Here is a 55,129-nt window from a genome sequence, read left to right on the forward strand (position 1 = left end):
TCGCGATCCGCCCCGAGGGGCTGGCCGCCGAGGGGATCGCCGTCGAGTGGGTCGACGGATTCCCGCGCATCCTCGGCGCAGTGCCCATGACGGCTGAGGTCGTGGCCTCCGAGACTCCTCTCTCGCGCTGACCCGCCTGTCGGCACTGCGGGAGTCGCACCGGTCGTCTACCGTGTGCGCATGAACCGTTCTCCTCTCCGCCCGTCGATGTGCGGCGTTCTCGCCCTCGGCGCGATCACGCTTCTCTCGGGCTGCATGAACGCCCCGACCGTCGACGTGCTCGCCAGCGGCGAGTCCGCGCCCCTGCCCGCCTCCGTCGGCGCCGACCAGCGCGACAGCGTGGTCCCGGATACGGCGCGCCTGCTCGGCAGGGACTCCGAAGGGCACACCTATTACGTGGTCGAGGCGCGCGAGCAGACGGGTCTCGGCAGCATCTGCCTGGTGATCGACGGCATCGACCATGGGCCGATGATGGGATGCGGGGCGATGCCGATCGAGGTCGGCACCGACGGCGTCCGAGCTCGGCTCAGCGTCGAGGTCAGCCCCGAGCAGAGCGGCGAGAAGATCGGCGAGTACCTCCGGGTCTTCCTCTGACACACGCGACCCCCGGGCTCCGCCCCTCGTTTCGCGCCCGACCGCTGCACACCGTGAGAGCATCGATCCGACACCACGAACTCGAGGGAGATCTCAGATGCTCGACACGGCAGACAGCGTGAGGCTCGGCGGCTCCGGCCTGCGGATCTCGAAAGTGGTGCTCGGATGCATGAGCTTCGGCGCACCGGATCGGGGCGCACACGGGTGGTCGCTCGATGAGGAGACCAGCAGGCCCCTGATCCAGCAGGCGCTGGAGGCCGGGATCACCACGTTCGACACCGCCGACGTGTATTCCGACGGCACGAGCGAGGAGTTCGTCGGACGGGCGCTGGCCGACTTCGCGCGCCGCGACGAGATCGTCATCGCCACCAAGGTGCATGGCCGCATGGGACCCGGTGCCAACCAGGCCGGACTCAGCAGGGCACACATCCTGTCGGGCATCGACGCGAGTCTGAGACGCCTCGGCACCGACCACGTCGACCTCTACCAGATCCATCGCTGGGATTCCCAGACGCCGATCGAAGAGACGATGGAGGCGCTGAACGACGTCGTCCGCTCGGGCAAGGCCCGATACATCGGAGCGTCGTCGATGTGGGCGTGGCAGTTCGCGAAGGCCCAGCACACCGCGCAGCAGAACGGCTGGACGCGATTCGTCTCGATGCAGGACCAGTACAACCTGCTGCAGCGCGAGGAGGAGCGGGAGATGCATCCGTTCTGCCTCGACTCCGGGGTCGGTGTACTGCCGTGGTCACCCCTGGCGCGAGGCAGGCTCACGCGCGACTGGGACGAGAAGACGGCGCGCACGGCGACGGATGCCTTCGGTGCGACGCTCTACCGCCGTGAAGAGGAGTCGAATCGAGCCATCGTCGAGGCCGTCGCTCACGTCGCCGAGGAGCGAGGGGTCTCCCGTGCGCAGATCGCGCTCGCGTGGGTCGCGCAGCAGTCCGCGGTGACCGCACCCATCGTCGGTGCGACGAAGGCGTCGCACATCGACGACGCCGTCGCCTCCGCCGGCATCCGGCTCGAAGACTCCGAACTCGAGGTTCTCCAGTCCGCGTACACGCCGCGCGAACCCGAAGGGTTCTGAGCCGCGGCCAGACCGGACCCCTGCAGGTCAGGCGCCGCCCTGCGGAGATCCGGAGGTCTCCGGCCAGACCACGCGCAGCACATTCACCACATCGTCGACACTCGATCCCGTCGAGGCAGCCTCGTCGACGAGGTCGCGGATACGCCGCATGACCGCCGCAGGCAGCAGGGCAGCCGACTCGGCGACCCTCGTGCCTGCCGCCGTCCGACTGACCACGAGGCCCTCCTGCTCGAGGAGCTTGTACGCCTTCGCCACCGTTCCCGGGGCCACCCCCAGGTCACTCGCTGCCTGTCGAACGGTCGGCAAGCGCTCGTTCGCGCCCAGCTGGCCCGAGACGATGAGGCCGCGAAGCTGTCGATGGATGTCGGACGCCGGGTTGCTGTCCGTCGTCGTCAGCACCACGGCCTCCTTCTTCATCGGGCAGCCTCGTACTGCAGTGCTCGATCGTGGGAGAGCCGACGCCACGCGACGTCGCGGGAGTACCGGATGACGACGAGAAGAAGCAGCGTCAAGGCCACGACCTCCGCGATCGGTGCACCCCATCCGGCCGCCGTGGCGAACTCTGCAAATCGCCAGATCACCTCGTACGGTCTGCCGTCGTTCTCGCCGCTGATCTCGAGACTCGACACCGAGCCCGCTCCGGCGATCACCCTCCACGATGCGGCGAGCGCCAGGAGGAGTGCCGCCGTCGCGATGCGTACGCCTCCCGTAGCCACCTGTCGACGGGCGATCCGTTCGGCCATGACGGTCTCAGGACGAATGAAGGACCGGCTGGCGTTCTTCTGCAGCAGCGCCGCCACGACGAGGAGCAGGATGCCCGCACTGACGAGAACGGGAATGCCATAGACCCAGCCGAAGAACGGGAGCCTGATCGGATCGACCATCGCGAGGTTCGGAACGGGCAGCTCGACGCTGTTGGAGACCCCCCACCGATCCGCGGATGCGGCCATCCCGGCGGCGATGGTCGTCGTCAGAAGGACGAGCGCGACGCACACCGCGCCGATGAGATCGCGCGGATGGCTGAAGCTCGCCCACGTGCGCCGCGGCACGAGGGTCCCCGGTTCCTCCGGCGCCTCCGAGCCGCTGACGACGATCTGCAGAAGGACGATACCGAGCCCGAGAGTGGCGCCGGTGATCGGGGCCACGAACCTCACCCAGGAGAGCTCTTCCGGGACGACCACGAGGTACCCGCGGACCACGACCTCCCCCACGAACCAGACAATGATCATGATTCCGACCGCCGCGAGCAATGCATGGGCGGAACGGTACTTCGCTCGCAACGACCGGATGCTCTGCGCAGAGATCGGAACGACGGTGTCTCGCCCGTACGCGGCCCTGGACGCCCACACCTCGCAGACCAGCGCCAGGAAGAGGGCGATCACGAGCGAGGTGACCGGAATGGAGAAGAACACCGCCAATGCATCACCGACGGTCCACCCAGGATTTCTCGGAAGCATCGTCCCCACCTCGTCTTTGTGTCATATGCCTAACACAACTTGTACCACACTTGGAGTACAAGATCGACGGAGTCACACGTGAGGCGCGTCCAGACCGCCTACTCGATCTGGCCGATGGGCTCGCGCTTCTCTGCCTGGAACTGGTCTTCTGCGCGGCCTCGGGCCCAGTACGCCGAGATCGACAGCCGCTCTCGCGGCACGTCGTGCTGCTTCAGCAGAGCCCTGACCTGCTTGATCGTGCCGCGCTCACCGTGCGCGAAGACACCCGGGTGCCCCTCGGCCCAGGGCAGGTCGGCGAGCACCGCAAGCAGCTCGTCGTCGGTCTCGGTCCACCGCAGAGTCACACCGGACGGGACGTCGGGAAGGATGCGGTCCGCGGGATCCGCCACCGTCAGGACGACGTGCCCGCCCGCATCCGCCGGCATCGCCTCGATCGCCGACGAGATCGCCGGAAGTGCCGTGTGGTCGCCGACGAGCAGGTGCCAGGGCGACTCGGGGTCGGGCCGGTAGCCGCCACCGGCGCCACTGACGACGATCGTGTCGCCCGGCTTCGCCTGCCGAGCCCACGGACCCGCGATCCCCTCGTCGCCGTGCACGACGAAGTCGATGACGAGACGTCGCTGCTCGGGGTCGGACGAGCGGATCGTGTACGTGCGGGGCGTGGGCAGCTTCTCCGGACTTTGCGCGCGCAGCTGCGCGAGGTCGTACGGCGGGGTGAGCCCGTGTCGCGGATCGGCGAACAGGATCTTGACGTACTTGTCGGTGTAGACGTTGTCGGTGAAGTCCGCGTACCCGTCGCCCCCGGCCGTGATCCTCACCAGTTCAGGGCTGACCTGCTCGACCTTCTCGACGGCGAGGACCGCCTGGCTGGGCGTACGTCGGGGCTGTTCCGGCATGGCATCTCCTGGATCATGAAACTAAGGCTCCCCTAAGTCTGCCCTCTCCCCGCGGTGGCGGGGCCATGTTGACGGTGTCGGACACCCCGCGCATACTTCGAGGATGACCACCTCTGCCACTCTGCGCGCCCTCGGCGGCACCGTCGATCGGCCCGCGGCTCTCGCGGCATCGACCGTCGTCCTCGTCGACTTCCAGAACACATACACCCGCGGCGAGATGGAGCTCGAGGGGTGGGATGCCGCGCTCGACGCCGCGGCCGACCTGCTCGCCCGTGCCCGCACGGCAGGTGCGACGGTCATCCATGTGCAGCACGACGGCGGCGCGGGCTCGGCGTACGACATCCGCGACGACATCGGGGCGATCCATGAGCGCGTCGCCCCCATCGACGGCGAGGCCGTCGTCGTCAAGAAGGCGCCGAACTCCTTCGTCGGCACCGAGCTCGGCGACCTCGTAGACGCCGCGGGTCACGAGGATGTCGTGATCGCCGGATTCATGACCCACATGTGCGTGAACTACACCACCGAAGGCGCGTTCCTGCGCGGCAACCGGCCCACGGTCGTCGCCGCGGCGACCGCCACCCGAAGCCTTCCGTCGGTCGCCGGCGACGTGCCCGCCGAGCAGCTGCACCGCGCGGCCCTCGCGGGCATCGCCGATCTCTACGCCACCGTCGTCGCGACCGTCGATGACCTGGGTCGCTGAGAAGACGACCTGCCTCGCTGAGAAGACGACGCGAGTTCGAGCGCCTGCGCTATCCGACGCACAGATCGGTGTCGGCGCTGCGACTCACCGCGTCGACGGGCCGCGACGGGGGCGGTGTCGCCCGGGGCTGGGAGGTCAGCTCGGTGTAGTCGGCTCCCAGTAACAGCTGCACGCCGTCGACGTCCCCCGTCTGCACTGTCACGGCGAGTCCGAGCTCCGCGGCCAGCGCCACAGCGGTCTGCTGTGCGTCGGGGGTGTCTGCGGCCGTGATCACCGTGAGGTCCGTGGCGTCGGCGTTCGCGAGCCCTGACACCGCGTAGCCGTAGGCCGTGGCATCCTCCGACACACGAGACGCGAGACCCGCGACGCCGGCACCGTTGAGGATCTGCACCGGGGCGGTGCGCACCGTCGTGTCGGGCGCGACCTCGTCGGTGGTGAGCACAAGCGGCGCATCATCGACGAGCGCGCGGAAGATCACATCGGCATCCGCCGTCGGCACGACGCGATTCGGATCCTCGGGCGCCGGGACCGTGGGCATCGTCACGAAGGTGACGCTGCTCATCGGCACATTCGCCACCCTGGCCGCAAGACCCGCGAGATCGGTCAACCCACCGAGCCCTGGGTCGACCGTCATCGAAGAGGTCACCGCGTCGAGGAAGGCGTAGAGGCGGTCGGGGCGCACGAGCACGTCGGACTTGGTCGCCTTCTGCACGATCGCCGAGAGGACCATCTGCTGGTGACCGAGGCGGGCGATATCGCTCTCCTCGGCGAGCGCGTGCCGCGTGCGGGCCAACGCGAGCGCCTGTTCGCCGTTGACCGACTGCGCACCGGCGGGCAGGTCGAGGCGTGCGTGACCATCCTGCAGCGGCTCGGGGAGGCACACGTCGATGCCGCCCATCGCGTCGACCACGCCGATGAACCCTTCGAAGTCCATCTGCACGAAGTGATCGATCGTGACGCCGGTGAGCTGCTCGACCGCCGCGACCGAGCACGCCGGTCCGTACTCCAGCGCGGAGTTCAGCATCCCGTATCCACCCTCGTACGAGCCACGTCCGGTGTCGTCGCATGCGGGCAGGTCGACGACGGTGTCGCGAGGGAGCTGCACCGCATCGATCCGGGTGCTGTCGTTCGAGACGTGAGCCAGCACCATGGCGTCGCTGCGTTCGCTGCCGTCGTCTTCACCGAACCCGTCGGACGCGAGCGCCCGGGAGTCGGATCCGAGCAGCAGGATGTTGAGGTCGCCCTCTGCCAGCTGCGGCTCACCCGTCGACGTGTCGGGGTCGGAGCGCAGCGGGGCGGTCGTGATGTTCCCCTGCAGCTGGGCGTAGACGACGGCCCCCACAGCGACCACGGCCACGACGACCAGCGCACTGATGGCGCCGATCAGACGTCCGCGACGCCGACGCGGTCGAGCTGCCGGAACGGCGGCGGTGTCGGTCGGGAGATCGCCCTGCGAGGGGTCGTTCCGGGGATCGTTCTGGGAGGAAGCAGGCGGTCGCACTGGATCACACCATCATGACCGGGGCCGGATCTCAAAGCGGCCCGCCGCATTCACAGGTCCTGTGCGGGGTTTTCCGAGGCGGGTTCAGCGGTGCCAGCGGCGGTGGCGGTAGCGACCTGCACCCGAAAACCGACGCCTAGACTTGACGGAGGTCTGGACATCGACCGTGACGTGTGAGGTGAAATCGTGTCGGAGGGGCTCACGCTCGACCCGCCCACTGACGGCGAGCTCCTCTACCGGCTGTCCCGCGGCGACGAACCGGCTTACCGTTGGCTGCACGACCGGCACCAGATGCCGGTCTTCCGCCTGTCGCTCGTGCTCATGCCCACCAGCCGGGATGCGGAGGAGGTCGCGGCGACGGCCTTCTTCGAACTGTGGCGCAAGCGCGACAAGGTTCGGGTCATCGACGGCTCCGTGCTGCCCTGGTTGCTGGCCACCACATCCGTCATCGCCAAGAACGGCTTGCGGGCCCGGCGGCGATATCACCGTCTACTTCGGCGCGTTCTGCACGACGGCGACGTTGCAGATCACGCGGATGAGGTCGCCCGGGCGATGGACTCCATGGGGATCTCAGAGAGTGTCCGTCAAGAGCTTCTTCGTCTTAACCCGCGCGAAGCAAGCGTCCTCGTCCTCTGCGTCATCCATGAGCTCCCGGTCGCCGAAGCCGCGGTCGTTCTGGGAATGCCCGAGGGGGCCGTCACGTCTCGGCTGTCTCGAGTGAAGAATCGGGTGCGCGGGGAACTCCATGAGTATTCGCCGACGGCAGAGGAGGCGAACGCATGAGTGAGCGGATGCCTCACCACCGGGAAGTGCAGGACCTCCTCGTCGAGCAGATGCGCCGCGATCTGTCGCGCCCGAAGTGGTGGACGACCATCTGGGGTCGTCTGTCCATCGCGGGCGGCGTCCTGGCGGTCGCCGGCGCCGGCGTTGCCGGCGTCGTACTGCTCGACGAGCGCCCCGTGACTGAGACGACCATCGTTCATTGCCTCGAAGGCCCGTACCGAAACTCCGACGGGACGCTGTCGGGTGCATCGGCGAGCGTTGCCACCCCGGACGGCGTCGTCGCGATCGCGGATGCGGAAGCGATGTGCATCCAGATGTGGGAGGGCGGTGCCTTCGAAGACAACGACCCGCTGTCGGCGACCCCAGTACCTGGAGTTGCGCCCGAAGAGTTCACGACGTGCGTCACCGACGATGGCGAGGCCGCGGTCGTGCCGGGGGTCATCGAATGCTCGGTGCTCAGGCTTCATCCGTTCGAGAGCTAGCCGCAGCGGTCGCGTCGTCACCGCGGGGCACTGACGCCCAGCAACATGACCTCTGTCTTCCGCAGTGCTACCGAGGATGGAGGTCGTGCCCGACATTCGGGCACGACCTCCGTCACTCCTGAGTCAGACGTGGTGTCGACGGGCTCGGCGCCGCGACGTCACGGCGAGGATGATGGCCACGACGAGGCACAGAGCGCTTCCCGCACCGAGCGCGATGTCCTGGGTTCGAAGCGTCCCGATACCAGCGGAGGCGTCAACCTCATATCCGTACGCAATCACACCGAAAACCCAGGCGATCAACAAGACTATGCCGACCGCGAGCAGTCCCCAGATCACGAATCGATTGTTTCTCTTCATGTGAATCACCAGTTACATAGCTGGGGGTTGATACCCCACCAGTCGTTGGTTCCACGCCACCGCTCGAGGTTCCAGGGGTTCTTGCCTGCGGCGTAGACGGTGTGACAATCGTACTGCTGGCGGTATCGAACATGCGACGCATCGTCAGCCACCTGGAGGCTGAAGTCAGCGTGGTCGTCGACCGACCCACGTTGCGAGCACGCCGGCGCGTGGACATTGACGGCAACCCGATCCAACACGCCCTCGCCCCGTAGACGCCTCACGCAGGGAGTCACGGCGACGCCACCGTCAGGAGGCCCGATTCACCTGGACGCTGGTTGTCACCGTGCGGGCGGCCAGCCCGTTCAAGTCGACGGTCACGTACCAGTGGTCTGTGTGCGGAACCGCTATCTTGAGCGGGCTCCGCCGGGCGAGGCCGCCGTAGTACCGGTGGGCTCTGCCGGCGCGGTAGTTCTGGAACTCGGTACTGGTCATGAGACGCACGTTCGCGCCCGTGGAGAGGGTGACGGACACCTCGGACCCTGCGTTGACCGTGCCCAAGTCGTAACGCTGGAATGTTCCTGCAGGCATGCGGACCTCCTCCTCGCTCGCAGTCTATGGGCTGCACGCCGCTATGGTGAGAGAAGGAGGCAGTATGGTGCAGGGAGCGTGGGTGCAGGGCATGCTGTTGTCCTCGGATGAATCCCCGATGGACTGGCAGCTTGTGTTGCATTACCGGCTGACATCGCAATTCGACCGCATCCCTGCGCAGCCCAACACCGCCGTGGCGGAGGACGCGATGCGTTGGGGTCATCAGGCGTACTTCTTCGTCGGGCGCCCGCACCCCTATTACTCGTCGTCCATCACGCTGTTCGAACACCCCCACCCGGAGGACGTGGCCTGGTTCGTGACGCCGTTCGACACGGGCGGCCTCATCCACGGCAAAGTGGTCACCGCCCCCGAACTGGATGCGGCGCAGCGTGTAGAACTCATCGAGAAATGGTCGTGGCATGACGACGGCTACCTCGCGGACTACGACCGCTGGGTCGACGCATCGTTCGGCGCCGCTGAGGAGTATGTCCGCGCCGGAGTTCCCACCATGCATCTCGTCGAGGAGATCGACCTTTCCCAGAACACGGACTTCTCCTGGACCTGGGAGGGGCGATTCCCCGCCACTCGTTACACCGACGGGGAGATTCACCCATTCCGCGTGCTGTTGAGCAGCGGTCGCCGCCGCCAGTACTTCGAGTACCTCCGGCAGAACAGCATCCTCCGCGCCGACGAGCGCGCCGCGTACATGAGATGGGCGGGCAGCCTGATTCAGGAGGACGTCAGCCCTGTGAAAGCAGCTCAAGATGTTCTGTGTGAACGGATGGGAGGGTCATGACACTCGCGTTAGTAGGTTTCGTCGGAGACCTCACAGGGTCCGCCGGGCAACTGTTCGAAGCCGCACCGGTAGTCCGTCGCGACGGCGAAGACTTCGTCGCGCCGGGCCTTGACTGGACGCTCGATGACCTCGTCCCCGTCGTCGAAAGCCCGCATGCGGTGATTCACACGGTGCCTGGCCACCGTTCCATCAACGTCGGCGCCACCGTCTGGGTCGCTGGAGCGGGCTTCGTCACCGGCGTCAAGGACTGCAGCTGGGTCGGAAGCGATTCACTTCGCATCGGGGCATGGCCTACGGGCCGTCGGGGCTTTCGCACCGGGCTCGGCCATCGACGCGATTTTGCAGACCTCGTGTACCGCCTGCGCATTGGCCTGGAACGAAGCCTCCACGTCGCGCTCTTCGACCACGCCGAGATTTTCCTCGGCGACGCGCCACTGCTCCACGACTTGTATTCCGCGCTGCCGCTGGAGCCCGACCTGGAGTATCAACTCACCCGCGCACTGTACTTTGACGCACGTCGAGATACCTACTCCGTAGACCACGTCCGCAGCGAGACGGTGTACGTCTTCGGCCTCGTGGACTCCGAAGACGCGTTCACCCGGGCCCTCAACCGACGACGCGACGAACTCGAGACCAGCCGGCTGGGCGAGCGTGCGGCGGCGTACGCTGATCCGCTCCCGACGTCACGGCCTCTCCTGCCACCGTCCGAAATGCTGAACTACATCAGTCAGTTCGTGTCACACTCCGTCGTGAACAGCACCTCTGACTCGGCACTCTGGCTCCTGAAATCGATGCGGTCACTGCAAACATGGACTGTCGACAACACCGCGCATCCCATCCCGTCCATTGAAAGCGACGTCCCCGCATGAGTGAGCAACAGGCCGACGTGAACAGTGACGAGAACACCTTGAACGCCGACGGCGGCGGACCTCCCGCGGAAGTCTCCGAGCTCTATACGATGTTCCGGCGCGAGGAAGAGCGTAAACGCTCCCGCTACCGTGAGTACGTCCAGCGGGACGAGTACCTCACGGACTTGCATCAGGCGTTCGCCTCGTTCTATGAGAAGGACGCTGAGCCGCTCGCTCCCGGCGATATCGTGCAGTGGAAGACGTTCATGCGGAATCGGCCGTACCCGGCCTACCTTTCCCCTGCCATCGTCATGGAGCTAGCGCCCTCCACGCCACCGGCGAACGATCTCGACGACGACGTCGAAGATGTCATCATCGGGTACCTCGACGGTGACCAGGATCTCCGCCTCGTCCGCACCGATGCGCGCCGACTCACGCTCTGGGAAGACTAAGCGCCCGAACGCGATCCACGGAAGCTCGATCTCCACCTGCATGACGCCAGCCGGGGCACCGTGCCCCATCAGCTGCAGACTTCGAGACGGCGCCCGTCGCGTGGCTCCCTACATCGGGAAGAACACCGATTGAATGAAGAGCACCACCCGCACGCCCACCGTCCACGCGGTCGCCTGCATCACGTCGCGCCGCATAGCGATGATATCCACGACTCCAAAGTCGTTCGCGGCATCGCGGCGTCGAACCAGATACGAGGACAGGACCGCATTCCAGATGCCCAGCACGATTAATGCCGCCGCATACAGCAGTACGCCCATAACTCAGCCTCCGTTCGAGGGTTCGATGACCCTCCTATGCGGCAACTAGCGATGGACACCCTCCGCTCATTCACCGAGGCCCGCTGGGACGCACCGTTCCGGATCCTTGCGTCGATCCTCGGAATCACCCTCGTAGCGTCGCTCTTCTCCGGCACGTCCGTACTGGGAACGTTGCAGTTCGCCGCTGCATGGCTCTCCTGGGCTTGGCTGAAGGAAGTCCTCGGCGACATCGACAGCTGGGCCACAACGCACCTTCACCCGCCGGCGCTCGGCTTCGTTCTCCTCGTGTGCATCTTGCTCTTGGCGCTTTTCTCGCATCAGCACGACGAGGCCCTGGCAGAGAGCCGGGCAACCGCTTCTGTCTGGGTCGTAGCTGCGCTCGCGTCCTACAGCGTCCCGGTGGGAGCTGTCGTCGGCGCACTTATCGTGGGCGTCGTATTCCGTGGACTGGCAGAGCGCCCGAAAGGCACAGCACCGTTCTGGCCCGCATGTGGCTGGACAGTGACCAACCTCCTGTGGGGTTTGTTGTGGGCCCCCTTACTGCTGATCCTGTGGGCCGCGGGGCTCATCCACGACCGGGAATAGCGGGAGCGGTCGCCACGCCACTCCACGCGCCGCCGTCCGCATCAGCGTCTCAACGACGGCGATAGCGCGGCACGTGACGATTCACGCGTTAGATCTCTGCACCTCGCTAGTGTCAAACTATGGATGACAGCGATGCCACGTGGGTAAACCTGGTGGGGTTGGTTCGTGACTTCGCCTTACGTCCGCAGAACATCGACAAGCCTTATGCCGGCTACCTTCGCGACGCAGACGGACGTCTCCGCGGTCCATCCGATCTGACGGCTGACGAGCTGGCCACGTTGACGTCCGCCGTCGACGACATCCCCGACCTGCTGACACGCATCCGCGTGCACGATGTCCTGATGCTGAGCTCCGCAGACGACACCCGAACCCATCACGAGGCGCGCGTATACGCGGGAGTCATCGAGCTCCTTGAGACGGCTCCCTCGGCTCTCAAGCCGGCAGAGCTTCACGTGTGCACGCGGGCCGTGGCCCTCGTGGTTGAGTCATCGCCTGAAGAGCTTGAACGCATAGATGCGGCGCTGGTGGACCGGATGCAACACAGCTCCGACTATCTGGCGGCCGTGAACCTTTCTCTTGCCCGCGGGCGCGTTTCGAAGGCGTCGCGGCACACGGCTCGAATCGCACCGCTCCTTACCGCAGCCGCAGATCGCGAAGAGTCCGACCCCAGCCGTCTCACCATCCTCCGCGAGGCGCTGCACTGGAGCCATCACGGAGACAAGCGCGCCATTGCTCGCCAGGTGTCCGCACTGCTTTTAGAGCGTGCGGCGACGCTGGTGACCAGCTCCCCACCCCAGGCCATAACCGACGTCGACGAGGCGCTAGACGTCTTGCAGCGCGACACGAGCGCTGAGGCCCAGACACTTCGCGACCGTCTGGCTGGGGTTCGTCAGGACGCCTCCATCTGGCTTCGGGACAGTATGCACAAGACAGTGACGCCACTCTCCATCCCCCCAGAGGTGATGGCGGAAGCCGTCGCAGCGGTCCGCGGGAAGAGCACGAGCGCAGCCGTCACCTCATTCCTCTCCCGGATGCCGTTCGCCCGGTCCGGTCCGGCTGCGGACGACGCCGCCCGGTATGCGACGACGAGCCTGCTGAGCAAATTCGCGGTGAACCACATCGGCCCAACAGGACAGATCGTGGCGCGGGTGGATCCCCGACGGGACGAGACGTCACACGGATACGGAGTGCCGACGAAGGTGTGGAGACAGATGATTCACGCCCACCAGTCTCGGGCATACCTAATTGCCGCCGCAGCTATCGCTCCGGCTCTCCATGTTCTCAGGGAGGATCATACGCTCAGGCTCGACGACTTCGTCGCTATGGCAAGCGACAGCGCCCTGGTTCCGGACGGTCGTGAGAGAAGTGTCGGACGAGCGCTGTTCAGCGGTTACGAGGGTGATTCCGTTGACGCCGTCGAGCGGCTGGGGCCACAGCTGGAGCATATGGTGCGGATGCTGTTGCGGCGGCACGGCGTTCCGACAAGCCGGATGAACGCGAACAAGGGAGTGATCGAGAACAGTCTCTCGTCGCTGATGAAGCCGGGACGGGTCGATGATCTCCTCGGCACCGATATCGCGTTCGAGATCCGCGCTCTCTTCTGTTCGCCGTTCGGACCGAACCTCCGCAACGATTACGCGCACGGACTCCGCGACGACGAGGAGAGCTCGCTGATGACGATGTACGCGTGGTGGCTCTGTTGGAAACTCCTTCGCACACCGCTTCCAGGCCCGAGCACCATCAGAGGCAAGCCCTGACCCTGTTCACGAGAAGCTGGATCCGTAGTGATGGAGCGGCAACGCAACACGCGAGGCGCCGACTCATGCAGACCGCTGCGACCAAGCAGAAACGTGAAGAGCCGGTCAGAAATAACTTCTAACCGGCTCTTCCTGTACGAACAGATGGCCCTGAATCAACGAACAGGCCCCGCTGTGCGCGAGGGGGGACTTGAACCCCCACGTCCATAAGGACACTGGCACCTGAAGCCAGCGCGTCTACCATTCCGCCACTCGCGCGAGTCTGTCGGGCTCCGAAGAACTCAACTTCCCAAAGATATCACGCGATCCGCCCTGCGAAGAAACCGGGGTCGCGACCATCGGCAGGACCCGGGCACGGATGCAGGACGAGACGGCCGTTCTGGTCCTGCAGACGTGCCGAGGTCCGGCATCCGGCACCGATCGACGAGCTCGAGACACCACCACGGGATGCCTCCACACTCCCCCTCTCCCCCGGATTCTCGGCGTTCTCCCGCCTCGCGAGGGCGTTCACCCAGGCCACCTGGCTACGATGTCCCTACCGGTCGGTATGCCAGAGGAGCCCAGTGGGACTACTTGACAGCTTTGAGAAGGGTCTCGAGCGCGCTGTGAACAGCGCGTTCGCGAAGACCTTCCGCAGCGGCATCCAGCCTGTGGAGATCGCTTCGGCCCTGCGGCGTGAAGCCGACACCAAGGCGGCCGTGGTGAGCCGTGACCGCATCATCGCGCCCAACAGCTTCGTCGTGCGCCTGAGCACCGACGACGCCGAGCGCATGCGGACGCTGGGCGCAGCCCTGACCGACGAGCTGCACGCTCTTCTCTCGAAGCACGCGAAGTCCCAGGGCTACAGCTTCTCGGGGCCGCTCTCGATCGACCTCGAGGCAGACGACAAGGTCGCCACTGGCACCGTCAACGTCAGCTCGGGAACCGTCGAGGGCCGCGTCAACTGGCAGGCGGTGATCGACGTCGACGGTCGGCGCCACCCCCTCACCCGCGCTCGCACGGTCATCGGACGTGGCTCGGATGCCGACATCACGATCGGGGATGCCGGATCCAGCCGCAAGCACATCGAGGTCCTCTGGGACGGCGAGCGCGCCATGATGCGCGACCTCGGCTCGACTAACGGCACCAAGGTGAACGGTCAGAAGGTGCGCGAGGCCGCACTCCCCACCGACACCACCATGACCATCGGACGCACCGACCTGGTGTTCCGCATCGTTCCCGTCGCCACCCCGTCACGCCCTTCTCGGCCGCGTGACGACGATGCGACCCGTGCGTTCGGAGCCTTCTCGTGAGCACACCCAGTGAGCTCGTCCTCCTGCTGCTGCGCATCGGCTTCCTGCTGCTGCTGTGGTTCTTCGTCTTCGGCGTCATCTACTCGCTGCGTGCCGATCTGTTCGGCATGAAGGTGCGCAAGCTCCCGGCCGAGGCCACCGCGGGCGCGCCCGCTCCGGCACCGGCCGCGGCACCCGTCGCATCGCGCCCCGCATCGGCCAAGGCCAGCACCGGTCCCGCGACCATCGCGACCGCCAAGCGGCTCGTGATCACCTCAGGACCCAAGGCCGGTCTGGAGCTGCCGCTGGGCACCGACACCCTGACCATCGGACGCTCGAGCGAGTCGGCGCTGGTGATCCGCGACGACTACACCTCCAGCCATCACGCGCGCCTGATGCTGCGCGGCGACAGCTGGGCGATCCAGGACCTCGACTCGACGAACGGCACCTTCGTCGCCGGTCAGCGCGTCACCGGTGGTCCGGTCGGTCTCTCGCTCGGCACCCCGATCAAGGTGGGCGCCACGACCTTCGAGCTGCGAGCCTGAACCGGGCATGGTCTTCGAAGGCTCGAGCGCCGCGATCTCCCATACCGGGAAGGTCCGCTCCAACAACCAGGATTCCGGGTACTCCGGGGCGAACCTCTTCGTCGTGGCCGACGGCATGGGTGGCCACGCGGGCGGGGACGTCGCCTCGAGCATCGCGATCCACCGGCTGGAGCCGCTCGATCAGCCCTACGCGTCGGTCGAAGACGCCCAGGCCTCACTGCAGGCGGCCGCCACGACGGCTGCGGGCGACCTGATCCGCGCCGCGAAGGATCGCCCCGAGCTCGCCGGTCTCGGCACCACGCTCAGCGCCATCATCATGGTCGACGACTACGCGGTCATCGGCCACATCGGCGACTCGCGCATCTACCTGTACCGCGACGACGCGGTGACCCAGATCACGGCGGACCACACATTCGTGCAGCGGTTGGTGGACTCGGGACGCATCACCCCCGAGGAAGCCCGCTACCACCCTCGGCGCTCGGTGCTCATGCGCGTGCTGAGCGACATGGACGCCGATCCCGAGCTCGACATGTTCGTCATGCACACCCAGCCGGGCGACCGCTGGCTGCTCTGCTCCGACGGTCTCTCCGGGGTCGTCGACGAGGACCACATCCTCAAGGCGATGCGCATGGGCATGGCCCCTGGGCGCACCTCCGACAACCTGCTCAAGCAGGCGCTCGACGGCGGTGCCCCCGACAACGTCACGATCGTGCTCGTCGAGGTCGGCGGGCAGCACGCCATGCACTCGGGCACGCCCACGATCGTCGGGTCCGCGTCGAACCCCTCGAACGTCACGGTCCCGCCGGTGCGCGCCCCCCGCGGCAACTGGCTGCACCCTGTGCGCCAGGCCGCCAACGAACCCAGCCACTTCGAGCCGGCACCCGAGTACCTCGAGGAGCTCATCGAAGAGGACCGCCGTCGCGCCAAGCGCCGCCGCTGGGGCTGGATCGCCGGGATGCTGGTCGTACTCGCGATGCTCGCGTTCGCCGCGTTCGCCGCCTACAGCTGGACCCAGACGCGCTACTTCGTCGGCGCCGATGACGACAGCGTCGTGATCTATCAGGGCGTGCAGCAGAACATCGGGCCGATCACACTCTCGACTCCCCTGCGCGACACCGACATCCTGCTCGCGAACCTGCCGCCGTACCAGCGCGACTCCGTGGAGCGCACGATCACCGCCCGGTCGTTCTCCGACGCCGAGGCGATCGTCGCACGTCTGCAGGCCGGCGCCGATCGCGTCACCGGCGAGACGCCGCTGCCCACTCCCCTGCCCACGCCGACGGAGGATGCGGGATGACCACCGACGTCACGGCGGACACGAGCGTCATCACGGCGCTCCGGCGCATGCGGATGCCGCAGACGCAGCGCAACCGCGAGTTCTGGCTGCTGCTCTTCGCGGTCGCGATCAGCGGCGCATCGCTCACCCTGGTGCAGCTCGGCGCGCTCGGCCTGATCGACCCGATGATCCTCGCGATCGGCGGCGGCCTGGCTGTGCTCGCCTTCGCCGTGCATTTCGTGCTGCGCGCCGTCGCCTCCGACGCCGACCCGTTCGTGCTGCCGATCGCGACCCTGCTCACCGGCCTCGGCATCGCGATGATCTACCGCATCGACATCGCCAAGTCGCTCACCGGCTGGAACGCCTACTCGACGAAGCAGCTCGCCTGGTCGGCGATCTCGCTCGCCGGCGCGATCGCCTGCGTCATCCTGCTGCGCAACTACCGCGTGCTGTTCCGCTACACCTACATCTTCGGACTCTCCGGCATCCTGCTGCTGCTGCTGCCGTTCGTGCCCGGCCTGCGCATCCCCGACGCCAACGCCGCCGTGTGGGTGTCGCTCGGCGGCATGTTCGCCTTCCAGCCCGGCGAGCTCGCGAAGATCTGCCTCGCCATCTTCTTCGCCGGCTACCTGGTGCGCACCCGAGAGAGCCTCACATCGGTGGGAACCAAGTTCCTCGGCATCACCTGGCCGCGGATGCGGGAGCTCGGTCCGGTGCTGGTGGTGTGGGCGGTCTCACTCGGCATCATCGTCATCCAACGCGACCTGGGCACGGGAACCCTGATCTTCGGCATGTTCGTGGCGATGCTCTACGTCGCCACCGGCAAGACCAGCTGGGTGCTCATCGGCCTCGCCCTGGTCGCTGCAGGTGTCGCCGTGGCGACGCAGATCCTCAGCTACGTACAGGGGCGCTTCGTCAACTGGCTGTTCCTGTTCGATCCCGAGAAGGTCGACCCCGACGGCGCCGGGTTCCAGCCCATGCAGGGTCTCTTCGGCCTCGCACACGGCGGGCTGCTCGGCACGGGCTGGGGTCAGGGGCGCCCCGAGGTCACTCCCCTCGCGCACAGCGACTACATCATCACGAGCCTCGGCGAGGAGATCGGCCTCGTCGGGCTGTTCGCGATCCTCTGCCTCTACATGGTGTTCGTCAGCCGCGGCATCCGCATCGGCCTCGCCGGTCAGGACGACTTCGGCAAACTCCTCGCGACAGGCCTCTCGTTCACGATCGCGCTGCAGGTCTTCATCATGGTCGGCGGCGTGACCCGCGTCATCCCGCTCACCGGTCTCACCACGCCGTTCCTCGCCGCCGGTGGATCCTCCCTCGTCGCCAACTGGCTGATCGTGGCCGTTCTGCTGCGCATCTCCGACGGTGTCCGTAGCCAACCCCGGGCGGTGATCGGCTGACATGACCCAAGCTTTCGTAGGTTCGGCCGCTGAGCGCCCTTCGTCTCGCTTCGCTCGCTCAGGAACCGGGGCGCAGCGACGAGCCCAAGAGCGCTCAGGAACCGGGGCGCAGCGACGAGTCCTGGAGCGCTCAGTGACCGGCGCGCACTCCGCCCAAGGGGGCGTCGCATGACCAAAGAACTCCGCCGTCTCAGCATCGTGATGCTGTTCATGTTCATCTCGCTGTTCGCCGCGACCAGCTGGATCCAGGTCGTCGAGGCCGACACCCTCGCCCAGGACCCCAACAACCGCCGGACTCTGCTCGACAGCTACGAGATCCAGCGCGGATCGATCATCGTCGACGACGTCGCGATCGCCTCGTCGAACCCGGCGGACGACCGCTACCAGTTCCAGCGCGTCTACACCGACGGGGCGATGTGGGAGCCGGTCACCGGGTACTTCAACCCCGCTCTGCAGTCGGCGACCGGCATCGAGCGCGCGATGAACGCCGACCTCTCGGGTACCGGATCCAGCGCGTTCTTCTCGGAGATCGAGCGCATCCTCTCCGGCCAGCCGCAGACCGGCTTCAGCGTCGAGCTCAGCCTCGACACCGCGGCGCAGACCGCCGCATACCAGGCTCTGCAGGGCCTCAACGGCGCTGTGGTCGCGATCGAGCCGAAGACCGGACGCATCCTCGCGATGGCCTCGACCCCGGGGTTCGACACCAATCTGCTGGCGACCCACGATGCGGATGCCGCGAACGCGACCTACGACCAGCTCGTCGCCGATGCGAACAAGCCGCTGTCGAACCGGGCCATCGCCGGCGACCTCAACCCGCCGGGCTCGACCTTCAAGCTCATCGTCGCGGCTGCCGCGTACGAGTCGGGAGACTGGACGCCGGACTCCACACTGCCCAACCCCGCGCGCTTCCAGCTGCCGGGGTCGAACAACACCGTGGCCAACGCCTGGGGTGGCACCTGCGGCGACGGCGACACGGTCACGATCTCCGAGGCGATCAGGCTCAGCTGCAACATCCCGATGGCGGAGCTCGCCGTGCAGCTCGGCGACGACAAGATCCGCGAGATGGCCGAGAAGTTCGGCTTCAACAAGAGCTTCTCCACACCCCTGGAGTCGACGCCGTCGAGCTACCCCCAGGGTCTCGACGACGCGCAGACCGCGCTGTCGGGATTCGGCCAGGGCCAGGTCACCGCGACACCCCTGCAGATCGCCATGCTGTCGGCGGGGATCGCGAACGACGGCGTGATCATGAACCCCCGACTCGTCGACACGGTGATCGGCAACGATCTCTCGGTGGTGCGGGCGTTCGATGACACCGAGTTCGGGCGTGCACTCGACGCCACGGTCGCCGATCAGGTGACGGCGTCGATGGTCGCCAGTGTCTCGAACGGCGCTGCCCAGGGTGCAAGAATAGATGGGGTCGATGTCGCCGGGAAGACCGGTACGACCGAGAACGGAAACAAGCCTTACACGTTGTGGTTCACCGGTTTCGCACCGGCGAACGACCCCGAGGTGGCAGTAGCGGTCCTCGTCGAAGACGGCGGCGGACAGGGGCAGTCAGGATCCGGCGACACCATCGCCGCTCCGATTGCGAAGAAGGTCATAGAGGCGGTGCTGGGCAGATGAGACCGACGCAGGGTGTGTCGTTCGGTGGTCGCTACGAGCTGCAGTCGCGTATTGCGATCGGCGGCATGGGCGAGGTGTGGGAGGCGACGGATCACGTCATCGGACGCACCGTGGCCATCAAGATCCTCAAGGACGAGTACATGGGGGACCCCGGGTTCCTCGAGCGGTTCCGCGCGGAGGCGCGGCACGCCGCGCTCGTCAACCACGAGGGGATCGCGAGCGTCTTCGACTACGGCGAGGAGAACGGCAGCGCCTACCTCGTCATGGAGCTCGTGCCCGGCGAGGCACTGTCGACCCTTCTCGAGCGCGACGGTGCGCTGAGCGCCGACAAGACGCTCGACATCGTCGCCCAGACGGCATCCGCTCTGCAGGCAGCGCACGCCGCCGGACTCGTGCACCGTGACATCAAGCCGGGGAACCTGCTGATCACGCCCGACGGCCGCGTCAAGATCACCGACTTCGGAATCGCCCGCATCGCCGACCAGGTGCCGCTGACGGCCACCGGTCAGGTGATGGGAACCGTGCAGTACCTGTCGCCGGAGCAGGCGTCGGGACACCCGGCATCGCCGGCGACCGACACCTACTCGCTCGGCATCGTGGCCTACGAGTCCCTCGCGGGCAAGCGTCCGTTCACGGGTGAGTCGCAGGTCGCGATCGCGATGGCGCAGATCAACGAGCAGCCCCCGCCGCTGCCGCCCACGGTGCCGATCCCGGTGCAGAACCTCGTCATGGCGATGATCGCCAAGAAGCCGTCCGATCGCCCGTCGTCGTCGGCCACCGTCGCTCGCGCCGCCCAGGCGCTGCGTCGCGGCGACCTGAACTCCGCGGCCATCGCGGTGCCCGCCATCGCCACGGGCGGTATCGCGTCCGACGACGCGACCCGGCTTCTCACGTCGTCCGGCGCCGAGGGAGCGACCCGCATCCTCCCCACCACCGCACAGCTCCCCACCGGAGTCGCCGCGGAGGACAATGCCGGGACGCCGAAGAAGAAGCGCAGTCCGTGGACCTGGCCGCTCATCGCCCTCATCGCCCTGCTGGTCATCGTGCTCGGCGGAACCGTCTTCGCGCTGACGAATCAGGGTGACGCCGACCCCGCCCCGGTCGAGACGACCGCCACCACTCCGCCGCCCACGCCCTCGAACACGCCGACGCCGTCGGACACGCCGACGCCGGAGCCCGAGCTGGTCGACGTCGATGCTCTCGGCCTCGAGGGCATGCAGTGCGAGGCCGCGCGCGCCGCGGCGACCAACGCCGGCCTGCAGGCCGAGTGCATCGAAGGCAACTCCGTGGCGTCGAGCGCCGAGCAGGAGGGGACGGTTGAGTCCGTCCAGCCCGGCGGCAACGTGCCCCCGGGCACCGTCCTCACTCTGACCACCTACAAGGCGCAGGTCCAGGTCGGCAAGCCCACGGGAACCCCGACGCTCGCCGGGACGCCCACCGAGGGTGAGCCCGTCACGCTCAACTGGCCGTCGTTCGAGTGCCCCTCCGGCACGCCGGCACGATCCGCCTTCGAGGTGACGCTCACGAACGCCACGTTCTCGGGCGGGAACCCGGGTGAGTCGATCCGCAGCTTCGGACCGAGCATCCTGTCGACCCAGATCATCCCCGGAACCGCGGGACAGAGCATCACCGCGACCTTCCGCGTCTTCTGCGGAAGCGACATGCCGTCCGAGCAGTCGGATGCCATGAAGGGCGTCGTGATCATCCCCGCTGTGACAGAGGGTGGCGACGACAAGGGCTGATCGGACGATCGCACCGTAGTCTGAAAGAATTCATCAGCTGGTATCAGGGGGTCAGTACGTGTCGACAGAGCCACGCGTTCTCGCGGGACGCTACCGCGTCGACGAGCTCATCGGGCACGGCGGGATGGCGAAGGTCTACCGCGGCCAGGACCTGACGCTCGGTCGTGCGGTGGCCATCAAGATCCTCGACCCCGAGCTCGCTCGTGACACGGCGTTCCGCACGCGGTTCCGCCTCGAGGCGCAGTCGGCCTCACGCATGTCGCACCCGTCCATCGTCCGCGTCTACGACGCCGGCGATCCCTCGACGGCCGACAGCGGAACGGATGAGCCGCCGTACATCGTCATGGAGCTGATCAGCGGCACGCTGCTGAAGGACATCATCGCCAAGGGCCCCGTGCCCGTCGACGACGCGGTGCGCTACGTCGACGGCATCCTCGAGGCGCTCGACTACTCGCACCGCGCGGGCGTCGTGCACCGCGACATCAAGCCGGGCAACGTCATGGTCACCGACAAGGGCCAGGTCAAGGTCATGGACTTCGGCATCGCCCGAGCCGTGTCGGACTCCTCCTCGACGGTCGCCGAGACCACGCAGATCATCGGCACCGCCGCCTACTTCTCGCCCGAGCAGGCCAAGGGCGAGCCGGTCGACGCGCGTGCCGACCTCTACTCCACCGGTGTCGTGCTGTACGAGCTGCTCACCGGGCGCCAGCCGTTCCGCGGCGAGTCGCCCGTCGCCGTCGCGTACCAGCACGTGAGCGAGACTCCCGTGCCGCCGACCGAGGTCAACGAGGACTCCCCCGGAGCCCTCGATCCGATCGTGCTGCGCGCTCTCGCGAAGGACCCGTACCAGCGGTACCCGGATGCCGCGCACTTCCGTTCCGCGCTGGATTCCGCGGTGTCCGGTCATGCTCCGACCCGCAAGGAGCTCGGGGCCCTGACCAGCGAGCTCTACGGTCCGAGTCCCCGCGCCGCACAGGAGACCGCCCGCTCGCTCAGGCAGCTGAGCACCGACACGACGATGGCGCGGACGCAGTCCGGTCCGCCCGTCGCCTGGATCTGGGCTGGCGTCGCACTCCTCGCCGTGCTGCTGGCGTCCGTGCTGTTCTGGGTGTGGACGCTCAGCATGCGTCCCGACGAGGTGCCGTCGACGTCACGGCAGGTGCCCGACCTCGTGAACGTGTCGTCAGAACGCGCACAGGACGACCTGAGCGAACTCGATCTCACGGCGAAGCTCATCCTCGAATCGAGCAGCGACATCACCGAGGGCAATGTCATCCGCACCGACCCCGAGGCGGGGACAGCGGTGCGGGAAGGCGACTCGGTGACCGTCTACGTGTCATCCGGCAAGGAGACCGTGGTGGTGCCGATCCTGGAGGGCCTGTCTCTCTCGGCGGCGAAGGACGCCCTCGCGGCCGCCGGCCTCGAACTCGGCACGGTGAGACAGCAGAACGACAACGGTCTGGCAGCGGACACCGTGATGGAGGCGAGCGAGACGGCCGAGACGGAGGTCGCACCGAAGACGGTCGTGAACCTCGTGGTCGCGAGCGGTCGCGTGACCCTCACCGACGTCACCGGCTGGACGCTGGAGGCGGCGCAGGCGGAGCTCGAGCGCATCGGCCTCACGCCGAGCCCGGTCGAGCTCACCGACTGCCCCGGAGCGACGCCACCGACGGTCGCCTCGATGTCGGCCGCGCCGGGCGATGTCGAGATCGGGTCGACGGTCGAACTGCGCTACTGCGCAGCGGCGGCGGCGGGCTGACTCCGACCCCCGCCGGATGCCGCCAGCGGATGCAGCCGTTCCGATCGTGCGACGGCGGCGTCGTCGCCGCACATCCGCAGCCAGTTCGCGAGGAGTCGGTACCCGCCCTCGGTGAGCACGCTCTCCGGGTGGAACTGCACTCCGACGACGGGCAGCGTCGTGTGCTGCAGTGCCATCACGGTGCCGCTGCCGGCACGCGCGGTGACGACGACGTCATCGGGCAGCGTCGACTCCGCCAACGCCAGTGAGTGGTACCGCCCGGCGGTGAAGGGCGACGGGATGCCGGCGAACAGCGCGGACCCGTCGTGCACGACGTGCGACACCATCCCGTGCATCAGTTCGGGCGCCTCGGTGACCGGCGCGCCGAACGCGGCGCCGATGACCTGGTGTCCGAGGCAGACGCCGAGCAGCGGCCTGCGCGTGCGCGCCGCGATGCGCACGGCGTCGAGCGAGGAGCCTGCTTCGTCAGGCGATCCGGGCCCGGGTGAGACCATCACGCCGTCGACGTCGGCGAGCAGTCGCTCGAGCGCGGTGGCGTCCACCGCATCGGCCTCGACGAGCGTCACCTCGGCGCCGAGCTCTCGCAGATATCCGACCAGGGTGTGCACGAAGCTGTCGTGATTGTCCACGACGAGCACTCGCGTCATTCGAGGTCGACCTCCCCGGGGGCGACGATCGGGCTGATCCAGGGGAACACGAACCAGAACAGACCGTAGAGCACGGCCGCGATCAGGACGAGGAGGAGGAAGAGCTTGAGCCACCACGGACCGGGCAGCAGGCGCCAGAGGGCTGCATACATGTGTCGTCTCGTTCCTTCGGGCTAGATCGACGGGCCGGCCGGCGGCGGGGGCGGATCGGTCAGGGCTGGGGGCGGGCCCTCGGCGCGCGGCTGGAAGCTCTCGAACACGCCGTAGGCCACGATGCGCTCAGCGAGCGAGTACAGCGGGGAGCATGCGGTGAGGGTGATGTACCGCTCCCCCGTCTCAGCGCCGGGCATCTGCGGCACGTCGAGCAGCACCTCTGTCTGGCTGGGCTTGACGTACTCGAGCGTGCGGAAGCGGTAGGTGAACCAGCCGTCGGGCGTCTCGACGACGATCGCGTCGCCGAGCTGCAGCTTGTCGAGCTGGTTGAAGGGCTTTCCCCAGGTGGTGCGGTGTCCGGCCATCGAGAAGTTGCCGACCTCGCCGGGCATCTTCGAGTCGGTGTAGACGCCGATTCCCAGGTCGTCGAGTGTGCGGGCGCGGCTCGTGCCGCCGTAGATGCCGACGTTGTACGCGGTGCCGAAGCGCGGCACGTGCATGTTGCCGAGGCGCTCGGTGTCGGCGGGCGGGGCAGGGATCACCGGCTCGTAGACCGTGGTGCCGTCGTCGGTCTCGATGACGGGTGGCAGCTCGGGCGGCGGTCCTTCGGCCCACTCCTGCGAGACCGCCGCGCCCTCGTCGTTCTTCTGGGCGCTGATGATGATGTCGCCGATCCACATCTGCCACGCGACGAACAGCAGCACGAGCACGCCGGCGGTGAGCAGCAGCTCGCCGAGGACTCCCGTGAAGGTCGCGCGCGGGCGACGGCGGCGACGGCGAAGGCGTCGCTCCCCCGAGACGACGGATGCAGTCATGGCGTGATCTTATCGCCCAGACCTGGAGTCCCGCCCACACCGCGGGATTCCGTGCGATATACGAGACTTCGGTACACTGGCGGAATGGCACGCGACCGTAACACCGAAGAACCCGAAGTTCCGCGCAGCGAAGGCGAAGCCGCGCCCAACGCCGTGTGGTTCAAGCCGGTGATGGTCGGCTTCATGCTGCTCGGCCTGGCGTGGATCCTCGTGTTCTACATCTCGGGCATGCAGTTCCCGATTCCGGGCCTCGACAACTGGAACCTGGCCATCGGCCTCGGCATCGCCCTGATCGGCTTCCTGATGACCACCCGCTGGCGCTGACCCGCCGCCGTCGCTTCGAAGAAGGCCCCTCCCGCATCTGCGGAAGGGGCCTTCTTCTGTGTACTGCGTCGATCGGACGTCCGAGTTATCCACAGGTTATCCCCACCCTGGGGAGAATTACACGGATGTTATTCACACCGGTTGAGAACCCTGTTAACAATTTCTGATCAGGAGTAAACGGTCGTGATCAGGAAGGGGGCGAGCACGAAGACGAGCAGCACCAGCGCGACGACGACCGCTGCGAGCAGCAGGATCTGCGCGATCCGCTGCTCTCGACGCCGGGTACGGGTGAGGATGAACGCGACGAGCGCTCCGACGATCGCACCGCCGAGGTGCGCCTGCCAGGCGATCCCGCCGATCACGAACCCGATGATGAAGTTGATGCCGAGGATCACGAGGATGCCGGTGACGTTCGCGCCGATGTGCCGTCCGATGATGAGGAGGGCGGCCATCAGGCCGAAGATCGCGCCGGACGCACCGACGGTCGCACCGAAGGGATCGAGCAGCGCGACAGCGACGGAGCCGCCGAGTCCGCTGATCAGGTAGAGCGAGAGATAGCGCGCCCGGCCCAGCATCGGCTCGAGGTTCTGCCCCAGCATCCACAGGGCGAGCATGTTCAGAGCGAGATGAAGGAACCCGCCGTGCGCGAAGACCGCGGTGAGCAGTCGCCACGGCTCGAAGGGCAGGAGCGAGAGATCGGGGTACAGGTACCTCGGCGCGAACAGCAGCTGCGCCGTGACGGCGTCGCCGAGGCCGGGGATCAGCTGCACGAGACCGATGAACGAGGTGATAGCGAGCAGCGCGTACGTCACCATCGGCTTGCCGCTGCGCACGGTCGCCGTGGCGGTGTTGCGACCGCCCCATCGGCGCTCGGCCCGCTTCTGCGCGGGAGTGCGGCTCTTGCGCTGCTCAGCCATGCACTCGGGGCAGATCACGCCGACGGCGGCCTGCGTCTGGCACTCGGGGCAGATCGTGCGCAGGCACCGCTGACAGAGCACGAAGCTCTGCCGATCCGGATGCCGGTAGCAGAAGTTGTCGCGATTGCCCGCGAACTCAGGCGTCGTCATCCGGATCGGCCCGCGTCGTCAGGCTGCGACGATGTCGATCGACTGCAGCACGACCGGCTCGATCGGGCGGTCGCCCGCAGCGGTCGGGACAGCGGCGATCTTGTCGACGACGGCCTTGGAGGCGTCATCGGCGACCTCGCCGAAGATCGTGTGCTTGCCCTGCAGCCAGGGGGTCGGGTCGGTGGTGATGAAGAACTGCGAGCCGTTGGTGCCCTCGGCCTTGCCGGTGATGGCGTTGCGACGCAGGCCGGCGTTGGCCATGGCGAGGATGTAGGGCTCGGCGAAGGTGAGCTCCATGTTGATCTCGTCGTCGAAGTTGTAGCCGGGGCCGCCGACGCCCTGTCCGAGCGGGTCGCCGCCCTGGATCATGAAGTTCGGGATGATGCGGTGGAAGACGACGTCCTTGTACAGGGGGCCCTCGCCCGGCTTGCCGGTGGCGGGGTGCGTCCAGTCCTGGGTGCCGTCGGCGAGACCGACGAAGTTCTTGACCGTCTTCGGGGCGTGATCTCCGAAGAGGTTGATGACGATGTCACCGTGGTTGGTGTGCAGGGTTGCGACATGAGAAGCGTTGACCATGCGTTCATTCTCTCAGAGCTTCCGGTGCGCGGGCCGTGCGCTAGCGCTGATCGACGCCAGATGCAAGGGTTCGGCGATTCCCTCCCCCCGTCCAGGGTCGCGTGGCAAGATGGGGAACCCGTACTCCAATCGACAGGAGAGCATCGTGAGCATCAGCCGCAAGCGGAAGAAGGAGCTGCGTCGTCTTCAGTCCGACGCGAACCAGCTCTGGGAGAACCAGCAGGTCCTGGTCGGCCATGCGGCCGACGTCGCGCGTGAGGCCGGACGCCAGCTCGGCCACTTCGGCCGCGAGCAGGTCGGACCCGTCGTGCAGGACACCTACAACCGTCGCGTGGCGCCGGTCGTCGATCGCGGAGTCCGTTTCGGTCATCACGTCGTCGACGACAAGGTCGTCCCGATCGTCGGTGGCGTCGTGGGCACGGCGCTCACCGCGTGGGACGTCGCGAACTCCAAGCGCGAAGGCGTCGTGAAGAAGGTCCGCAAGGCGACGAAGCCCGAGCCGAAGGGCCCCAGCGCCGGGTCGATCATCGCGATCATCCTCGGTGCCGCAGCCGCGGCCGGCGTGCTGTACGCCGCCTGGCAGGCACTCCGCGCGGACGACGAGCTCTGGGTCGCCGACGACCCGCTCTCCGCGCCCGACGCGTGACATCACCATCGGATCCGCCGGCTTCCGAGCCGGCGGATCTTCATGCGCGGGTGCGGGAGGCCGCCGCGTCGCGGGGCCTCGATATCGAGATCCTCGAACGTCCCGCCGCCGGGAGCCTCTACGAAGCAGCGGAGCTCCTCGGCATCCCCGCCTCCGGCATCGTGAAGACACTGGTCGTCAAGCGGTCCGACGACACCTACCTCTTCGCCCTCGTGCCGGGCGGGCGCTCGATCTCGTGGCCGAAGCTGCGTGCCGTGGTCGGCGTCAACAAGCTCCGTCTGCCGGAACCGGATCTCGCTCTGGCGGCGACGGGCTATGAACGAGGCACCATCGTGCCGATCGGCAGCACGACCGCGTGGCCGGTCTTCGCCGACGAGTCCATCGTGGGTCAGCGCATCGCGATGGGTGCCGGCGCCCACGGGTACAGCCTCTTCGTCGACGCCGACGACCTGATCGCGGCATACGACGCCACGGTCGCAGACATCTCGGTCCCCGAGGAACCGCGCGCCTGACTCAGAGGATGCCCGCCATCCGCAGGGCGATGTCGACCAGTTTGACGCGCTGCAGCTCCGCCACCGCTCTGCGAGGGAACCATTCCGCCATGTCGGTGGACCCCTCGGTCTCGAACCGCAGCCGTCCGCCGCGCACCGTCGCCCGGTACACGATGCGCAGGGTGTGCAGGGGCTGATCCGACGGCGTCACGCGCTGAGTCGCCGGAATCACCCGCGAGTGGATCCCGAGCAGTTCCCCGACCTTGACGGTGTACCCCGTCTCCTCCCGCAGCTCTCGGCGCACCGCGTCTTCCGGAGCCTCACCGGGCTCCAGTCCGCCACCCGGCATGGTCCACGCGACCCGCCGTCCCTCGATCCAGCGCGCCAGGAGTATGCGCCCGTCGTCATCGGTGACGACCGCGTATGCCGCGACCCGCATGTCCATGAGAACACCCTAGTTCGCGCCGACGCAGAGGTCTCCGTATGTGTCCGATGCACGGATGCCGCGGCACATCGATCAGGAATCGAGAAGCACCGCGCCTACCCGATCCGTAGTCTGAAGCCATCACGCGACACCCGAGGAGAGGATCGACCATGGCGGACGACGAGAAGAACTTCAGCGCGGAGGAGCGCGAGGCCATGAAGGAGGCGGCAGCCGACAAGCGCAGGTCCCGCTCGCGCTCCAAGAAGACCCCGGAGGACGTGCGGGCAGAGGGACTGGCCGATCTCGAGGCCGCCATCGCCAAGCTGCCCGACGCGGATGACCGCACGCTGTCTGCGGCGTTGCACGATCTCGTCAGCGAGGTCGCGCCCGAGCTGGTGCCTCGCACCTACTACGGCATGCCCGCGTGGGGGAAGGACGGCAAGGTGCTGTGCTTCTTCCAGCCCGCGAGCAAGTTCAAGGCCCGCTACGGCACCTTCGGCTTCGAGCCGATCTCGAACCTCGACGACGGCACCATGTGGCCCACGGCATATGCGCTGCTCGACCTGTCGGCGGGCAACCGCAAGGTGTTGAGCGAACGCATCCGTCTCGCCGTCAGCTGAGTCCGCAGGCGTGGCGGGGTGTGCGCGCAGTAGCGTGTATGCCGTGAGCACACTGCCGTTCTTCCCCGCATCCGTCTACGCCGCCCGACTCGATCGGGCGTCGGCCCTGGCCGCCGAGGCGGGTCTCGACGGGATCGTCGTGGGCCCGGGCCCAGACCTCGAGTACCTCGTGGGTGTCGAGGGCGACACGATCGAGCGCCTCACCGCGCTGATCCTCGGCCCCGGCACGGCTACGACGGTCGTCGTCCCTCGGATGGAACTGGCCAAGGTGCGCAGTACTGCCGTGGGTGATCTCGGTCTCGCGATCGCCGACTGGGTCGATGGCGAGGATCCGTACGAACTCGTCGCCGCCGCCCTCGGGGAGGTGTCCAGGGTCGGCGTCTCCGACGCGCTTCCGGCACTGCACGCGGTGCCCCTGGCACGGAGACTCGGCGTGGACATCGAGCTCGCGACGCCGGTGCTGCGCGAGGGCCGCATGATCAAGGACGCCGACGAGGTGACCGAGCTGCGCAGAGCCGGGGCGGCGATCGACGCCGTGCACCGACGTGTGCACGAGTGGCTGCGTGCCGGCCGCACCGAGCGCGAGGTGGCGGCGGACATCGCCGACGCCATCGTCGCCGAAGGGCACCGGACGGTCGAGTTCGTCATCGTGGGATCCGGTCCGAACGGCGCCGACCCGCACCATGAGGTCTCGGACCGCGTCATCCAGGACGGAGACGTCGTCGTCGTCGACATCGGGGGAGCGGTGCCCAGCGGCTACAACTCCGACAGCACGCGCACGTACGTCGTCGGAACTCCCGCCCCCGACGCGGCGGAACGGATCGACGCGCTGGTGCGCGCCCAGCAGGCCGCCGTCGACGCCGTGCGCCCCGGGGCGACCGCGCACGACGTGGATGCCGCGGCGCGCAGCGTGCTGGCCGACGCGGGTCTCGCCGAGGCGTTCCTGCATCGCACGGGTCACGGAATCGGCGTCTCGGTGCACGAAGAGCCCTACATCGCGCCCGGCAACGACCTCGTCCTTCGCGAGAGCATGGCCTTCAGCATCGAACCCGGCATCTACTTCGCCGGGCACTGGGGCGCACGCATCGAGGACATCGTCGTGGTGACGGCAGACGGATGCGAGCGCCTGAACGTCGCCCCTCACGGGCTCACTCCGGTCGGCTGACACGGGATCGCCCGACGGACCCGTCCCGGGGCGGTCAAGCCCCTGTCGCGTGTCGCACCGCGAGGGCAGACTGCCGGACATGGCATCTGACGGCGGCGCGCATTCCGCGACGAAGGACGACACCGGCGACGGCGGACCCGAGCGCACTCCCGACGGTCACCATGTGATCATCGGCGGACGCCGCTGGCGGGCGACGGATCCGTCGATCCCCGACTCCTTCCGGCAGGAGCTGGTGGATGAGCTCATGGCGGCGCGGCGCGCGGTCAGAGGTGCGGAGTCCGATGCCCGACGACGCGTGCAGGATGCGAAGACCGCTCTGGGAGAGCGCGGAGCGCCCTGGTGGGACGAGCGTGCAGGGGAGGCGTTCGACGAGAGGATCGCGGCGACCATCCGTGCTCTCACGCGCAGACGCGACGGCTCGTCGATCTGCCCGAGCGATGTGGCCCGCGCGATCGGCGGAGAATCCTGGCGAGCGCTGATGCCGGAGGTGCGGCGCATCGCGAGCACCCTCGCGGACGGCGACGAGATCGTGGTCACGCAGAAGGGCGAGACCGTCGACATCCGCCAGGCGAGAGGTCCGGTGCGGATGATCCGCGGGCCGCGACTCTGAACCGTCGGACGGTCTCAGATGACGTCGTAGTACCCGCCGTAGGGATAGTCGAGGTCGCCGGTGTCGCGCGAGTCGTACGCGACCGTCGCGACGCTGATGGTGACATGGCTCCGTGGGGTGATCAGCACGCTCACCGACCTGTTGCCGACCACGACGAGGTCGACGAAAGTGCCGGTGCCTCGTGTCGCCTCCTCGATGCGGTGACGAAGCTCTCCCACGTCCTGGTCTTGGGACAGCAGGAAGCTCGTCCCGTCGAACGTGATCTCGGTCTGGACCATAGTGGACTTCTCCTCACCCATGACCGGCACGTTACGCCCGAGTCGCGGAGCTGAGAAGGGGGGTTGCGATCCTTGCGAAGACATGGAAGAAGGGTCCGTCGGGTCGTGAGCTGTGGCGCGGCCGTAGTTGTTAACAGGGTTGTTAACACCTGTGGAGGGCGGGAAACGAGAAGGCCCCGCACATGGCGGGGCCTTCTCGAACTGTCTCAACACAGTGTGGAGCCTAGGAGATTCGAACTCCTGACATCCTGCTTGCAAAGCAGGCGCTCTACCAACTGAGCTAAGGCCCCGTGAGGGATTTCTTGAGTTGATGAGTGGGCCCACCAGGACTTGAACCTGGGACCTCTTCATTATCAGTGAAGCGCTCTAACCGCCTGAGCTATGGGCCCGTCAACCTCCGAAACTTTACCGGAGATTTCCGGATTTACCCAATCGAGGGCGGGGGACCGTCGAACCCCCGCCCTCGACGAGGATCATCGACCGGGACGGATCGTGACGCTTCCCGCCGCCAGAGACACATCGATCGATCGCCGGGCGGCGGCGGACTGCTCGACCTTGGCGTCGAGGGACCCCGCGCTGACCTCCTGCGTGATCGCGTACGCCTCGTCCGGCACGGTGAGATCGACCGAGCCTGCGCTCACGTCGATCGTCGTCGTGGCGGGCGCCCGTCCGGTCAGGTCGATGTTGAGGTCCCCCGCCGAGACGCTGAGCGTCGCGCTGTCGACACCGTCGAGCAGGGCGTCGGCGCGGCCGGCGCTCATGTCGATGCTCAGAGCGCTCACAGACCCCTCGACATCGAGCGCCCCCGCGTTCACGGTGATGTCGAGTTCCCCGAAGTCCCCGACCACGTCGAGACTGCCGGCATCGAGGGTCATGTCCGCATCCAGGGCGGCGTCGCGCAGACTGTCCGGCAGCGTCAGCACCGCCGACTGGTCGTCACCGAACCAGCTGCCGAACCACCATCCGAACTCGAAGTCCGGCGAGTGCACGACCAGTTCGTCTCCCTCGCGCTCGAGGGACCACGCCGGTCCACGGCTGTTGGTGATCGAGAGCCGTGCCTCATCGACATCGCCGAACTCGACGCGCATGTTCCCCGCGTCCACATCCAGATCGATCCCCTGCAGCCCGGTCACCTCCGCGGTCTGCACCGCGTCTCCCGCGTCCGTCGACGACGACGAGAGCAGACCCCGGGTGCCGGCGACGGCCGCCGTGCCACCCGAGACGAGCAGCGCGATGCCGCCGACCACGGCCGTGACGACCAGGACCGCTGTCGCCCCCGGAGTGCGGCCGCGATCCGTGCGTGGCGCCGGGGACTCCTGCTCCGACGAAGCGGGGGCGGCTGTGGTCGTCTCGGCGGCCGCCGGCGGCGGCGTCAGGGGCGTGTGACCGCCCCGGTGGTCGTCGTTGGTCGTCATCGTCCCGCTCCTGTCTGTCCGGTCGGCGTCGTACCGCCGGTGTTCTCGATGTGCGCGAGCGCCGCCAGCACGCGTCGGTTGCCCGACTCGCCCTGCTCGAAGCCCAGTTTCTGGAAGATCGCGGTGATGTGCTTCTCGACGCTGGCCTCGGAGAGGAAGAGCAGACCGGCGATCGCCTGGTTCGACTTGCCCTCCGCGATCAGCGCCAGCACGGTGCGCTCGCGTTCGGTGAGCCGCTGCATCCGGTCGTCCCGATTGCGACGGGTGAGCAGTTGGGCCACGACCTCGGGGTCGAGCACGGTCGCACCCTCGGAGATCCGCTGGACGGAGGCGAGGAACTCCGAGACGTCCGCGACGCGATCCTTGAGCAGGTAGCCGAGCGGACCGCCCTGTGCGGCGATGAGGTCGGAGGCGTAGCGCTCCTCCACATACTGCGACAAGACGAGGAGCGGGAGCGCGGGATTCGTCGCGCGCAGCCCGAGAGCGGCTCTGATGCCCTCATCGGTGAACGTGGGAGGAAGGCGCACGTCGAGGATGCAGAGCTCGGGGTCGCTCGCGGACACCGCCTCCTGCAGTCCTTCGACATCGGGCAGGGCGGCGACCACGGTGTGCCCGGCGTCCTCGAGCAGTCGCACGAGTCCCTCACGCAGCAGGACCGAGTCCTCGCAGATCAGGATGCGCATGGCACGTTCACCTCCAGGCTGGTCGGGCCGCCGACGGGACTCTCCAGGCGGAAGGTGCCGCCGGCGGCGAGCACGCGGTTCGCGATGCCGTCGAGGCCGCCGCCTGGCTGCACCTGGGCGCCGCCCATGCCGTTGTCTTCGACGCGGGCCCAGAGGATGCCGCCCTCGCGCCGCCGCACGGTGACCCTGGCCTCGCTGGCGCGGGAGTGCTTCGCGGCGTTGGTGAGCGATTCGGCGATCGAGAAGTACACCGCGGCCTCGGCCTCACGGCTGCACCGCCCGTCCATCCGCACGTCGAGGCTCACCGGGATGTGCGAGCGTCCCGCGAGCGCGGACAGCGCGGCGTCGAGACCCCGGTCGTCGAGAACCGAGGCGTGGATGCCTCGGGCGAGCTGTCGCAGCTCGGTGATGGCCGCCTTGGTCGACGTGTGCGCCTCGGCGATGAGCTCCTTGGCCGCATCCGGGTCGTGATCGATCTTCTGCTGGGCGAGGCCGAGAGTCATCCCCACCGACACGAGTCGGGGCTGGACGCCGTCATGCAGGTCACGCTCGATGCGGGTGCGCTCGACATCGGCCGCACGCACCGCTCCCTCGCGCTGCGCGGAGCTGGCTCGCACCCTTTCGGTCAGCTCGGCCTCACGGCTGCGGACGACGATCGAGAGCGCGAGCACGCGGTGCAGCAGGGCCAGACCGATCATGCCGGCGAGTGAGGCGGCCAGTCCGAGGATGCCGACGACCGGCGCCCACGCGACGGGGATGCCCCCGCCTCCGAACGGCCCGATGACGGCGTCGGTGGCGGTCAGGGGAGCGAAGCAGATGATCACCGACCACACGACGCCCCACGCCAGGCGCAGCACGATCCAGCCCAGGACCGCGGTGATCGCGAAGTTCGCGAGCGCCCGCCACATCCGGCCGTCGATCGACTGCCGTCCCAGGGAACGCAGCCACCCGACGAAACCGGGACGGTCCCGTGGGCGCCACCGCAGCGGTGCGATCGGAGTCCGATACAGTGCTCCCACCCGGGCGACCTCGAACCAGCCGACGCCGAACAGCGCGTAGACGAGGCCGACGAGGAGCACAGCTCCGATTCCGGCCGCGAAGAGCAGACCGAGGCCCGTGCCGAGCAGTCCCGAGAGGGTCGCGAAGATGAAGCCGCCGATGACCCCGATCCCTGCCAGATGAAGGATCGTGAGGAAGAGGCGAAGCGGCGGCTTCGTGGCCGTCGCCACGTGCGGCGTGGCAGTCTGTGTCGTCATGGTTCCAAGGTACGGCGGGGCTGACGAGGCCGACACCGAGGCAGCCGGACACCCGATGTCGGGTTTTCCCTACCTTCGCCACCCGGGAACGACTGAGGGGCGGATGCTGTGCGCATCCGCCCCTCAGAGAAACCCGGGGGTCAGTTCGACATGAAGCCGACGAGCAGCCCGCCGGTCACCTTCACGGCAACGTTGTAGATACCGGCCACGACAGCGCCGAGGACGGTGAAGACGATCAGGTTCAGGATCGAGACCACGGCCGCGAACGCCATCACCTGCGGCAGACCGGCGATCTCGGAGATGCGCACGGACTCGTCGGTGACGACGCCGACGAAGTCATCCGCCTGAGCGAGGATCCCGGTGGCCTGGAGCACGAGGTAGATCAGGAAGAACGACACCATCGTGACGATCGCGAGCGCGACGGCTCCCAGGAACGAGAGCTTCACAGCCGACCAGAAATCGACGTACACCAGACGCAGGCGGACCTGCTTGCCTCCGGTCTTGCGCGTGGACTTCTTCGCCAGCTTGTCGGCTACTGTGCTCATGCGTCTGCTTCCTCAGGGTTCTCGGTCGTCTCGGGGGCGGCGGCACCGGGGTCCGATTCCGCCTCGTCCGCTTCGGCGTCGTCGGTGAGGCCGCGCTCGCTGTTGCGGGCGATGGCGAGGATCCGGTCCGCTTCCGTCGTACGGGCGAACACCACTCCCATGGTGTCTCGGCCCTTCGCCGGCACCTCGGCCACGGCAGAGCGTACCACCTTGCCGCTGGAGAGAACCACCAAGACCTCGTCGTCCTCCGCCACCATCAGACCACCCGCGAGGGTGCCCCGATCGTCGTTGAGTTTGGCGACCTTGATGCCGAATCCACCGCGTCCCTGGACGCGGTACTCCTCGATCGCGGTGCGCTTCGCGTACCCGCCGTCGGTGACCACGAACACGAAGTGCCCCGGTGCGGCGACGGATGCGGAGAGCAGGCTGTCGCCCTCGCGGAACTTCATGCCCTTCACGCCGGCCGTCGCACGACCCATGGGGCGAAGCGCCTCGTCCGTCGCACTGAACCGCACCGACATCCCTCGACGACTGATGAGCAGGATGTCGTCCTCGGCGTTGACCATGAGGGCCGAGACGAGCTCGTCCTCCTCGTTCAGGCGGATGGCGATCACGCCGCCCTGGCGGTTGGTGTCATAGCTGTCGAGTCGTGTCTTCTTGACCAGACCGTCGCGCGTCGCGAGCACGAGGTAGTCCGCCACCGCGTAATCGCGGATGTCGAGCACCTGCGCGATGTTCTCGTCCGGCTGCAGGGCGAGCAGGTTCGCGACGTGCGTGCCCTTCGCATCGCGACCGGCCTCGGGGACCTCGTAGGTCTTCGAGCGGTACACGCGACCCTTGTCGGTGAAGAACAGCAGCCAGTGGTGCGTGGTCGTCACGAAGAAGTGCTCGACGATGTCATCCGCGCGCAGCTGTGCGCCCTTGATGCCCTTGCCGCCACGGTGCTGCGACCGGTAGTTGTCGCTGCGCGTTCGCTTGATGTACCCGGCGCGGGTGATGGTGACCACCATCTCCTCTTCGGCGATGAGGTCCTCCATCGACACGTCGCCGTCGAATCCGTGCAGGATGTGCGTGCGGCGGTCGTCGCCGAAACGGTCGACGATGCCGGTGAGCTCCGCCCGGATGATGTCGCGCTGCAGGGACTCGTCGGCCAGGATCGCCTTGTACTCGGCGATGAGGGATTCGAGCTCCGCCGCCTCGTCGAGGATCTTCTGCCGCTCGAGCGCGGCCAGTCGACGCAGCTGCATCGACAGGATCGCGTCGGCCTGGTCGTCGTCGATGTCGAGCAGGGCCTTCAGGCCGGTGCGAGCCTCGTCGACCGTGGGGGAGCGGCGGATGAGCGCGATGACCTCGTCGAGCGCATCGAGCGCCTTCAGGTATGCGCGCAGGATGTGCATGCGCGCCTCCGCCTTCGCCAGGCGGAAGCGGGTGCGACGGACGATGACCTCGAGCTGGTGGGTGATCCAGTTGGTCACGAAGCCGTCGATCGCCAGCGTGCGGGGAACGCCGTCGACGATCGCCAGCATGTTCGCGCCGAAGTTCTCCTGCAGCTGCGTGTGCTTGTACAGGTTGTTCAGGACGACCTTCGCGACCGCGTCGCGCTTGAGCACCACGACGAGGCGCTGACCCGTACGGTCCGAGGACTCGTCACGGATGTCGGCGATGCCGGTGATCTTGCCGTCACGGGCGAGGTCGCCGATCTTCACTGCCACGTTGTCGGGGTTGACCTGGTACGGCAGCTCAGTGATCACGAGGCACGTGCGACCCTGGATCTCCTCGACGTTGACGACCGCGCGCATCGTGATCGATCCACGCCCGGTGCGGTAGGCCTCCTGCACGCCCTTGGTTCCGAGAATCTGCGCACCGGTGGGGAAGTCCGGGCCGGGGATGCGCTGGATCAGTCCCTCGAGCAGCTCCTCGCGGGGCAGACCGGGGTTGTCGAGCGCCCAGAGCGCGGCCGCCGACACCTCGCGCAGGTTGTGCGGGGGGATGTTGGTCGCCATGCCGACCGCGATGCCGACCGACCCGTTGACGAGCAGATTGGGGAAGCGCGCCGGGAGGACCGTGGGCTCCTGCGTCTGACCGTCGTAGTTGTCGGTGAAGTCGACCGTGTCCTCTTCGATGTCGCGCACCATCTCGAGCGCGAGCGGGGCCATCTTGGTCTCGGTGTATCGCGGAGCCGCGGCGCCCATGTTGCCGGGCGAGCCGAAGTTGCCCTGGCCCATCGCCAGGGGATAGCGCAACGACCACGGCTGCACGAGACGGACGAGGGCGTCGTAGATCGCCGAGTCGCCATGCGGGTGGTACTGACCCATGACCTCGCCCACGACACGGGCGCACTTCGAGAAGGACTTGTCGGGGCGGAAGCCACCGTCGTACATGCCGTAGATCACCCGTCGGTGCACGGGCTTGAGTCCGTCGCGCACGTCGGGCAGCGCACGACCGACGATGACGGCCATCGCGTAGTCGAGGTAGCTGCGCTGCATCTCGGACTGCAGGTCGACCTGGTCGATCTTGCCGTGATCGTGTGCCAGCTCGGGGCGTTCTTCGTCAGTCATGTGTGTTGTCGATTCCGGTCGGTGTCGAACGAATGCGGGCGCGCCTCAGCGCGTCAGATGTCGAGGAAGCGGACGTCCTTGGCGTTGCGCTGGATGAATCCGCGGCGGGACTCGACGTCCTCGCCCATCAGCACGCTGAAGATCTCGTCGGCTGCCGCGGCATCCTCGATCGTGATCTGCTGCAGAGTGCGGGTCGCGTGGTCCATCGTCGTCTCCCACAGCTCCTTCGGGTTCATCTCACCGAGACCCTTGTAGCGCTGGATGCCGGCATCCTTGGGGATCCGCTTGCCGTTCTCGAGGCCGTGCTTGAGCAGAGCATCGCGCTCGGCGTCGCTGAACACGTATTCGTGCGGCTGGTTCGTCCACTTGAGGCGATACAGCGGCGGCATTGCGAGGTACACGAAGCCGGCCTCGATGAGCCCGCGCATGTAGCGGAAGAGCAGCGTCAGCAGCAGGGTGGTGATGTGCTGACCGTCGACGTCGGCATCCGCCATCAGCACGATCTTGTGATACCGCGCCTTCTCGATGTCGAACTCCTCGCCGATGCCCGTGCCGAAGGCCTGGATCATCGCCTGGACCTCTTTGTTGGCCAGAGCCTTGTCGAGGCGCGCGCGCTCGACGTTGAGGATCTTTCCGCGGAGAGCGAGGATCGCCTGCGTGTGCGGGTCGCGACCCTGCACGGCCGAGCCGCCGGCGGAGTCACCCTCGACGAGGAAGATCTCGCTGATCGACGGGTCCTTGCTCGTGCAGTCCTTGAGCTTGTCGGGCATCGCGGCCGATTCGAAGACGCTCTTGCGGCGTGCGGTCTCGCGGGCCTTGCGGGCCGCCAGACGTGCGGTCGCGGCGTCGATCGCCTTGCGGATGATGTTCTTGGCCTGGATCGGGTTGCGGCCGAACCAGTCGCCGAGCTGATCGCCGACGACCTTCTGCACGAATGCCTTGGCCTCGGTGTTGCCGAGCTTCGTCTTGGTCTGGCCCTCGAACTGCGGCTCGCCCAGCTTGATCGAGATGACCGCGGTCAGTCCCTCGCGCACGTCGTCGCCGGAGAGGTTGTCGTCCTTCTCCTTGAGAAGGTTGTTCGCACGCGCGTACTTGTTCACGAGCGTGGTCAGTGCCGCGCGGAAGCCCTCTTCGTGCGTCCCGCCCTCGTGGGTGTTGATCGTGTTCGCGTAGGTGAAGACGTTCTCGGTGTAGGAGGTGGTCCACTGCATCGCGACCTCGAGCGAGATCTTGCGCGAGGTGTCCTCGGACTCGAACGCGATGATCTCGTCGTTGACGACCTCGGCGTGACGGGCCTTGTTCAGGTACTCCACGTAGTCGACGAGGCCACGCTCGTACAGGAACACGTCGTTCGGCTGGGTGAGCGTCGCTTGACCGTCGACCTCGACCTCGTATGCCGACTTCGGTCGCTCATCGGACAACTCGATGCGGAGTCCCTTGTTCAGGAACGCCATCTGCTGGAATCGCGTACGCAGCGTGTCGTACTCGAAGTCCGTGGTCTCGGTGAAGATCTCGGCGTCGGGCCAGAACGTGATGCTGGTTCCGGTCTCGTCGGACGCCTCGCCCTTCTCGAGCTTCTGCTGCGGAACGCCGCCGTCGGCGAAGCTGTGGCGCCAGACGAAGCCCTTCTGCTTCACCTCGACGTCGAATCGGGTCGAGAGCGCGTTCACGACGGACGAGCCGACGCCGTGCAGACCGCCGGAGACCGCGTACGCGCCGCCGCCGAACTTTCCGCCGGCGTGCAGGATCGTCAGGACGACCTCGACGGTGGACTTCGTCGGGTCGGAGGAGTGCGGGTCGACGGGGATGCCGCGGCCGTTGTCGATCACCCGCACGCCGCCGTCCTCGAGCAGCGTCACGAAGATCGTGTCGGCGTAGCCGGCCAGCGCCTCGTCGACGGAGTTGTCGACGATCTCGTAGACGAGGTGATGCAGACCGCGCGGTCCCGTGGAGCCGATGTACATTCCCGGGCGCTTGCGGACCGCTTCGAGACCCTCGAGGATCTGGATGGAGTCGGCACCGTACTCACCGGGCTGCTTCACCTTGGGCGAGATCTTGTTGTTCTCGGTGGCGGGGGTCTCCCCGGTGGTGGATTCCGTCTCGTCAGCGGGGGATTCAGGCGTCATCAGAGGGCATTCTCCACATCGATATCACGAACTCCCAGTCTAGCGGTCTTTCGTGCCGATATGCGGCTCAGCGGCCTCGTGTGGCCCTCTGAGCCGTCCGGACCCCCTTCGTGGTGTCCTACCCGTAGGTATCGCGCGGGCCCCGTCCTGGAACGACTCTGGGACCCCATTTCCATGACGGTACGTCCGGTCCGATGAAGCGGAGGTTCTCGACCCCGGCGTCGGGATACCGCCGTCCGATCTCTGTGAGGATCGTCCCGCGCATGAACTGCAGGTTCTTCGCCCAGGCCGTCGAATCGCACTTCACCGTGAGGACGCCGCGCTCGAGAGAGACCGGCTCGGAGTGCTTCGCGGTGTCGGCGCCGGCCAGATCGGCCCACTGACGCACCAGATCCTCGCGCGCCAGGGTCTTCTGCCACCCCGAGTCGTGAGCCAGCTTGTCGAGCACCGCTCCGAGGGGTCCGGGGTCGCGACCGGGCGTGAACGGAGCGTTGTCGTCGTCGGTGACCACCCGGCGCTTGCGCTTCCAGTTCTTCGAACTCGGCTTCAGTCCACGCAACCGGAGATAGGTGGCGACCGTCTCGGGGGCCTCGGATGCCGGCACGGCGGCGGGATCAGTCATCCGACGCCTCCCTCTCATCGCTGATGGTCCCTGCGGAGATCCTCACGACGTGCGCGTGCAGGACCTCGGGGATGTCCTCCTCGACGGCGGCGGTCACCACCACCTGCTCGTACCCGGCGGTGAGGGCGGCGAGGCGCTGACGGCGATCGGCGTCGAGCTCGGCGAACACGTCGTCGAGGATGAGCACCGGATCTCCGGCCGGCGACTCGGCGCGCAGCAGCTCGGCCGACGCGAGACGCAGGGCGAGGGCCACGGACCAGGATTCCCCGTGCGAGGCGTAGCCCTTGACGGGGAGACCGCGCACGCTGAGCACCAGGTCGTCGCGATGCGGACCGGTGAGGGTGAGGCCGCGATCGAGCTCGTTCGAGCGTTTCGCGAGCAGCGCGGCGTGGAACATCTCGGCGATGTCGCCGGAGGTCTCGGCGGTGGCGGGCACTCCGACTTCGGGCTCCTCGGGATCCGCGCCGCGGACCGAGAGCGCCCACTCCAGCCGCGGCCGGTGATCCTCTCCGGCGATCGCCGCGTAGGCCTCGGCGACCGGCTGCTGGAGGTCGATGGCCAGGCGCTGTCGCGCGGAGATGATCTCGGCGCCGAGTGACACGAGCTTGTCGTCCCAGACGTCGAGAGTGCTGAGCCCCTCGCCCTTGATCCCCCGCGCCCGTGCCGATTTCAGCAGCGCGTTGCGCTGTTTGAGCACGCGGTCGTAGTCGGCGAGCACCGATGAGAGGCGCGGAGTGCGCTGGATCAGCAGCTGGTCCACGAATCGACGTCGCGCGGAGGGGTCTCCGCGCACGATCTGCAGGTCCTCCGGCGCGAAGAGCACGACGTGGGCGTAACGCGGGAGCTCGTTCGTCTTGGACGGAGACCCGTTGATGCGCGCCTTGTTGGATCCTTGCTTGTTCAGCTGGACCTCGACGAGGACCTTGCGCTCACCGTGCGAGAGACGAGCGCGGATGACGGCGAAATCCTGTCCTTCCCGCACCATCGGCGCGTCGGAGGAGACCCGATGGGATCCGAGCGTCGCCAGGAACACCACGGCCTCGGCGAGATTCGTCTTGCCTTGGCCGTTTCTGCCCACCAGCACGTTGGGACCGCGGTGGAGAGCGAGATCGGCGGTCGCGTAATTGCGGAAATCGACCAGACTCAGGTGCTCCACAATCACGCTGTCAGCCTACCTTCGGGGTCTGACACTGCCCAGGTCGTGCCGGACGACGCGGAACCGGACGTGCTCGTCGCGGGATCAGCGCAGCAGCAGGTTGGGCTGGAGCAGGTACTTGAACGAGTCGAGCCCTGCCTGGTCGACCGAGGTCTGGCTCGTGATGAGCACCGGGCTGAGCTTGTTGGCGTTGTCGCTCGAGGTGAACGTGACGCGCACGAACTCGCTCTTGACGGCGCCGAGCGCCTCGATCAGGTACTGCGGGTTGAGTCCGAGGGTCACTTCGTCGCCCCCCGACAGGATCGCGTCCACCGACTCCGATGCACGGGCGTGCTCGCTGCCGGACGCATCCATGGTCACTCCGTCGGCTGCGAAGGTGAAGCGCAGCGGGGCGGCGCGGTCCAGCACGAGCGACACGCGGCGGACCGCCTCGACGAGGTCGGCGGTGTTGACGACCGCGTAGTGCTCGGTCTGCTCGGGGAACAGGCGGCGGACCGGGGGGAAGTTGCCCTTGATGAGCAGCGACGTCACCGTCTTGTTCCCGGCGGTGAACGCGATGATCTCTCGGTCCCCCGCGCCGGAGAAGGCGATCTGGATCGTGCCGGCATGTCCGAAGGTCTTACCGACCTCGAGCAGAGTGCGCGCGGGGACCAGTGCGGTGGCCTCGACCGATTCGCCGTCCCACGGGACGTCGCGGAGCGAGACGCGGTAACGGTCCGTGGCGACGAGGCTGAGGGTGTGACCCGACACCTCGAGCTGGACACCGGTGAGCACGGGGGTCACGTCGTCGCGGGATGCAGCGAAGCCGACCTGTGCGATCGCCGTGCCGAACTCGTCGGCGGGAACGACTCCCGACGAGCCCGAGACCTCGGGGATCGAGGGATATTCCTCGACGGGCATGGCTGCGAGCGTGAACCGAGCCGACCCGCAGGTCACCGTGATCCCGCCGTCGTCCTCGACGGCGATCTCGATCGGTGCGTTCGGAAGCCGGCTGGCGATGTCGGACAGGAGTCGTCCGTGGACGAGGATCGTGCCGGGCGTCTCGACCGTGGCCTCGATCGTCGTACGGGCGGATGCTTCGTAGTCGAAAGCCGAGAGGGTCAGTCCCGAGCCGTCGGCCTCGATCAGCACGCCGGCGAGGATCGGCTGCGGGTTGCGCTGCGGAAGAAGCTTGACGACGAACGACACAGCCTCGCTGAACACATCGCGATTGACCTGAAACCTCACGGGTGCTCCCTTGTCGTCGTTCTGAGACGTGTCGTCATCGGTCCTGCCGGTGCAGGGCTTCCCATGCTAGCCCCACAGTCGGGCGTACTCCTACGACGGACGTGAAGCCCGACCTGTCCGAACTCTCCCCACCGTCTGGTGATCGGATCGCCCCTGAAATGAATTAACTCCTTAACGGTGTTAACGCCTGTGGATTCTGTGGATAACTCGGTGGATAGCAGACGCGAGTAAGGAACTACACGGATGTCAGTTGTGGAATCCCTGAGGAATCCGCGGGTGGACGGGGTGAGCCGACCGGAAGTGTCATCCGCGGTTATCCACAGGTTGGGCCGTTTCCCACACATCCGTCCCGATCTCAGCGGCATCCATCCACAAGTTATCCACATGTGCAAACTGGCATCGATCCGTCGTCTCATATGCCCCATCGGGAGACCAGAAGGGGGTCACGACGGCCTCGCGGCTGTCGTGACCCCCTTCGGAGCCGTCGGACGACGCTCAGCGGCGTCCGAGCTGCGTGGTGATCTCGGTCACCTGGTTGTAGATCGAGCGGCGCTCCTTCATGAGCTCGCTGATCTTCTTGTAGGCGTACATGACCGTGGTGTGATCGCGATTGCCGAACAGCTGTCCGATCTTCGGCAGCGAGAGACTGGTGCGCTCTCTGCAGAGGTACATGGCGATCTGTCGTGACGTCGCGATCTGCTGCGATCGGCTCGAGCCGTACAGGTCGTCGACGGTGAGCTTGAAGTACTGCGCCGTGGCCGTGATGATGTCGGTCGGCGAGATGATGTTGTCCTCCGCCGTGTCGATGATGTCGCGCAGGACGGTCTGGGCCAGCGAGATGTCGAGCGCGGAGCGGTTGAGGCTCGCGAACGCGGAGACGCGGATGAGTGCACCTTCGAGCTCGCGGATGTTCGAGGACACGACGGTGGCGATGTACTCGAGCACCTCGTCGGGAATGTGCAGCGCCTCGCTCTGGGCCTTCTTGCGGAGGATCGCGATGCGGGTCTCGAGGTCGGGGGCCTGGACGTCGGTGATGAGACCCCACTCGAAGCGGCTGCGCATCCTGTCCTCGAACCCGGTCAGGTGCTTCGGCGCCACGTCGCTGGTGATCACGACCTGCTTGTTGTGATCGTGCAGCGTGTTGAAGGTGTGGAAGAACGCCTCCTGGGTCTCGGCGCGACCCTGCAGGAACTGGATGTCGTCGATGAGGAGGATGTCCACCTCGCGGTAGCGCGCCTGGAACGCGGCGCCGCGGTTGTTGGCGATCGAGTTGATGAAGTCGTTCGTGAACTCCTCGCTCGAGACGTACCTGACCTTCACCCCTGCATAGAGGGATTGGGCGTAGTCGCCGATCGCGTGCAGGAGATGGGTCTTGCCGAGTCCGGAGTCGCCGTAGATGAAGAGCGGGTTGTATGCCTTGGCGGGAGCCTCCGCGACGGCGACGGCCGCTGCATGGGCGAATCGGTTGGACTGTCCGATGACGAAGTTGTCGAAGGTGTACTTCGGATTGAGTCGCGACTCGTGCCGCAGCTGCGTGGGCTGCTCCATCGGCGACTCGACGCGCGACTGCTCCTGACGGCCGTAGTCGGCGACGGCGATCGGTGCCGTGGGCTGCTCGGCGAGCTCATGGTTGACCACGACACGGTACGAGGTGACCTCTTCGCCGATGTGCGACAGCGCCTCCATGATCGGGAGCCGCAGACGTTTGTTGATCTGTGCCGCGGTGAGGTCGTTGGGCACCTCGAGGTACAGGGTCGCGGCCATCACGCCGGCCGGCACGGCGAGACTGAGGAATCCCTGCAGCTGGGGGGTGACCCGGTCATCCGCTTCGAGCAGCTCCTGCACCGTGGTCCAGATCGGAACGTCGGGCTGGGCAGGTGATGACATGACGCTCCGGGCTGCAGATGTGCGGAGGGCTCCCGAGACGTCAGGACCCTGTGGATAACTCCGGATGCCACGGTAGTCACAGCGGCTGTGAACGGCAACCTGCCCTGAGGAATCCGCGCGCGTGTTGCGCATACGTGCAGGCGAGGGGTTGTGGATAATAGCTGTGCGGATCTCGCAGGTCATCCACTGCCGAAGCGCGCAGATTTGCTCTGCGCGCCGTCAAGACGTACCCTTAATCGGTTGACTTATGCCTGAACGGCAGATCCCTATGTCTCCGGTCAAAATGATCCCGGTGGCAGCATTCCCGGAGTGATTCCATGAGCAAGCGCACCTTCCAGCCCAACAACCGTCGTCGCGCCAAGAAGCACGGCTTCCGTCTTCGCATGCGCACCCGCGCCGGCCGCGCCATCCTGTCGGCTCGCCGCGCGAAGGGCCGCACCGAGCTCTCCGCGTAGAACGCTGTGCTCGCCCGCCCGTATCGTGTGACCCGCGGGAGCGACTATCGACTGGTCGTTCGACGCGGTTCACGTTGTGGCGGAGCCCGCGTCGTCACATCGATGCTGACGACGGGTGAGAGCAGAGCCGCGAGGTTCGGATTCATCATCAGCAAGCAGGTGGGCACCGCAGTGGTGCGCAACACCGTCCGTCGGCGACTCAAAGCCGTCTGTGCGGAGGCGCTGTCACGGGTACCCGAGGGCACGGATGTCGTCATCCGTGCCCTTCCTGCATCCGCGACTGCGAGCTTCTCCGAACTGAGTGCCGATGTGAATCGCTGCCTCGACCGACTCGTGAAGACACGATCATGACCGCTCTACCGGCGTCGTCGATCGGCACGGGACGGATGCAGGCGAGTGACCTGCTGCGCAGCATCCCCCTGATCCCCAGGAATCTCGTGCTGGGGTTCCTCACCGGGTACCGCAAGGTGATCTCCCCGATGTACGGAGACGTGTGTGCGTACTACCCATCCTGTTCGGCTTACGCTGTAGGGGCGGTGCAACAGCACGGTGCCGTGCGGGGAACACTGTTCTCGGCGTGGCGCATTCTCCGTTGCAATCCCTGGAGTCACGGCGGCGTCGATGACGTCCGTCCGCATGAACACTTCCGCTATGACCTGACCGCTCGCGGTTTCGTCGTCCCTTCCCGAAAGGACTGATCGGTGGGTCTTGACCTTCTGTTCGCCAGCGCAACACCGTCGCCGGCGCCTGCCTCCGGCGGCTTCGACCTGATCGGCACCATCCTCTGGCCGCTCAAGTGGGTCGTCGAGCTCGTTCTCGTCGCCTGGCACTGGCTTCTGACCGCGGTCGGCCTCCCGGCCGCATCCGGTCTGACCTGGGTGCTGTCGATCGTCGGCCTCGTCATCGTCGTGCGTGCTGCCCTGATCCCGCTCTTCGTGAAGCAGATCAAGAGCCAGCGAAAGATGATGGAAATTGCTCCTGAACTGCGAAAAGTTCAAGAGAAGTATCGGGGCAAGAAAGATCAGCTCTCTCGCGAGGCCATGAGCCGCGAGACCATGGCGCTGTACAAGAAGCACGGCACGACACCGATGTCGAGCTGTCTGCCACTGCTGGTGCAGATGCCGATCTTCTTCTCGCTGTTCAGCGTGCTGAGCGATGTGACCAAGCATCACAATGCCGGTATCGGTGGAGTCGGCTTCCTCAGCGCCGAGCTCACCGAGCAGTTCTACGACGCGAAGCTGTTCGGTGTGGCCTCGCTGCACGAGACTCTCGGCAACGCCGTGGAGGCGGGGAACACCACCGCGATCGTCATCCTGGTCACGCTCGTCGTCCTGATGATCGGATCGCAGTTCTTCACGCAGCTGCAGATCATCTCGAAGAACCTGTCGCCCGAGGCCAAGACCGGCCAGGCGTACCAGATGCAGAAGATCATGCTCTACGTGCTGCCGCTCGGGTTCATCTTCTCGGGAATCTTCTTCCCGCTCGGTGTCGTCGTCTACTGGTTCATCTCGAACCTGTGGACCATGGGTCAGCAGTTCCTCGTCATCCGCGAGATGCCGACTCCCGGCTCGGAGGCCGCGAAGGCCCGTGAGGAGCGCCTGGCGCGCAAAGGCAAGGCCATCGATTCCTCGGGCAAGGTCGTGCCGATGGCGGTGTACGAGGCTGAGCAGCAGCGCATGCTCGACGAGGTGGAGAAGGCCAAGGCCGAGGCTCCCAAGCGTCAGCAGCCGGTCGGTAAGAAGCGTTCGAAGAAGAAGGGGAGCGGTGCATGACGGAGAACATCACGGCCATCGAGGAGCCGACAGTCGCACAGCTCGAGAACGAGGGCGACATCGCGGCTGACTACCTCGAAGAGCTCCTCGACATCGCCGACATCGATGGCGATCTGAACCTGGATGTCCGTCAGGGTCGGGCATACGTGTCCGTCGAAGCCGAGGGGAATGGCCTCTCTCTTCTGTCGGCACCTGACACGGTGCAGGCTCTGCAGGAGCTCACTCGTCTGGCGGTTCAGAACCGGACAGGCTCGTTCTCGCGTCTCATCCTCGACATCGGCGGCTCGCGCGACGCGCGCCGGGCTCAGCTCGAGACCCTCGTGAACGCGGCCGCTGCCAAGCTGGACGAGGGCGCGAGTCAGGCATCCCTTCCCGCGATGTCGAGCTACGAGCGCAAGCTGGTGCACGACATCGCTGCCGATCAGGGTCTCGTGTCCGAGTCCTACGGCGAGGGTGCCGACCGTCACACGGTTCTCCGTCGTCGGTGATGTTCCACGTGAAACATCACGTCGGACTCCGCCGGTGAGCATGCTCGAGCCGGAACCGGTCGTAGCAGCCGAGCTGTTCGGCGACAGGATCGACGTGGCCCGTCAGTTCACCGCGGCGCTCGCGGATCAGGGTGAGGAGCGAGGGCTCATCGGTCCTCTCGAGCTCCCACGACTGTGGACGCGACACATCCTCAACAGCGTGATCGCCGCCCCGCTCTTCCATGGATCGGTTGCCGATATCGGGTCGGGCGCAGGATTGCCCGGACTGGTTCTCGCGATCGCGCGTCCTGACGTGCACTGGACTCTCATCGAACCGATGGAGCGACGGATCACCTGGCTCAATGAGCAGGTGGAGGCACTGTCACTCGACAACGTCGAAGTACTGCGCGCGCGCGCCGAAGACGTCGATCGCCCCGGCGGGTTCGATGTGGTCACCGCTCGTGCTGTCAGCGCGCTGCGAACCCTGTTGCCGCTGACCGCACCTCTTGTGCGTGATGGCGGTGAACTCGCAGTACTCAAGGGCATGAACGCTGCGAACGAGATCGACGCGGCGCAGAAGCAGATCAAGAAGTACCGGCTGTCCGAGGTACGTGTCGAAGTGCTGGGAGAAGGCGTACTGCCCGAGATCACCAGAGTGGTGCGCGCGACCGTTCGGTGAGGTGTTCCCCCCTTCCGTCGGGATGATGTCCTTGTGGTGGCGTGATCGTTCGTCGATTGTTCGACTTTTTGGGTGTTCGCTGGTTCTGCGTTTCGTGTTGCGCCCGACGGTGGGTGCTGGTCTCCAGCGGGATCCCGGTGAATGATGTGGGCAACATAGTCGCCGGGTTCCGAGTGCTGCCGGACTGGCGCAGGCCGGGTCGAGTCGTTGTCACGCGTCGCCTCGGGCCCCACGATATGCGGTTCTGCGGAGCAGCGCGCTCCGAGAGACCACTCGCTGCTGTGCCTGCCGAGCTCGCTCGTTTGCTAGCTGTGCCTATCGTTGCGCCGGGGCCGCCGACGAAGCTGCAGTGTTTCACGTGAAACGCCGCGGAGGTCAACGACTCGATGTTCCACGTGAAACATGTGGGGTGTGATGGAGCGGGTGTTCGTCGCGGAACAAGGTCACTCCATTCGAGGGTGATGTTTCACGTGGAACATAAGGTTCGCGGGAGCCGCCCGCCGGATCGGCAGAGCACCGTGGCCGTGGATTGGATGCGTCCTGGTGTTTCCGCCTGGGTAATCCCGCAAGATATGTGTGCATACAGAGCCGCCAGTTTGCTGCGCACGGCCTCGGTTGCTCGCGGACCCATCCCACATCAGGGCTGGCCTGTCAGCGCTTGTCTACCAGTCCGGCGGGGTGCCCGCGGAGGTGGGTGGGAGCTACGGCGGCTACCTCCTCCCTCTCACGGCGGAGCTGCGGGTGGTTCCGGTCCAGGCGGAGAGGCGGGCGAGTATTCGCGATCACATCCGGCGGACGTCACGCATCAAAGGTGGATGATTCTCGTTGAGCCGGGAGCCGAGACGACGGGCTCTTGGGTCGATGAGGGTAGCCGGCGGGGGCTTCGAGGGCACCGGCGCTGTCGTACGAACACGAACGGGCGCGCGCAGCGTGAGGGTGGTCGAGTTGCAGTGGTGATGAGGCTCCGGCGGTCATGAGGCTCCGGCGGTGATGAACCTCCGGTGGTGATGAGGCTCCGGTGGTGATGAGGCTCCAGTGGCGATGAGGCTCCGGTGGTGATGAACCTCCAGTGGCGCTGAAGACGCGAGGACGAGTCAGGGGGGATCGTCGTCTGTGGCCCAGGCCCGTGGGGGGAGGGGCGGAGACAGGGGCGAGGAGCCCAGCCGGCGCCGTGTCATCGTGGTGGGACTATCTCCGCGACACACGCCGCCTGGAAGTCCATCGTCGTGAGGCACCGTCCTCTTGGCGTGTGACCCGGCTTTGTGGGGACGAGCGCACGGCCACCGCGACGCGAGAACTGCGTCGCACATGTGGCCTTCGCCGTCGTCGAGCGCGTCAGGCACCCCCACTCGACGAGATTGCCGCGTTGAGCGGCGGAGAGGAGCGGGACGGTTCCCTCCGATCCTTGGATCTCTCCTCCCTGCTCTGACGGCGTCAGCCGCGAGAGGACGGTGCATCTCGCGACGTGGCACGGTAGCAGACCCTCGCCCCGTCGCATCGGGAGCTCGACGGAGACGAGCGGGTACTGTGGTTCGACGGCATCCTGGCGCTCCTGAGCGGTTGCCCTGACTCTCCCCAGCTGTACCTTCCGGGCCCACGTTTCACGTGAAACACGCGGGTGCCGCTTCGGAGATCGGCGCGCAGGCCACCATCCGTTCCGCCCAGAGGGGGAGGGATGCGCCTAGGCAGTTCTCAGCGGCCGCCGTAGGTCGGTCGACCGATGTCGAGATGGCCGGGACTGCGTGTGTCGTTGATCATGCTTCGTGCCGTGCAGCCGAGACGGCCTCATGGTGTGCCGCGGAGACCGATCACAGGAATGTCGGGAGTAGGGACGTCCACGCTCCTCTCGGTTCTGGGGGATCGCGGTCATCGGGTGATCGATACGGACTACGGAGCGCGGAAGACCGCAGACGGACTGTGGGATGAAATGCGACTGTCTGCGTTGCTGAGTTCGGCGTCTTCCGTCGTCGTCACAGGAGCGGGGCGGGAGAACCGGGGGAGGTGCTGCGACCTATTCGACCACGTGGTGCTTCCCTCGAGAACCGAGGAGGTGATCCTCGCCCGGGTCGCTTGCCGCGCGAACAATCACTACGGCCGTACCGAGAGCGAGCGGCGGGAGATGCGCACGCATCTGCAGGATGTCGAACCTCGGCTACGCACGACTGCGACAGAGCAGTTCGACGGCACGGACCGATGCCCTGGATCACCTCGCCGATCGTATCGAGCGGCTTCTTCGAGAGTAGGTGTTTCACGTGAAACAGCCGGAACGCGAGCGGTCGTCTCTCCGGAACAGGGAACTGCGCGCGCGGCCGTCTCTCTGCCCCAGGCGCAGAGCCGTGACATGCACGGAAACTCCTCTGCTGCTGCACAGGTGCGCCACGACATGCCGGACCTCTCTCCCGACGGGGCCGTTGAAGCCGGACTCGTATCGACCCCGAATCGCACCGCCGGAGTTGGCTTCTGCTCGTGTCCCAGAACCCTCAACCCCCGATCACGGGTGGTTTCCTACTTCCGCCCCATCCTGCATCGGACACACGATCTTCAGGAGTCGAAGGCCGCGAACGCCGGGATGCACCCGGGCGCTCACAGTCACTGTCTGCCGCAACGATTAGAGTGGAAGGCGGCCCCGAAAGGAGTGGATGTTTCACGTGAAACAGCCCGAAAAGGCATCACCGAAGAGCGATTTCGGGATGGACACACCCCTCGCGCGGGAGATCGCCGACCTGTCCGCACGTCGACGCGCTCTCGAAGGTGTGCAACTCCACTTCGGCGGAGAGACTCGCATCCTCACGGTCTCGAACCAGAAGGGCGGGGTCGGTAAGACGACCAGCGCGGTCAACGTCGCAGCCGCTCTCTCGGGCCTCGGAGCGAAGGTCCTCGTCATCGACCTGGATCCTCAGGGAAACGCGTCCACCGCGCTCGGCGTACCGCACAACGCGGAGACCCCGAGTGTGTACGACGTGCTGATCGAGGACACCGCACTCGCCGACATCGTGCAGCAGAGCCCTGAGGATGAGAACCTCTTCTGCGCCCCCAGCACCATCCACCTCGCCGGCGCCGAGATCGAGCTCGTGGCCCAGGTCGCACGCGAACACCGTCTCCGCAGGGCGCTCGATGTCTATCTCATCGACAGCCCCATGGACTTCGTCATCATCGACTGCCCGCCGTCGCTCGGACTCCTCACCATCAACGCCTTCACGGCAGCGCGTGAGGTCTTCATCCCCATCCAGTGCGAGTACTACGCACTCGAGGGACTGAGCCAGCTGCTGGGCAGCATCCAGATGATCCAGAAGCACCTCAATCCGGACCTTCACCTGTCGACGATCCTCCTCACGATGTTCGACGGGCGCACCCGTCTCGCACAGCAGGTCGCCGACGAGGTCCGCACCCACTTCCCGCAGCAGGTTCTGGACACCGTCATCCCGCGCTCCGTGCGGGTGTCGGAGGCACCGAGCTTCGGACAGACCGTGATCGCCTATGACGGGCAATCCGCCGGCGCCGTCGCCTACCGCGAGGCCGCTGTCGAGATCGCGTCGCGCACGGCGACGCAGAGCAAGGAGAAATGATGGCGAAGCGCACTGGACTGGGTCGGGGCATCGGTGCCCTCATTCCGACGGCGGATCAGTCGGAACGCCCCGTGGACGTCTTCTTCCCCGGAGCGAGTCTGCGGTCGAACCAGGCGACCGCGCCGGTCGAGCCTGCCGCGGACCTCGAGGCGGTGCCCGGCATCCATCTCATCCAGATCGACCCTCAGAAGATCGTGCCGAACCCGCGGCAGCCGCGTACGCACTTCGACCCGAGCGACCTCGCGGAGCTCGTGCACAGTGTGCGCGAATTCGGCGTCCTGCAGCCGGTCGTGGTTCGCAAGAACGTGGATGGCGAGTACGAGCTGATCATGGGGGAGAGGCGCACACGCGCCGCGCGCGAGGCCGGTCTGGACGCCATCCCCGCAGTGGTGCGCGAGACGGCGGACGAGGATCTGCTGCGTGACGCCCTTCTCGAGAACCTGCACAGGTCGGAGCTGAACCCTCTGGAAGAAGCCTCCGCCTACCAGCAGCTGCTGGAGGACTTCGGCATCACCCAGGAGGAGCTGGCGACGCGCATCGGTCGATCGCGCCCCCAGATCAGCAACACGATCCGCCTGCTCAAGCTGCCGGTTCCGGTGCAGCAGCGCGTGGCGGCCGGGGTGCTGACGGCTGGGCACGCACGCGCGATCCTCAGCCTCGACACCCCGGAGGCGATGCAACGCCTCGCCGACAAGGTCGTGAACGAGGACCTCTCGGTCCGTGCCACCGAGGTCGCCGCCAAGACGGAGCCGACCACAGCGACGCGCACCGCGAAGCCGACGCCCGGGGCCCGTCGTGCCTACCTCGACGAGGTCGCAGGCAACCTCGGAGATCGCCTCAACACCCGCGTCAAGGTCTCGTTGGGTGCGCGAAAGGGGCAGGTCATCATCGATTTCGCATCGATTCAGGACCTGAACCGCATTCTCACCGAGCTCGGCGAATCGGGCTACGGTTCGGCGTGACACGCCCCTGCAGGAGCTGACGGGACGTAGACTCCCGACATCGCGATGATGAGAGGGATGCCATGGCCACTGCATTGAATCCGGAAGGCGTCCGGCGCCGCGTCATCGCGGTCAGCATCGCCGCCGCCCTCGGCGGTTTCCTGTTCGGTTTCGACACGGCCGTGATCAACGGTGCGGTCGACGCTCTTGCGGGCACGACGTCGGGCTTCGACCTCGGCGTCGGGCTCAAGGGCTTCGCCGTCTCGTCCGCGCTGATCGGCTGCGCGGTCGGGGCGTGGTTCGCGGGGCCGATCGCGAACAAACGCGGACGCATCCCCGTGATGGTGGTCGCGGCGGCGATGTTCTTCGTCTCCGCCATCGGCTCCGGTCTCGCCTTCAGCGTGGTCGACCTCATCATCTGGCGGGTGATCGGCGGACTCGGTGTCGGAGCGGCATCCGTCATCGCGCCGGCCTACATCGCCGAGGTCTCTCCCGCGGCCATCCGTGGCCGGCTGGGATCACTCCAACAGCTCGCCATCGTCACGGGCATCTTCGCAGCCCTGCTGTCGGATGCCCTGCTCGCGAACCTCGCCGGCGCGGCGGACCAGCCGCTGTGGGGGCTCACCGCCTGGCGATGGATGTTCATGGTCGCGGCGATCCCCGCGCTCGTCTACGGGCTCATGTCCCTGAGGCTTCCCGAGTCGCCGAGGTACCTCGTGCGCAAGGGCGACCTGAAACGGGCGGGGGAGGTCCTGCATACGGTGACCGGCGCCGTCGACGTCGAGGCGAAGATCAAGGAGATCACCAGCACGATCGACACGGAGCGCAAGGAGTCCCTGCGCGATCTGCGCGGCAGCCGCCTGGGCCTGAAGCCGATCGTGTGGGTCGGCATCCTGCTCTCGGTCTTCCAGCAGTTCGTCGGCATCAACGTCATCTTCTACTACTCGACCACGCTGTGGCAGTCCGTCGGATTCGACGAGTCGAGCGCGCTGCTGACCTCCGTCATCACGTCGGTGACGAACATCGTGGTGACGATCGTGGCGATCCTGCTCGTCGACAAGGTGGGCCGCCGCATCATGCTGCTCGTCGGCTCCGTCGGAATGACCGTGACGCTGGGTCTGATGGCACTCGCGTTCTCGTTCGGCACGCTGGATGCCGAGGGCACGGCGACGCTGCCCGACCCCTGGGCCACGGTGGCCCTGATCTGCGCCAACGGGTTCGTGGTGTTCTTCGGAGCCACCTGGGGCCCGCTGGTCTGGGTGCTTCTGGGAGAGATCTTCCCGAACTCGATCCGCGCGGGGGCCCTCGCGGTCGCCGCGGCGGCGCAGTGGGCGGCGAACTTCTTCATCTCGACGACGTTCCCGATCTTCGCCGACATCGGCCTCACGTTCGCCTACGGCTTCTACGCGTTCTTCGCTCTGCTGTCGTTCTTCTTCGTCTACTTCAAGGTTCCGGAGACCAAGGGCAAGGAGCTCGAGGAGATGACAGACGAGTTGAAGGTGGAGCGCCGGGGCACGCGAAAGGCCACGTAGGCTGGAAGTATGACCGAGTCCGTTCCCCGTCGCGCCAGCCTCGAGGTGCTGAGAGCCGAAGCCTCGGACGAGCTCGCCGTGTTGATCCAGGAGCGCCTTCTCGGGGGCGAGGATCCCTGGGACTTCATGGAGGAGCTCCCCAGCGTCGATGAGCTCGTGGTCTTCCTCCTGCGGGCCGACAACATCACCGCGAACGACGGCGTGCGGCCCAACGCGGCTCGTCACTATCGAGTGCTGCGACAGATCGCGTTGGAGTATCCGGAACTCACCCCGGCGGTCTGGCGCCTGCTCGACGAGACGCAGCGTCATCGCCGGTGGGATCCGACGGTCGCCGACGCGTCCTGATCCGTCGGATGCCGCGCATACTCGTCCCGTACGATCCGTCGTGGCCGGCGCGTTTCGCGTCGTTCGCCACGGAGCTGCGTGAACTCGCCCGTGCGGACTGGGCCATCGAGCACATCGGATCCACGGCGATCCCGGGCATGCGCGCGAAGCCGATCATCGACCTCGCCGTCAGGATCCGGGATCTCGAGGACTTCGGGGCTCACCTTTCCGCGCTCGAGAGCGGAGGGTGGCGGCGTGGCAGCGCGGTGCGCTCGCATCCGGTCATGATCCTCGAGCGTGAGGGCGCTCGTGTCGCGATCGCGCACTTCTTCACGGCCGGGGAGTGGGATGCCGTGCATCAGCGCATCCTGCGTGACTGGCTCCGGTCGCATCCGGACGACGCCGACCTCTACGTGCACGCGAAGTGCGACGCCGTGGCCGCCGCCGCACGCGGGACATCGGCCTACAACGCCGCGAAGACGCCGGTCATCCAGGAGATCGTCGATCGCGCGCGGGCGGCACGAGGAATGCCCTCCGTCCCGGTCTCCGACAAGTAGCCGCGGCGGCGCGTCCGGAGAATGCTCCGGACGGGCAGGAGCGCGGACGGATGCGGATCCGGACACGGAAAAGGCCGCCACCCCCGAAAGGGGTGACGGCCATGAAAGATCCTGATCAGCCGATGAAGTCGGCGAGGTCCTTCTCGAGAGCGGGCTTCGGCTTGGCGCCGATGATGGTCGTCTTGACCTCACCGCCCTGGAACACCTTCATCGCGGGGATCGAGGTGATCTGGTACTTCATCGCCAGCTGCGGGTTCTCGTCCACGTTCAGCTTGAGGATGGTGATCTTGTCGGGGTTGTCCGCCTGGATCTGGTCCAGAACGGGGGCGACCATACGACACGGTCCGCACCACTCGGCCCAGAAGTCCACGAGGACGGGACCTTCGGCCTGCAGAACGTCCTGCTCCCAGGTCGCCTGGCTCGTAGCCTTTGCACTCATCAGAGTTCTCCTTGTTCGAGGTTCGCCTACTACAACAGCAGGCGTCGTGAAACTGTTCCCGACCGCTCAGGCCGTGAGGATCTCGGCGGCTTCCGCGGCCGGGACCTCCACGGAGGCGTCTTCGAGATCGGCGAGGAAGTGCTCGGCGTCGAGAGCGGCGACCGTGCCCGACCCGGCAGCGGTGATCGCCTGACGGTAGGTCGGGTCGATCACGTCGCCGGCGGCGAACACCCCGGGAACCGAGGTCTTCGACGAGCGGCCGTCGACCCAGATGGTCCCCTCGGCGGTCAGCTCGAGCTTGTCG

At 66.8% G+C, this 55,129-nt stretch carries 61 protein-coding genes, 3 tRNA genes and 1 pseudogene (2 of these 65 cut by a window edge); 35 read left to right on the forward strand and 30 right to left on the reverse strand.

Features of this window, described 5'->3' with window-relative positions:
• The 3 genes from ASD43_RS04895 to ASD43_RS04905 all read left to right on the forward strand — a co-directional run.
• Positions 1-131, forward strand: the end of a protein-coding gene (locus tag ASD43_RS04895; RefSeq protein ID WP_056414311.1) for a DUF952 domain-containing protein. It extends 190 nt beyond the left edge of the window; only the last 131 of its 321 coding nucleotides appear in the window; its start codon lies beyond the left edge, outside the window; the stop codon is at positions 129-131.
• 49 nt (positions 132-180) lie between these two features.
• Entirely contained in the window at positions 181-594 is a 414-nt protein-coding gene (locus ASD43_RS04900) for a hypothetical protein (RefSeq protein ID WP_157550811.1), read from the forward strand.
• A 97-nt stretch (positions 595-691) separates the two neighbouring features.
• On the forward strand, positions 692-1,681 hold the full coding sequence (locus ASD43_RS04905; protein WP_056414316.1) for an aldo/keto reductase: 990 nt from the start codon (positions 692-694) through the stop codon (positions 1,679-1,681).
• Positions 1,682-1,708: 27 nt separating this feature from the next.
• Here the strand turns inward: ASD43_RS04905 and ASD43_RS04910 are convergent, their stop codons facing one another.
• The 3 genes from ASD43_RS04910 to ASD43_RS04920 form a co-directional block, all read right to left on the reverse strand.
• Positions 1,709-2,098 (reverse strand): GntR family transcriptional regulator, encoded by a 390-nt coding sequence (locus ASD43_RS04910; RefSeq protein ID WP_056414319.1) that lies wholly within the window; start codon positions 2,096-2,098, stop codon positions 1,709-1,711.
• Complete coding sequence (locus ASD43_RS04915; RefSeq protein ID WP_056414322.1) at positions 2,095-3,093, reverse strand: hypothetical protein; 999 nt, start codon at positions 3,091-3,093, stop codon at positions 2,095-2,097. Before ASD43_RS04915 ends, ASD43_RS04910 begins: the two co-directional genes overlap by 4 nt.
• 143 nt (positions 3,094-3,236) lie before the next feature.
• Positions 3,237-4,034: a siderophore-interacting protein gene (locus ASD43_RS04920; protein WP_056414325.1), complete on the reverse strand. Its 798-nt coding sequence runs from the start codon at positions 4,032-4,034 to the stop codon at positions 3,237-3,239.
• Between the two features lie 103 nt (positions 4,035-4,137).
• Between ASD43_RS04920 and ASD43_RS04925 the strand changes: the two genes are divergently transcribed.
• Positions 4,138-4,734 carry an isochorismatase family protein gene (locus ASD43_RS04925; RefSeq protein ID WP_056414328.1) on the forward strand — a complete coding sequence of 199 codons (597 nt, stop codon included), beginning with the start codon at positions 4,138-4,140 and terminating at the stop codon, positions 4,732-4,734.
• Between the two features lie 49 nt (positions 4,735-4,783).
• Here the strand turns inward: ASD43_RS04925 and ASD43_RS04930 are convergent, their stop codons facing one another.
• Positions 4,784-6,235 carry an LCP family protein gene (locus tag ASD43_RS04930; RefSeq protein ID WP_082539264.1) on the reverse strand — a complete coding sequence of 484 codons (1,452 nt, stop codon included), beginning with the start codon at positions 6,233-6,235 and terminating at the stop codon, positions 4,784-4,786.
• Positions 6,236-6,421: 186 nt separating this feature from the next.
• Here ASD43_RS04930 and ASD43_RS04935 point away from each other — a divergent pair, with 186 nt between their 5' ends.
• A complete protein-coding gene (locus ASD43_RS04935; RefSeq protein WP_056414331.1) occupies positions 6,422-7,018 on the forward strand; it encodes an RNA polymerase sigma factor in 597 nt (198 codons plus the stop codon).
• Positions 7,015-7,500, forward strand: coding sequence for a hypothetical protein (locus ASD43_RS04940; RefSeq protein ID WP_157550814.1), 486 nt, complete (start codon positions 7,015-7,017; stop codon positions 7,498-7,500). Before ASD43_RS04935 ends, ASD43_RS04940 begins: the two co-directional genes overlap by 4 nt.
• Before the next feature lie 123 nt (positions 7,501-7,623).
• Here ASD43_RS04940 and ASD43_RS04945 read toward each other — a convergent pair whose 3' ends face one another.
• From ASD43_RS04945 to ASD43_RS04950, 3 genes are read right to left on the reverse strand one after another with little or no spacing between them, the layout of a single operon-like run.
• Positions 7,624-7,836 carry a hypothetical protein gene (locus ASD43_RS04945; RefSeq protein WP_056414340.1) on the reverse strand — a complete coding sequence of 71 codons (213 nt, stop codon included), beginning with the start codon at positions 7,834-7,836 and terminating at the stop codon, positions 7,624-7,626.
• Between the two features lie 26 nt (positions 7,837-7,862).
• Positions 7,863-8,132 carry a DUF2599 domain-containing protein gene (locus ASD43_RS17685; RefSeq protein ID WP_442922200.1) on the reverse strand — a complete coding sequence of 90 codons (270 nt, stop codon included), beginning with the start codon at positions 8,130-8,132 and terminating at the stop codon, positions 7,863-7,865.
• Between the two features lie 13 nt (positions 8,133-8,145).
• A complete protein-coding gene (locus ASD43_RS04950) occupies positions 8,146-8,427 on the reverse strand; it encodes a DUF1883 domain-containing protein (protein WP_056414345.1) in 282 nt (93 codons plus the stop codon).
• Positions 8,428-8,491: 64 nt separating this feature from the next.
• Here ASD43_RS04950 and ASD43_RS04955 point away from each other — a divergent pair, with 64 nt between their 5' ends.
• From ASD43_RS04955 to ASD43_RS04965, 3 genes are read left to right on the forward strand one after another with little or no spacing between them, the layout of a single operon-like run.
• Positions 8,492-9,223, forward strand: a complete 732-nt coding sequence (locus ASD43_RS04955) for a hypothetical protein (protein WP_056414348.1) — start codon at positions 8,492-8,494, stop codon at positions 9,221-9,223.
• Positions 9,220-10,092 (forward strand): hypothetical protein, encoded by an 873-nt coding sequence (locus tag ASD43_RS17170; RefSeq protein WP_157550817.1) that lies wholly within the window; start codon positions 9,220-9,222, stop codon positions 10,090-10,092. The genes ASD43_RS04955 and ASD43_RS17170 overlap by 4 nt, the downstream gene beginning before the upstream one ends.
• A 17-nt stretch (positions 10,093-10,109) precedes the next feature.
• Entirely contained in the window at positions 10,110-10,523 is a 414-nt protein-coding gene (locus tag ASD43_RS04965; protein ID WP_157550820.1) for a hypothetical protein, read from the forward strand.
• A 108-nt stretch (positions 10,524-10,631) separates the two neighbouring features.
• Here the strand turns inward: ASD43_RS04965 and ASD43_RS04970 are convergent, their stop codons facing one another.
• Entirely contained in the window at positions 10,632-10,841 is a 210-nt protein-coding gene (locus ASD43_RS04970; RefSeq protein ID WP_056414357.1) for a hypothetical protein, read from the reverse strand.
• Positions 10,842-10,892: 51 nt separating this feature from the next.
• Between ASD43_RS04970 and ASD43_RS04975 the strand changes: the two genes are divergently transcribed.
• Both ASD43_RS04975 and ASD43_RS04980 read left to right on the forward strand, forming a co-directional pair.
• Positions 10,893-11,426, forward strand: coding sequence for a hypothetical protein (locus tag ASD43_RS04975; protein WP_157550823.1), 534 nt, complete (start codon positions 10,893-10,895; stop codon positions 11,424-11,426).
• Positions 11,427-11,545: 119 nt separating this feature from the next.
• Positions 11,546-13,183, forward strand: coding sequence for a DUF4209 domain-containing protein (locus ASD43_RS04980; protein ID WP_082539266.1), 1,638 nt, complete (start codon positions 11,546-11,548; stop codon positions 13,181-13,183).
• 175 nt (positions 13,184-13,358) lie between these two features.
• Here the strand turns inward: ASD43_RS04980 and ASD43_RS04985 are convergent.
• Positions 13,359-13,441 (reverse strand) — tRNA-Leu (locus ASD43_RS04985).
• A gap of 305 nt (positions 13,442-13,746) precedes the next feature.
• Here ASD43_RS04985 and ASD43_RS04990 point away from each other — a divergent pair.
• The 7 genes from ASD43_RS04990 (at position 13,747) to pknB (ending at position 22,802) form a co-directional block, all read left to right on the forward strand.
• Positions 13,747-14,475, forward strand: a complete 729-nt coding sequence (locus ASD43_RS04990; RefSeq protein ID WP_056414367.1) for an FhaA domain-containing protein — start codon at positions 13,747-13,749, stop codon at positions 14,473-14,475.
• Positions 14,472-14,999: an FHA domain-containing protein FhaB/FipA gene (locus ASD43_RS04995; RefSeq protein ID WP_056414370.1), complete on the forward strand. Its 528-nt coding sequence runs from the start codon at positions 14,472-14,474 to the stop codon at positions 14,997-14,999. The genes ASD43_RS04990 and ASD43_RS04995 overlap by 4 nt, the downstream gene beginning before the upstream one ends.
• A gap of 7 nt (positions 15,000-15,006) precedes the next feature.
• Complete coding sequence (locus tag ASD43_RS05000; RefSeq protein WP_056414373.1) at positions 15,007-16,296, forward strand: PP2C family protein-serine/threonine phosphatase; 1,290 nt, start codon at positions 15,007-15,009, stop codon at positions 16,294-16,296.
• Positions 16,293-17,678 (forward strand): FtsW/RodA/SpoVE family cell cycle protein, encoded by a 1,386-nt coding sequence (locus ASD43_RS05005; protein WP_056414375.1) that lies wholly within the window; start codon positions 16,293-16,295, stop codon positions 17,676-17,678. Before ASD43_RS05000 ends, ASD43_RS05005 begins: the two co-directional genes overlap by 4 nt.
• 168 nt (positions 17,679-17,846) lie before the next feature.
• A complete protein-coding gene (locus ASD43_RS05010) occupies positions 17,847-19,301 on the forward strand; it encodes a peptidoglycan D,D-transpeptidase FtsI family protein (RefSeq protein ID WP_056414378.1) in 1,455 nt (484 codons plus the stop codon).
• Positions 19,298-21,043, forward strand: coding sequence for a protein kinase domain-containing protein (locus ASD43_RS05015; RefSeq protein WP_082539267.1), 1,746 nt, complete (start codon positions 19,298-19,300; stop codon positions 21,041-21,043). The genes ASD43_RS05010 and ASD43_RS05015 overlap by 4 nt, the downstream gene beginning before the upstream one ends.
• 58 nt (positions 21,044-21,101) lie before the next feature.
• The gene (pknB, locus tag ASD43_RS05020) at positions 21,102-22,802 is read left to right on the forward strand and encodes a Stk1 family PASTA domain-containing Ser/Thr kinase (RefSeq protein WP_056414386.1); all 1,701 of its coding nucleotides are present in this window, start codon (positions 21,102-21,104) and stop codon (positions 22,800-22,802) included.
• Here pknB and ASD43_RS05025 read toward each other — a convergent pair.
• The 3 genes from ASD43_RS05025 to ASD43_RS05030 are packed head-to-tail and all read right to left on the reverse strand — an operon-like array spanning position 22,775 to position 24,417.
• Positions 22,775-23,449, reverse strand: coding sequence for an anthranilate synthase component II (locus tag ASD43_RS05025; protein WP_056414388.1), 675 nt, complete (start codon positions 23,447-23,449; stop codon positions 22,775-22,777). The two genes, pknB and ASD43_RS05025, sit on opposite strands and share 28 nt — an antisense overlap.
• Positions 23,446-23,601 carry a hypothetical protein gene (locus ASD43_RS17390; RefSeq protein WP_188042264.1) on the reverse strand — a complete coding sequence of 52 codons (156 nt, stop codon included), beginning with the start codon at positions 23,599-23,601 and terminating at the stop codon, positions 23,446-23,448. Before ASD43_RS17390 ends, ASD43_RS05025 begins: the two co-directional genes overlap by 4 nt.
• Positions 23,602-23,622: 21 nt before the next feature.
• Positions 23,623-24,417: a class E sortase gene (locus tag ASD43_RS05030; RefSeq protein ID WP_056414390.1), complete on the reverse strand. Its 795-nt coding sequence runs from the start codon at positions 24,415-24,417 to the stop codon at positions 23,623-23,625.
• A gap of 84 nt (positions 24,418-24,501) precedes the next feature.
• Here ASD43_RS05030 and ASD43_RS05035 point away from each other — a divergent pair, with 84 nt between their 5' ends.
• A complete protein-coding gene (locus ASD43_RS05035) occupies positions 24,502-24,741 on the forward strand; it encodes a cell division protein CrgA (protein ID WP_045254022.1) in 240 nt (79 codons plus the stop codon).
• 167 nt (positions 24,742-24,908) lie between these two features.
• Here the strand turns inward: ASD43_RS05035 and ASD43_RS05040 are convergent, their stop codons facing one another.
• Together ASD43_RS05040 and ASD43_RS05045 are read right to left on the reverse strand one after the other, a co-directional pair.
• Positions 24,909-25,808, reverse strand: a complete 900-nt coding sequence (locus tag ASD43_RS05040; protein ID WP_056414393.1) for a rhomboid family intramembrane serine protease — start codon at positions 25,806-25,808, stop codon at positions 24,909-24,911.
• An 18-nt stretch (positions 25,809-25,826) separates the two neighbouring features.
• Positions 25,827-26,384 carry a peptidylprolyl isomerase gene (locus ASD43_RS05045; RefSeq protein WP_045254020.1) on the reverse strand — a complete coding sequence of 186 codons (558 nt, stop codon included), beginning with the start codon at positions 26,382-26,384 and terminating at the stop codon, positions 25,827-25,829.
• A 145-nt stretch (positions 26,385-26,529) separates the two neighbouring features.
• On the opposite strand from ASD43_RS05045, the gene ASD43_RS05050 reads away from it, so the two are divergent.
• Together ASD43_RS05050 and ASD43_RS05055 are read left to right on the forward strand one after the other, a co-directional pair.
• Complete coding sequence (locus tag ASD43_RS05050; RefSeq protein ID WP_056419116.1) at positions 26,530-27,030, forward strand: hypothetical protein; 501 nt, start codon at positions 26,530-26,532, stop codon at positions 27,028-27,030.
• Positions 27,031-27,080: 50 nt separating this feature from the next.
• The gene (locus tag ASD43_RS05055) at positions 27,081-27,542 is read left to right on the forward strand and encodes an aminoacyl-tRNA deacylase (RefSeq protein ID WP_188042322.1); all 462 of its coding nucleotides are present in this window, start codon (positions 27,081-27,083) and stop codon (positions 27,540-27,542) included.
• Position 27,543: 1 nt separating this feature from the next.
• On the opposite strand, the gene ASD43_RS05060 is transcribed toward ASD43_RS05055, so the two are convergent.
• Positions 27,544-27,966 (reverse strand): NUDIX hydrolase, encoded by a 423-nt coding sequence (locus tag ASD43_RS05060; RefSeq protein ID WP_056414396.1) that lies wholly within the window; start codon positions 27,964-27,966, stop codon positions 27,544-27,546.
• A gap of 149 nt (positions 27,967-28,115) precedes the next feature.
• Between ASD43_RS05060 and ASD43_RS05065 the strand changes: the two genes are divergently transcribed.
• From ASD43_RS05065 to ASD43_RS05075, 3 genes are all read left to right on the forward strand, one after another.
• Positions 28,116-28,565, forward strand: a complete 450-nt coding sequence (locus tag ASD43_RS05065) for a DUF1801 domain-containing protein (protein ID WP_056414398.1) — start codon at positions 28,116-28,118, stop codon at positions 28,563-28,565.
• 43 nt (positions 28,566-28,608) lie between these two features.
• Complete coding sequence (locus ASD43_RS05070) at positions 28,609-29,730, forward strand: M24 family metallopeptidase (protein WP_056419127.1); 1,122 nt, start codon at positions 28,609-28,611, stop codon at positions 29,728-29,730.
• Between the two features lie 79 nt (positions 29,731-29,809).
• Positions 29,810-30,340, forward strand: a complete 531-nt coding sequence (locus ASD43_RS05075) for a DUF3253 domain-containing protein (RefSeq protein ID WP_056419129.1) — start codon at positions 29,810-29,812, stop codon at positions 30,338-30,340.
• A gap of 14 nt (positions 30,341-30,354) precedes the next feature.
• Here the strand turns inward: ASD43_RS05075 and ASD43_RS05080 are convergent, their stop codons facing one another.
• The 13 genes and pseudogenes from ASD43_RS05080 to dnaA all read right to left on the reverse strand — a co-directional run.
• Complete coding sequence (locus ASD43_RS05080; RefSeq protein WP_082539268.1) at positions 30,355-30,618, reverse strand: hypothetical protein; 264 nt, start codon at positions 30,616-30,618, stop codon at positions 30,355-30,357.
• 217 nt (positions 30,619-30,835) lie between these two features.
• Positions 30,836-30,908 (reverse strand) — tRNA-Ala (locus tag ASD43_RS05085).
• Positions 30,909-30,933: 25 nt separating this feature from the next.
• A tRNA-Ile gene (locus ASD43_RS05090) sits at positions 30,934-31,007 on the reverse strand.
• Positions 31,008-31,091: 84 nt separating this feature from the next.
• On the reverse strand, positions 31,092-32,033 hold the full coding sequence (locus tag ASD43_RS05095) for a DUF4097 family beta strand repeat-containing protein (RefSeq protein WP_200946566.1): 942 nt from the start codon (positions 32,031-32,033) through the stop codon (positions 31,092-31,094).
• Positions 32,030-32,716 carry a LuxR C-terminal-related transcriptional regulator gene (locus ASD43_RS05100; protein ID WP_056414404.1) on the reverse strand — a complete coding sequence of 229 codons (687 nt, stop codon included), beginning with the start codon at positions 32,714-32,716 and terminating at the stop codon, positions 32,030-32,032. The genes ASD43_RS05095 and ASD43_RS05100 overlap by 4 nt, the downstream gene beginning before the upstream one ends.
• Positions 32,704-33,972 (reverse strand): sensor histidine kinase, encoded by a 1,269-nt coding sequence (locus ASD43_RS05105; RefSeq protein WP_056414406.1) that lies wholly within the window; start codon positions 33,970-33,972, stop codon positions 32,704-32,706. The genes ASD43_RS05100 and ASD43_RS05105 overlap by 13 nt, the downstream gene beginning before the upstream one ends.
• Before the next feature lie 140 nt (positions 33,973-34,112).
• On the reverse strand, positions 34,113-34,517 hold the full coding sequence (locus tag ASD43_RS05110; RefSeq protein ID WP_056414409.1) for a DUF3566 domain-containing protein: 405 nt from the start codon (positions 34,515-34,517) through the stop codon (positions 34,113-34,115).
• Positions 34,514-37,075, reverse strand: a complete 2,562-nt coding sequence (gyrA, locus tag ASD43_RS05115; RefSeq protein WP_056414412.1) for a DNA gyrase subunit A — start codon at positions 37,073-37,075, stop codon at positions 34,514-34,516. The genes ASD43_RS05110 and gyrA overlap by 4 nt, the downstream gene beginning before the upstream one ends.
• Before the next feature lie 53 nt (positions 37,076-37,128).
• Positions 37,129-39,201, reverse strand: a complete 2,073-nt coding sequence (gene gyrB / locus ASD43_RS05120) for a DNA topoisomerase (ATP-hydrolyzing) subunit B (RefSeq protein WP_056414416.1) — start codon at positions 39,199-39,201, stop codon at positions 37,129-37,131.
• 118 nt (positions 39,202-39,319) lie between these two features.
• On the reverse strand, positions 39,320-39,823 hold the full coding sequence (locus ASD43_RS05125; RefSeq protein ID WP_056414419.1) for a DUF721 domain-containing protein: 504 nt from the start codon (positions 39,821-39,823) through the stop codon (positions 39,320-39,322).
• Positions 39,816-40,985, reverse strand: a complete 1,170-nt coding sequence (gene recF, locus ASD43_RS05130; RefSeq protein WP_056414423.1) for a DNA replication/repair protein RecF — start codon at positions 40,983-40,985, stop codon at positions 39,816-39,818. Before recF ends, ASD43_RS05125 begins: the two co-directional genes overlap by 8 nt.
• 78 nt (positions 40,986-41,063) lie before the next feature.
• The gene (gene dnaN, locus ASD43_RS05135) at positions 41,064-42,206 is read right to left on the reverse strand and encodes a DNA polymerase III subunit beta (protein WP_056414426.1); all 1,143 of its coding nucleotides are present in this window, start codon (positions 42,204-42,206) and stop codon (positions 41,064-41,066) included.
• 495 nt (positions 42,207-42,701) lie between these two features.
• A pseudogene (dnaA, locus tag ASD43_RS05140) lies at positions 42,702-44,030 on the reverse strand (chromosomal replication initiator protein DnaA); the annotation flags it as partial.
• A gap of 380 nt (positions 44,031-44,410) precedes the next feature.
• Between dnaA and rpmH the strand changes: the two are divergent.
• From rpmH to ASD43_RS05195, 11 genes are all read left to right on the forward strand, one after another.
• Entirely contained in the window at positions 44,411-44,548 is a 138-nt protein-coding gene (gene rpmH, locus ASD43_RS05145; protein ID WP_022889115.1) for a 50S ribosomal protein L34, read from the forward strand.
• Positions 44,549-44,575: 27 nt separating this feature from the next.
• Complete coding sequence (rnpA, locus tag ASD43_RS05150; RefSeq protein WP_235564034.1) at positions 44,576-44,899, forward strand: ribonuclease P protein component; 324 nt, start codon at positions 44,576-44,578, stop codon at positions 44,897-44,899.
• Positions 44,896-45,246 (forward strand): membrane protein insertion efficiency factor YidD, encoded by a 351-nt coding sequence (gene yidD, locus ASD43_RS05155; RefSeq protein ID WP_056414435.1) that lies wholly within the window; start codon positions 44,896-44,898, stop codon positions 45,244-45,246. The genes rnpA and yidD overlap by 4 nt, the downstream gene beginning before the upstream one ends.
• Before the next feature lie 3 nt (positions 45,247-45,249).
• Positions 45,250-46,320 (forward strand): membrane protein insertase YidC, encoded by a 1,071-nt coding sequence (gene yidC / locus ASD43_RS05160; RefSeq protein WP_056414438.1) that lies wholly within the window; start codon positions 45,250-45,252, stop codon positions 46,318-46,320.
• A complete protein-coding gene (locus ASD43_RS05165) occupies positions 46,317-46,808 on the forward strand; it encodes a Jag family protein (RefSeq protein ID WP_056414441.1) in 492 nt (163 codons plus the stop codon). The genes yidC and ASD43_RS05165 overlap by 4 nt, the downstream gene beginning before the upstream one ends.
• A 40-nt stretch (positions 46,809-46,848) precedes the next feature.
• Complete coding sequence (rsmG, locus tag ASD43_RS05170; protein ID WP_056419135.1) at positions 46,849-47,466, forward strand: 16S rRNA (guanine(527)-N(7))-methyltransferase RsmG; 618 nt, start codon at positions 46,849-46,851, stop codon at positions 47,464-47,466.
• Positions 47,467-50,156: 2,690 nt separating this feature from the next.
• Entirely contained in the window at positions 50,157-51,032 is an 876-nt protein-coding gene (locus ASD43_RS05175; protein WP_200946567.1) for a ParA family protein, read from the forward strand.
• Positions 51,032-51,994 (forward strand): ParB/RepB/Spo0J family partition protein, encoded by a 963-nt coding sequence (locus ASD43_RS05180; protein ID WP_200946568.1) that lies wholly within the window; start codon positions 51,032-51,034, stop codon positions 51,992-51,994. Before ASD43_RS05175 ends, ASD43_RS05180 begins: the two co-directional genes overlap by 1 nt.
• Before the next feature lie 62 nt (positions 51,995-52,056).
• A complete protein-coding gene (locus ASD43_RS05185; protein WP_056414450.1) occupies positions 52,057-53,505 on the forward strand; it encodes a sugar porter family MFS transporter in 1,449 nt (482 codons plus the stop codon).
• A 9-nt stretch (positions 53,506-53,514) separates the two neighbouring features.
• Positions 53,515-53,850 carry a hypothetical protein gene (locus ASD43_RS05190; protein WP_045253998.1) on the forward strand — a complete coding sequence of 112 codons (336 nt, stop codon included), beginning with the start codon at positions 53,515-53,517 and terminating at the stop codon, positions 53,848-53,850.
• Positions 53,851-53,858: 8 nt separating this feature from the next.
• Complete coding sequence (locus ASD43_RS05195; RefSeq protein ID WP_157550826.1) at positions 53,859-54,386, forward strand: GrpB family protein; 528 nt, start codon at positions 53,859-53,861, stop codon at positions 54,384-54,386.
• A gap of 115 nt (positions 54,387-54,501) precedes the next feature.
• On the opposite strand, the gene trxA is transcribed toward ASD43_RS05195, so the two are convergent.
• Both trxA and trxB read right to left on the reverse strand, forming a co-directional pair.
• On the reverse strand, positions 54,502-54,825 hold the full coding sequence (trxA, locus tag ASD43_RS05200) for a thioredoxin (protein ID WP_056414458.1): 324 nt from the start codon (positions 54,823-54,825) through the stop codon (positions 54,502-54,504).
• 66 nt (positions 54,826-54,891) lie between these two features.
• Positions 54,892-55,129 carry the end of a thioredoxin-disulfide reductase gene (gene trxB / locus ASD43_RS05205; protein WP_056419139.1) on the reverse strand. It continues 737 nt past the right edge of the window, so only the last 238 of its 975 coding nucleotides appear in the window; the start codon falls outside the window, past its right edge; its stop codon occupies positions 54,892-54,894.

Source organism: Microbacterium sp. Root553, from assembly GCF_001426995.1.
Lineage (GTDB): Bacteria > Actinomycetota > Actinomycetes > Actinomycetales > Microbacteriaceae > Microbacterium.

Coding starts and splice junctions, on each gene's coding strand:
- ASD43_RS05065 (WP_056414398.1), top strand. CDS start 28,116: ATGGCGGACGACGAGAAGAACTTCAGCGCGGAGGAGCGCGAGGCCATG.
- ASD43_RS04940 (WP_157550814.1), top strand. CDS start 7,015: ATGAGTGAGCGGATGCCTCACCACCGGGAAGTGCAGGACCTCCTCGTC.
- ASD43_RS05180 (WP_200946568.1), top strand. CDS start 51,032: ATGGCGAAGCGCACTGGACTGGGTCGGGGCATCGGTGCCCTCATTCCG.
- ASD43_RS04920 (WP_056414325.1), bottom strand. CDS start 4,034: ATGCCGGAACAGCCCCGACGTACGCCCAGCCAGGCGGTCCTCGCCGTC.
- ASD43_RS05190 (WP_045253998.1), top strand. CDS start 53,515: ATGACCGAGTCCGTTCCCCGTCGCGCCAGCCTCGAGGTGCTGAGAGCC.
- ASD43_RS05125 (WP_056414419.1), bottom strand. CDS start 39,823: ATGACTGATCCCGCCGCCGTGCCGGCATCCGAGGCCCCCGAGACGGTC.
- ASD43_RS05165 (WP_056414441.1), top strand. CDS start 46,317: ATGACGGAGAACATCACGGCCATCGAGGAGCCGACAGTCGCACAGCTC.
- ASD43_RS05000 (WP_056414373.1), top strand. CDS start 15,007: ATGGTCTTCGAAGGCTCGAGCGCCGCGATCTCCCATACCGGGAAGGTC.
- ASD43_RS05060 (WP_056414396.1), bottom strand. CDS start 27,966: ATGGACATGCGGGTCGCGGCATACGCGGTCGTCACCGATGACGACGGG.
- ASD43_RS04900 (WP_157550811.1), top strand. CDS start 181: ATGAACCGTTCTCCTCTCCGCCCGTCGATGTGCGGCGTTCTCGCCCTC.
- ASD43_RS04910 (WP_056414319.1), bottom strand. CDS start 2,098: ATGAAGAAGGAGGCCGTGGTGCTGACGACGACGGACAGCAACCCGGCG.
- ASD43_RS04905 (WP_056414316.1), top strand. CDS start 692: ATGCTCGACACGGCAGACAGCGTGAGGCTCGGCGGCTCCGGCCTGCGG.
- ASD43_RS04975 (WP_157550823.1), top strand. CDS start 10,893: ATGGACACCCTCCGCTCATTCACCGAGGCCCGCTGGGACGCACCGTTC.
- ASD43_RS05035 (WP_045254022.1), top strand. CDS start 24,502: ATGGCACGCGACCGTAACACCGAAGAACCCGAAGTTCCGCGCAGCGAA.
- ASD43_RS04970 (WP_056414357.1), bottom strand. CDS start 10,841: ATGGGCGTACTGCTGTATGCGGCGGCATTAATCGTGCTGGGCATCTGG.
- ASD43_RS05075 (WP_056419129.1), top strand. CDS start 29,810: ATGGCATCTGACGGCGGCGCGCATTCCGCGACGAAGGACGACACCGGC.
- yidD (WP_056414435.1), top strand. CDS start 44,896: ATGACCGCTCTACCGGCGTCGTCGATCGGCACGGGACGGATGCAGGCG.
- ASD43_RS05105 (WP_056414406.1), bottom strand. CDS start 33,972: ATGACGACACAGACTGCCACGCCGCACGTGGCGACGGCCACGAAGCCG.
- ASD43_RS05025 (WP_056414388.1), bottom strand. CDS start 23,449: ATGACGCGAGTGCTCGTCGTGGACAATCACGACAGCTTCGTGCACACC.
- trxA (WP_056414458.1), bottom strand. CDS start 54,825: ATGAGTGCAAAGGCTACGAGCCAGGCGACCTGGGAGCAGGACGTTCTG.
- ASD43_RS05175 (WP_200946567.1), top strand. CDS start 50,157: ATGGACACACCCCTCGCGCGGGAGATCGCCGACCTGTCCGCACGTCGA.
- gyrB (WP_056414416.1), bottom strand. CDS start 39,201: ATGACGCCTGAATCCCCCGCTGACGAGACGGAATCCACCACCGGGGAG.
- ASD43_RS04955 (WP_056414348.1), top strand. CDS start 8,492: ATGGTGCAGGGAGCGTGGGTGCAGGGCATGCTGTTGTCCTCGGATGAA.
- rsmG (WP_056419135.1), top strand. CDS start 46,849: ATGCTCGAGCCGGAACCGGTCGTAGCAGCCGAGCTGTTCGGCGACAGG.
- ASD43_RS05030 (WP_056414390.1), bottom strand. CDS start 24,417: ATGACTGCATCCGTCGTCTCGGGGGAGCGACGCCTTCGCCGTCGCCGC.
- ASD43_RS05045 (WP_045254020.1), bottom strand. CDS start 26,384: ATGGTCAACGCTTCTCATGTCGCAACCCTGCACACCAACCACGGTGAC.
- ASD43_RS04925 (WP_056414328.1), top strand. CDS start 4,138: ATGACCACCTCTGCCACTCTGCGCGCCCTCGGCGGCACCGTCGATCGG.
- ASD43_RS05015 (WP_082539267.1), top strand. CDS start 19,298: ATGAGACCGACGCAGGGTGTGTCGTTCGGTGGTCGCTACGAGCTGCAG.
- ASD43_RS05110 (WP_056414409.1), bottom strand. CDS start 34,517: ATGAGCACAGTAGCCGACAAGCTGGCGAAGAAGTCCACGCGCAAGACC.
- ASD43_RS05040 (WP_056414393.1), bottom strand. CDS start 25,808: ATGACGACGCCTGAGTTCGCGGGCAATCGCGACAACTTCTGCTACCGG.
- ASD43_RS05100 (WP_056414404.1), bottom strand. CDS start 32,716: ATGCGCATCCTGATCTGCGAGGACTCGGTCCTGCTGCGTGAGGGACTC.
- ASD43_RS05080 (WP_082539268.1), bottom strand. CDS start 30,618: ATGGTCCAGACCGAGATCACGTTCGACGGGACGAGCTTCCTGCTGTCC.
- ASD43_RS05005 (WP_056414375.1), top strand. CDS start 16,293: ATGACCACCGACGTCACGGCGGACACGAGCGTCATCACGGCGCTCCGG.
- ASD43_RS05010 (WP_056414378.1), top strand. CDS start 17,847: ATGACCAAAGAACTCCGCCGTCTCAGCATCGTGATGCTGTTCATGTTC.
- ASD43_RS04950 (WP_056414345.1), bottom strand. CDS start 8,427: ATGCCTGCAGGAACATTCCAGCGTTACGACTTGGGCACGGTCAACGCA.
- ASD43_RS05095 (WP_200946566.1), bottom strand. CDS start 32,033: ATGACGACCAACGACGACCACCGGGGCGGTCACACGCCCCTGACGCCG.
- ASD43_RS17390 (WP_188042264.1), bottom strand. CDS start 23,601: ATGTATGCAGCCCTCTGGCGCCTGCTGCCCGGTCCGTGGTGGCTCAAG.
- gyrA (WP_056414412.1), bottom strand. CDS start 37,075: ATGACTGACGAAGAACGCCCCGAGCTGGCACACGATCACGGCAAGATC.
- ASD43_RS05195 (WP_157550826.1), top strand. CDS start 53,859: ATGCCGCGCATACTCGTCCCGTACGATCCGTCGTGGCCGGCGCGTTTC.
- rpmH (WP_022889115.1), top strand. CDS start 44,411: ATGAGCAAGCGCACCTTCCAGCCCAACAACCGTCGTCGCGCCAAGAAG.
- ASD43_RS05185 (WP_056414450.1), top strand. CDS start 52,057: ATGGCCACTGCATTGAATCCGGAAGGCGTCCGGCGCCGCGTCATCGCG.
- ASD43_RS04980 (WP_082539266.1), top strand. CDS start 11,546: ATGGATGACAGCGATGCCACGTGGGTAAACCTGGTGGGGTTGGTTCGT.
- ASD43_RS17170 (WP_157550817.1), top strand. CDS start 9,220: ATGACACTCGCGTTAGTAGGTTTCGTCGGAGACCTCACAGGGTCCGCC.